49 protein-coding genes, 14 tRNA genes and 1 rRNA gene are annotated in these 57,671 nt (G+C 36.7%); 18 read left to right on the top strand and 46 right to left on the bottom strand.

The window, feature by feature from the left end; translation table 11 throughout:
- Window positions 1-183 precede the first annotated feature (183 nt).
- Together J2S13_RS08445 and J2S13_RS08440 are read left to right on the top strand one after the other, a co-directional pair.
- Window positions 184-1,809 carry an S-layer homology domain-containing protein gene (locus J2S13_RS08445; protein ID WP_307257296.1) on the top strand — a complete coding sequence of 542 codons (1,626 nt, stop codon included), beginning with the start codon at window positions 184-186 and terminating at the stop codon, window positions 1,807-1,809.
- Window positions 1,810-2,033: 224 nt separating this feature from the next.
- Window positions 2,034-4,319 carry a S8 family peptidase gene (locus tag J2S13_RS08440; RefSeq protein ID WP_307257295.1) on the top strand — a complete coding sequence of 762 codons (2,286 nt, stop codon included), beginning with the start codon at window positions 2,034-2,036 and terminating at the stop codon, window positions 4,317-4,319.
- Between the two features lie 71 nt (window positions 4,320-4,390).
- On the opposite strand, the gene J2S13_RS08435 is transcribed toward J2S13_RS08440, so the two are convergent.
- A complete protein-coding gene (locus J2S13_RS08435; RefSeq protein ID WP_307257294.1) occupies window positions 4,391-5,245 on the bottom strand; it encodes a LysM peptidoglycan-binding and 3D domain-containing protein in 855 nt (284 codons plus the stop codon).
- Window positions 5,246-5,737: 492 nt separating this feature from the next.
- Between J2S13_RS08435 and J2S13_RS08430 the strand changes: the two genes are divergently transcribed.
- Together J2S13_RS08430 and J2S13_RS08425 are read left to right on the top strand one after the other, a co-directional pair.
- Window positions 5,738-6,400 (top strand): hypothetical protein, encoded by a 663-nt coding sequence (locus tag J2S13_RS08430; protein ID WP_307257293.1) that lies wholly within the window; start codon window positions 5,738-5,740, stop codon window positions 6,398-6,400.
- Window positions 6,401-6,509: 109 nt separating this feature from the next.
- Window positions 6,510-7,715, top strand: a complete 1,206-nt coding sequence (locus J2S13_RS08425) for an efflux RND transporter periplasmic adaptor subunit (RefSeq protein ID WP_307257292.1) — start codon at window positions 6,510-6,512, stop codon at window positions 7,713-7,715.
- Window positions 7,716-7,838: 123 nt separating this feature from the next.
- Here J2S13_RS08425 and J2S13_RS08420 read toward each other — a convergent pair whose 3' ends face one another.
- Window positions 7,839-9,014 carry a phosphoglycerate dehydrogenase gene (locus J2S13_RS08420; protein WP_307257291.1) on the bottom strand — a complete coding sequence of 392 codons (1,176 nt, stop codon included), beginning with the start codon at window positions 9,012-9,014 and terminating at the stop codon, window positions 7,839-7,841.
- 18 nt (window positions 9,015-9,032) lie between these two features.
- Window positions 9,033-10,115: a 3-phosphoserine/phosphohydroxythreonine transaminase gene (gene serC, locus J2S13_RS08415; protein WP_307257290.1), complete on the bottom strand. Its 1,083-nt coding sequence runs from the start codon at window positions 10,113-10,115 to the stop codon at window positions 9,033-9,035.
- Window positions 10,116-10,704: 589 nt separating this feature from the next.
- On the opposite strand from serC, the gene J2S13_RS08410 reads away from it, so the two are divergent.
- Complete coding sequence (locus J2S13_RS08410; protein WP_307257289.1) at window positions 10,705-12,108, top strand: alanine/glycine:cation symporter family protein; 1,404 nt, start codon at window positions 10,705-10,707, stop codon at window positions 12,106-12,108.
- Between the two features lie 632 nt (window positions 12,109-12,740).
- Here J2S13_RS08410 and J2S13_RS08405 read toward each other — a convergent pair.
- From J2S13_RS08405 to J2S13_RS08380, 6 genes are all read right to left on the bottom strand, one after another.
- A complete protein-coding gene (locus J2S13_RS08405; RefSeq protein WP_307257288.1) occupies window positions 12,741-13,241 on the bottom strand; it encodes an FHA domain-containing protein in 501 nt (166 codons plus the stop codon).
- A 273-nt stretch (window positions 13,242-13,514) separates the two neighbouring features.
- Window positions 13,515-15,227, bottom strand: coding sequence for a serine/threonine-protein kinase (locus tag J2S13_RS08400; protein WP_307257287.1), 1,713 nt, complete (start codon window positions 15,225-15,227; stop codon window positions 13,515-13,517).
- 23 nt (window positions 15,228-15,250) lie between these two features.
- Window positions 15,251-16,510, bottom strand: coding sequence for an SH3 domain-containing protein (locus J2S13_RS08395; RefSeq protein WP_307257286.1), 1,260 nt, complete (start codon window positions 16,508-16,510; stop codon window positions 15,251-15,253).
- 19 nt (window positions 16,511-16,529) lie between these two features.
- Window positions 16,530-17,279 (bottom strand): PP2C family protein-serine/threonine phosphatase, encoded by a 750-nt coding sequence (locus J2S13_RS08390; protein ID WP_307257285.1) that lies wholly within the window; start codon window positions 17,277-17,279, stop codon window positions 16,530-16,532.
- A 73-nt stretch (window positions 17,280-17,352) separates the two neighbouring features.
- A complete protein-coding gene (locus tag J2S13_RS08385) occupies window positions 17,353-17,625 on the bottom strand; it encodes a late competence development ComFB family protein (protein WP_307257284.1) in 273 nt (90 codons plus the stop codon).
- Window positions 17,626-17,808: 183 nt separating this feature from the next.
- Window positions 17,809-18,669: a hypothetical protein gene (locus J2S13_RS08380; RefSeq protein ID WP_307257283.1), complete on the bottom strand. Its 861-nt coding sequence runs from the start codon at window positions 18,667-18,669 to the stop codon at window positions 17,809-17,811.
- 280 nt (window positions 18,670-18,949) lie between these two features.
- On the opposite strand from J2S13_RS08380, the gene uraA reads away from it, so the two are divergent.
- On the top strand, window positions 18,950-20,221 hold the full coding sequence (gene uraA / locus J2S13_RS08375) for a uracil permease (RefSeq protein WP_307257282.1): 1,272 nt from the start codon (window positions 18,950-18,952) through the stop codon (window positions 20,219-20,221).
- A gap of 63 nt (window positions 20,222-20,284) precedes the next feature.
- Here the strand turns inward: uraA and J2S13_RS08370 are convergent, their stop codons facing one another.
- The 3 genes from J2S13_RS08370 to J2S13_RS08360 all read right to left on the bottom strand — a co-directional run bounded on the left by J2S13_RS08370 (window position 20,285) and on the right by J2S13_RS08360 (window position 23,654).
- The gene (locus J2S13_RS08370) at window positions 20,285-21,148 is read right to left on the bottom strand and encodes a CvfB family protein (protein ID WP_307257281.1); all 864 of its coding nucleotides are present in this window, start codon (window positions 21,146-21,148) and stop codon (window positions 20,285-20,287) included.
- Between the two features lie 442 nt (window positions 21,149-21,590).
- Window positions 21,591-22,610: an S-layer homology domain-containing protein gene (locus J2S13_RS08365; protein WP_307257280.1), complete on the bottom strand. Its 1,020-nt coding sequence runs from the start codon at window positions 22,608-22,610 to the stop codon at window positions 21,591-21,593.
- Window positions 22,611-22,973: 363 nt separating this feature from the next.
- Entirely contained in the window at window positions 22,974-23,654 is a 681-nt protein-coding gene (locus J2S13_RS08360) for an S-layer homology domain-containing protein (protein WP_307257279.1), read from the bottom strand.
- Between the two features lie 225 nt (window positions 23,655-23,879).
- On the opposite strand from J2S13_RS08360, the gene J2S13_RS08355 reads away from it, so the two are divergent.
- Window positions 23,880-24,743, top strand: a complete 864-nt coding sequence (locus tag J2S13_RS08355) for a glycerophosphodiester phosphodiesterase (RefSeq protein ID WP_370873998.1) — start codon at window positions 23,880-23,882, stop codon at window positions 24,741-24,743.
- Window positions 24,744-25,100: 357 nt separating this feature from the next.
- Here the strand turns inward: J2S13_RS08355 and J2S13_RS08350 are convergent, their stop codons facing one another.
- Window positions 25,101-26,324 carry an ISL3 family transposase gene (locus J2S13_RS08350; protein ID WP_307257277.1) on the bottom strand — a complete coding sequence of 408 codons (1,224 nt, stop codon included), beginning with the start codon at window positions 26,322-26,324 and terminating at the stop codon, window positions 25,101-25,103.
- Between the two features lie 498 nt (window positions 26,325-26,822).
- Between J2S13_RS08350 and J2S13_RS08345 the strand changes: the two genes are divergently transcribed.
- The 4 genes from J2S13_RS08345 to J2S13_RS08330 all read left to right on the top strand — a co-directional run bounded on the left by J2S13_RS08345 (window position 26,823) and on the right by J2S13_RS08330 (window position 31,646).
- Complete coding sequence (locus tag J2S13_RS08345; protein WP_307257276.1) at window positions 26,823-29,114, top strand: hypothetical protein; 2,292 nt, start codon at window positions 26,823-26,825, stop codon at window positions 29,112-29,114.
- A 33-nt stretch (window positions 29,115-29,147) separates the two neighbouring features.
- Window positions 29,148-30,560, top strand: a complete 1,413-nt coding sequence (locus J2S13_RS08340; protein WP_307257275.1) for a hypothetical protein — start codon at window positions 29,148-29,150, stop codon at window positions 30,558-30,560.
- Window positions 30,561-30,661: 101 nt separating this feature from the next.
- Window positions 30,662-31,291, top strand: coding sequence for a class D sortase (locus J2S13_RS08335; protein WP_307257274.1), 630 nt, complete (start codon window positions 30,662-30,664; stop codon window positions 31,289-31,291).
- A 76-nt stretch (window positions 31,292-31,367) separates the two neighbouring features.
- The gene (locus J2S13_RS08330; RefSeq protein ID WP_307257273.1) at window positions 31,368-31,646 is read left to right on the top strand and encodes a hypothetical protein; all 279 of its coding nucleotides are present in this window, start codon (window positions 31,368-31,370) and stop codon (window positions 31,644-31,646) included.
- 143 nt (window positions 31,647-31,789) lie between these two features.
- On the opposite strand, the gene J2S13_RS08325 is transcribed toward J2S13_RS08330, so the two are convergent.
- From J2S13_RS08325 to J2S13_RS16890, 4 genes are all read right to left on the bottom strand, one after another.
- Window positions 31,790-33,175 carry an L-cystine transporter gene (locus J2S13_RS08325; protein ID WP_307257272.1) on the bottom strand — a complete coding sequence of 462 codons (1,386 nt, stop codon included), beginning with the start codon at window positions 33,173-33,175 and terminating at the stop codon, window positions 31,790-31,792.
- A 157-nt stretch (window positions 33,176-33,332) separates the two neighbouring features.
- Window positions 33,333-33,788: an OsmC family protein gene (locus J2S13_RS08320; protein ID WP_307257271.1), complete on the bottom strand. Its 456-nt coding sequence runs from the start codon at window positions 33,786-33,788 to the stop codon at window positions 33,333-33,335.
- 340 nt (window positions 33,789-34,128) lie between these two features.
- Complete coding sequence (locus J2S13_RS08315) at window positions 34,129-34,344, bottom strand: hypothetical protein (RefSeq protein ID WP_307257270.1); 216 nt, start codon at window positions 34,342-34,344, stop codon at window positions 34,129-34,131.
- A 71-nt stretch (window positions 34,345-34,415) separates the two neighbouring features.
- Window positions 34,416-34,982 (bottom strand): transposase, encoded by a 567-nt coding sequence (locus J2S13_RS16890; protein ID WP_370873996.1) that lies wholly within the window; start codon window positions 34,980-34,982, stop codon window positions 34,416-34,418.
- A 328-nt stretch (window positions 34,983-35,310) separates the two neighbouring features.
- Here J2S13_RS16890 and J2S13_RS08310 point away from each other — a divergent pair, with 328 nt between their 5' ends.
- From J2S13_RS08310 to tatC, 3 genes are all read left to right on the top strand, one after another.
- Complete coding sequence (locus J2S13_RS08310) at window positions 35,311-36,954, top strand: PhoX family protein (protein ID WP_307257269.1); 1,644 nt, start codon at window positions 35,311-35,313, stop codon at window positions 36,952-36,954.
- Between the two features lie 15 nt (window positions 36,955-36,969).
- Window positions 36,970-37,167 (top strand): twin-arginine translocase TatA/TatE family subunit, encoded by a 198-nt coding sequence (tatA, locus tag J2S13_RS08305; protein WP_307257268.1) that lies wholly within the window; start codon window positions 36,970-36,972, stop codon window positions 37,165-37,167.
- Window positions 37,168-37,278: 111 nt separating this feature from the next.
- Window positions 37,279-38,019 (top strand): twin-arginine translocase subunit TatC, encoded by a 741-nt coding sequence (gene tatC / locus J2S13_RS08300; RefSeq protein ID WP_307257267.1) that lies wholly within the window; start codon window positions 37,279-37,281, stop codon window positions 38,017-38,019.
- A 44-nt stretch (window positions 38,020-38,063) separates the two neighbouring features.
- Here the strand turns inward: tatC and J2S13_RS08295 are convergent, their stop codons facing one another.
- The 11 genes from J2S13_RS08295 to J2S13_RS08245 all read right to left on the bottom strand — a co-directional run bounded on the left by J2S13_RS08295 (window position 38,064) and on the right by J2S13_RS08245 (window position 50,102).
- On the bottom strand, window positions 38,064-39,410 hold the full coding sequence (locus J2S13_RS08295) for an ABC transporter substrate-binding protein (RefSeq protein ID WP_307257266.1): 1,347 nt from the start codon (window positions 39,408-39,410) through the stop codon (window positions 38,064-38,066).
- 18 nt (window positions 39,411-39,428) lie between these two features.
- Window positions 39,429-40,241: a carbohydrate ABC transporter permease gene (locus tag J2S13_RS08290; protein WP_307257265.1), complete on the bottom strand. Its 813-nt coding sequence runs from the start codon at window positions 40,239-40,241 to the stop codon at window positions 39,429-39,431.
- The gene (locus J2S13_RS08285) at window positions 40,238-41,140 is read right to left on the bottom strand and encodes a carbohydrate ABC transporter permease (protein ID WP_307257305.1); all 903 of its coding nucleotides are present in this window, start codon (window positions 41,138-41,140) and stop codon (window positions 40,238-40,240) included. Before J2S13_RS08285 ends, J2S13_RS08290 begins: the two co-directional genes overlap by 4 nt.
- A 26-nt stretch (window positions 41,141-41,166) precedes the next feature.
- Window positions 41,167-42,297, bottom strand: coding sequence for an ABC transporter ATP-binding protein (locus tag J2S13_RS08280; RefSeq protein ID WP_307257264.1), 1,131 nt, complete (start codon window positions 42,295-42,297; stop codon window positions 41,167-41,169).
- Window positions 42,298-42,424: 127 nt separating this feature from the next.
- A complete protein-coding gene (locus J2S13_RS08275; protein ID WP_307257263.1) occupies window positions 42,425-42,964 on the bottom strand; it encodes an isochorismatase family protein in 540 nt (179 codons plus the stop codon).
- Window positions 42,965-43,128: 164 nt separating this feature from the next.
- Window positions 43,129-44,403: an ArnT family glycosyltransferase gene (locus J2S13_RS08270; RefSeq protein WP_307257262.1), complete on the bottom strand. Its 1,275-nt coding sequence runs from the start codon at window positions 44,401-44,403 to the stop codon at window positions 43,129-43,131.
- Complete coding sequence (locus J2S13_RS08265) at window positions 44,393-44,734, bottom strand: EamA family transporter (protein WP_307257260.1); 342 nt, start codon at window positions 44,732-44,734, stop codon at window positions 44,393-44,395. The genes J2S13_RS08270 and J2S13_RS08265 overlap by 11 nt, the downstream gene beginning before the upstream one ends.
- Window positions 44,731-45,081 carry a DUF2304 domain-containing protein gene (locus J2S13_RS08260; protein ID WP_307257259.1) on the bottom strand — a complete coding sequence of 117 codons (351 nt, stop codon included), beginning with the start codon at window positions 45,079-45,081 and terminating at the stop codon, window positions 44,731-44,733. Before J2S13_RS08260 ends, J2S13_RS08265 begins: the two co-directional genes overlap by 4 nt.
- A gap of 5 nt (window positions 45,082-45,086) precedes the next feature.
- On the bottom strand, window positions 45,087-45,809 hold the full coding sequence (locus J2S13_RS08255) for a glycosyltransferase family 2 protein (RefSeq protein WP_370873995.1): 723 nt from the start codon (window positions 45,807-45,809) through the stop codon (window positions 45,087-45,089).
- Window positions 45,810-45,988: 179 nt separating this feature from the next.
- Complete coding sequence (locus J2S13_RS08250) at window positions 45,989-48,718, bottom strand: phosphodiester glycosidase family protein (RefSeq protein ID WP_307257258.1); 2,730 nt, start codon at window positions 48,716-48,718, stop codon at window positions 45,989-45,991.
- 298 nt (window positions 48,719-49,016) lie between these two features.
- The gene (locus tag J2S13_RS08245) at window positions 49,017-50,102 is read right to left on the bottom strand and encodes an ArnT family glycosyltransferase (protein ID WP_307257257.1); all 1,086 of its coding nucleotides are present in this window, start codon (window positions 50,100-50,102) and stop codon (window positions 49,017-49,019) included.
- Between the two features lie 366 nt (window positions 50,103-50,468).
- Between J2S13_RS08245 and J2S13_RS08240 the strand changes: the two genes are divergently transcribed.
- On the top strand, window positions 50,469-51,845 hold the full coding sequence (locus J2S13_RS08240; RefSeq protein ID WP_307257256.1) for an O-antigen ligase family protein: 1,377 nt from the start codon (window positions 50,469-50,471) through the stop codon (window positions 51,843-51,845).
- Between the two features lie 64 nt (window positions 51,846-51,909).
- Here the strand turns inward: J2S13_RS08240 and J2S13_RS08235 are convergent, their stop codons facing one another.
- Genes J2S13_RS08235 through J2S13_RS08225 form a run of 3 tightly spaced genes read right to left on the bottom strand, consistent with a single transcriptional unit; the run spans window position 51,910 to window position 53,608 of the window.
- Window positions 51,910-52,317, bottom strand: a complete 408-nt coding sequence (locus J2S13_RS08235; RefSeq protein WP_307257255.1) for a divergent PAP2 family protein — start codon at window positions 52,315-52,317, stop codon at window positions 51,910-51,912.
- Between the two features lie 30 nt (window positions 52,318-52,347).
- Window positions 52,348-52,695, bottom strand: a complete 348-nt coding sequence (locus J2S13_RS08230; RefSeq protein ID WP_307257254.1) for an EamA family transporter — start codon at window positions 52,693-52,695, stop codon at window positions 52,348-52,350.
- Window positions 52,696-52,717: 22 nt separating this feature from the next.
- Entirely contained in the window at window positions 52,718-53,608 is an 891-nt protein-coding gene (locus tag J2S13_RS08225) for a decaprenyl-phosphate phosphoribosyltransferase (protein ID WP_307257253.1), read from the bottom strand.
- 165 nt (window positions 53,609-53,773) lie between these two features.
- Here J2S13_RS08225 and J2S13_RS08220 point away from each other — a divergent pair, with 165 nt between their 5' ends.
- The 3 genes from J2S13_RS08220 (at window position 53,774) to J2S13_RS08210 (ending at window position 55,719) form a co-directional block, all read left to right on the top strand.
- On the top strand, window positions 53,774-54,994 hold the full coding sequence (locus tag J2S13_RS08220) for a DUF6080 domain-containing protein (RefSeq protein ID WP_307257252.1): 1,221 nt from the start codon (window positions 53,774-53,776) through the stop codon (window positions 54,992-54,994).
- Between the two features lie 173 nt (window positions 54,995-55,167).
- Window positions 55,168-55,488, top strand: coding sequence for a YbjQ family protein (locus J2S13_RS08215; RefSeq protein ID WP_307257251.1), 321 nt, complete (start codon window positions 55,168-55,170; stop codon window positions 55,486-55,488).
- Between the two features lie 6 nt (window positions 55,489-55,494).
- Window positions 55,495-55,719 carry a hypothetical protein gene (locus J2S13_RS08210; RefSeq protein ID WP_307257250.1) on the top strand — a complete coding sequence of 75 codons (225 nt, stop codon included), beginning with the start codon at window positions 55,495-55,497 and terminating at the stop codon, window positions 55,717-55,719.
- Between the two features lie 173 nt (window positions 55,720-55,892).
- Here the strand turns inward: J2S13_RS08210 and J2S13_RS08205 are convergent.
- The 15 genes from J2S13_RS08205 to rrf form a co-directional block, all read right to left on the bottom strand.
- Window positions 55,893-55,966: transfer RNA gene (locus J2S13_RS08205), tRNA-Arg, on the bottom strand.
- A 174-nt stretch (window positions 55,967-56,140) separates the two neighbouring features.
- Window positions 56,141-56,212: transfer RNA gene (locus tag J2S13_RS08200), tRNA-Asn, on the bottom strand.
- 18 nt (window positions 56,213-56,230) lie between these two features.
- Window positions 56,231-56,307: transfer RNA gene (locus tag J2S13_RS08195), tRNA-Ile, on the bottom strand.
- Window positions 56,308-56,315: 8 nt separating this feature from the next.
- Window positions 56,316-56,389: transfer RNA gene (locus tag J2S13_RS08190), tRNA-Gly, on the bottom strand.
- A gap of 21 nt (window positions 56,390-56,410) precedes the next feature.
- Window positions 56,411-56,485: transfer RNA gene (locus J2S13_RS08185), tRNA-Gln, on the bottom strand.
- Between the two features lie 8 nt (window positions 56,486-56,493).
- Window positions 56,494-56,569 (bottom strand) — tRNA-His (locus J2S13_RS08180).
- A 55-nt stretch (window positions 56,570-56,624) separates the two neighbouring features.
- Window positions 56,625-56,709 (bottom strand) — tRNA-Tyr (locus J2S13_RS08175).
- Between the two features lie 7 nt (window positions 56,710-56,716).
- Window positions 56,717-56,789, bottom strand: a tRNA-Phe gene (locus J2S13_RS08170).
- Between the two features lie 28 nt (window positions 56,790-56,817).
- A tRNA-Asp gene (locus J2S13_RS08165) sits at window positions 56,818-56,894 on the bottom strand.
- Window positions 56,895-56,899: 5 nt separating this feature from the next.
- Window positions 56,900-56,973 (bottom strand) — tRNA-Met (locus J2S13_RS08160).
- Between the two features lie 137 nt (window positions 56,974-57,110).
- Window positions 57,111-57,203: transfer RNA gene (locus J2S13_RS08155), tRNA-Ser, on the bottom strand.
- A 7-nt stretch (window positions 57,204-57,210) separates the two neighbouring features.
- A tRNA-Ile gene (locus tag J2S13_RS08150) sits at window positions 57,211-57,284 on the bottom strand.
- A 21-nt stretch (window positions 57,285-57,305) separates the two neighbouring features.
- A tRNA-Met gene (locus J2S13_RS08145) sits at window positions 57,306-57,379 on the bottom strand.
- An 84-nt stretch (window positions 57,380-57,463) separates the two neighbouring features.
- Window positions 57,464-57,535 (bottom strand) — tRNA-Glu (locus J2S13_RS08140).
- Between the two features lie 43 nt (window positions 57,536-57,578).
- A 5S ribosomal RNA gene (gene rrf / locus J2S13_RS08135) occupies window positions 57,579-57,671 on the bottom strand; the annotation flags it as partial.

Here is a 57,671-nt window from a genome sequence, read left to right as displayed (position 1 = left end):
ATGTATTATCCTCCTAATCCTTTCAAATTTTTTCAATAATTACCCATTAAAAATCACCTATTGCACTTTAAATTCCAGTAAAAATGACGATAAATTAGCACAATGATACTAAATATTATCTAGATTACCATTTATATATTTGGTAGACTAATATTGTAAATTTAATAGAAGGGAGTGGGTGGTTTGCCAAGGTTTGCTAAGTCTCTTTTATTGTCTCTCATCTTCATATTTTGCTACTCATCCTCAAGTATACAAGGACATGCAGCAACAGTATTTACAGATGTAAATGACGACCATTGGGCAAAAGATGAAATTGAATTTTTACAAACAAGAAACATTATTAATGGATATCCAGATGGAAGTAAGGCCTATTTCAAACCAGAAGCAAATGTGACAAGGGCACAGGCGGCAAAAATGCTATCGATCGCAAGAGGGAAAACAGAATTACATGTTTCAAATGCTTCCTTCCCAGACGTCCCTACTGATCATTATGCTTCCGGGTGGATTGAACGAGCCATTCATGAAGGGTACTTCGATAGACCAAAATCTACTAAGGATACATTCAATCCAAATGGCCTATTAACTAGGGACCAGATGAGTAAAGTTGTTGCGATTGCTTTTAATTTAAACCTCGAAGCATCATCTGATAAACCGATGCCTTTCAGCGATATACCTAAAGATTACTGGGCTTACCAACATATTTCTTCCCTATATTATTCTGGCATAACAACAGGTAGTAACAATCGCTTTTTGCCAAGAAATAATATTACGAGAGCCCAATTTTCTGCATTTCTCGCAAGAGCTTTAAGTGATTCATTTAAAGTAAAACCAGCACCTGTTCCAGTGCCAGAACCAAAACCAGAACCAGGACCTGTTGGGGATGTGTATCATACGACAATATACCCAATATCGTTAAACGAAATAATTAATATCCAAATGACAAAAAGCCCACAAACAGATTTGTATCGAAATGGGAAATCATTTGTTCATAAAAACTTTGTGAAACTCGCAGGTACCACCTTTCCAACAACAGGAATCGTCACAACCAATGGCTTAAATGTTCGCGAAGGGGCTGGCGAAACTTATTGGATCATTGGAAAATTAAATACAAACGCAAGAGTCTCTGTTATTGGACGGACAGGTGACTGGCTAGAAATTAAATATGGAACGTGGAGAAACGCAAAAATGGACGATTTAACGCGCTTTATAAATCCTACTAATTTCGCCAAAAATAGCAGTGAATACTTTCAATTCCTTTTATTATCGAAAAGTGCTGGCATTTCACTTGAAGATTTAAATAACAAGATTCTAGTTAATAAGGGGATCCTTAGTGGTAAAGGTCAAGCATTTATTGATGCAAGTAGGAAATATAAAATTAATGAAATCTATCTTATTTCCCATTCCTTACTAGAAACCGGAAATGGAAATTCATCATTATCGAAAGGTATGTTAGTGTCCTCTATCGATGGTAAAAGCGTCGAGCCGAAAATAGTTTATAATATGTACGGAATAGGGGCTTATGACCGTTGTCCCGAACAATGTGGATCAGAAACAGCTTATAAAAATGGTTGGTTCACACCTGAAGCCGCCATCATTGGAGGAGCACAGTACATAGCAAATAGCTATATTAATCATGATACTTACAAACAAAACACATTGTATAAAATGAGATGGAACCCAGAAAACCCCGGTACACATCAATATGCAACAGATATCGGTTGGGCTGTAAAACAAGTCAATAATATTAAAAAACTATATGACTTAATCGACCGGTATACCCAATATTACGATGTACCATCTTATAAATAATAGTTTGAACACTTCTCTTCTAAGTTTGAGAAGTGTTTTTTTTTCGACAATTTTACTGTTTCAATGTCTTTTTTCGGTAAATCGTTGATGCGAGGGGCTCATTTCAATTCAGAAAATCATTTTTTAATAGGTTTACAATAATTGTGATAAATAAAGCCTCAATTCCTCCCTTTAAAATGATAAAATATGAAAAATACTAAAAATATCGAAAGGACATTAGCCAAATGATAAAAAAATTATTCTTCTTGCTTTTCATGATGTTCTTTTCCTTTTCTTCTATTACTTTTGCCCAAGAGGAAAAGGAATGGATTATGTATTTTACTTCAGAACAAAAGGCATACGAATTTCAACATAAATATCCGAATTATAGTATAGATCGGGTTGACAATATTGTGAAAGTGTCAGCAACGAGGAATCAAGTTGAACAATGGAAATCATCAAAAACAATCGAGAATTTCGATCCAAATTATGTAAAAACCTCAGTCAATCGACCGCTAGTGAATGATCCACTAGTAACCAGGCAATGGGGATTAGAAGCGATTAAATTTCAAAGTGTAATAGAGAAATACTCGACAACTAGTAAAAATTTATTAATAGGGAAGTCATTTTCAACTGAAAATGAGCATTTTCCTTATTCTAGTCAACCATTTGAATCTAACACTTTTAAAATAAGCCTTGACGGCGAAATGATCAATAGATTATCTATCCTATTGGATCATCAAGAAGGGAATTGGACCTTGTCTGTATTAGACGAAAATAAGAATCTAATCAGTAAGAACAGTGGAACTAGTGAAAAGCTTGATGTTTTGCTACCTAGAGGCAAGCAACTTGATACACTCATCATCAACATCCATTTACAAAAACAATGGAAAACAACACCTAAAATCCAAAAAGTAACGGGAGTTCATCATATTCGAATTGGTGTGATTGATTCAGGAATAGCCCCTCATCAAGACTTCTGCGACAATATTCTTACAAGTCTTGGAAAGGATTATAAAGATGGATTCTCTACACCGACCGACGAATACGGGCATGGTACACATGTTACGGGGATTATGGGTGCCTGTTCAAATAATCAAACAGGTATATCAGGAACGTTAGCTGGAGCCCCTGTTGATATTATTCCATTAAAAGTTTTAAACAAATATGGTCTTGGCGGAGATTACGAAATTAGTAAAGCAATTCAAGACGCAATTGAAATGAACGTGGATGTTTTAAATATCAGTATAGCCGGAAAAGGGAAAACAATGATGCTGGAGGAATCTGTAAAGAAAGCTTTTGAACATCAAATTCCTGTAATAGTAGCAGCTGGAAATTGGTCCACCTTAACAAACACTATTTATCCAGCAGCCTTTCCATATGTAATAACCGTTTCGGGTTTAACTCCGAAAAAAACAAAGGTGCCAACATCAAACTATGGTTGGGAAGTAGATATAAGTGCTCCTGGGGAAAATATCGTAAGTACTTTTTTACATAATACATATGAACCGCTTACGGGTACATCCATGGCCACTCCGTTCGTATCAACAGCAGCATCCCTTTTAAAAGTGGAGCATCCTACCATGGACATTGTGCAACTAAGAACACAATTAATGAAGAGCACGGACGATGTTATGGAAAAAGGATATGATATTAATAGTGGTAACGGCAGTATCAATTACCAAAGTATTCTAGATAAAAATCAGTTTGCCCCTAGTAAGATGGAATGGTTAGAATTAAAGGAAGGACAAACGCTTACAAAGGCCAATCAACTCATCGCCTTCTCACCTACAACAAAAGGAATGACGGCTCATATTTTTTTAAACGAAAATAAAATAAACGAACAAAAAATTAACCAATTATTAAATACAGTCCAAGTTCCAATAAACTTGCAACATCCAAACAATAGGTTCATTACGATTTTGACAGATGGAGAAAAAGTGGAGGAAATTAATTATTTACAGGCTAAGCAATCTAACCCAAGTAAGGATGAATTTCGCGATGTTCCCCACTCATATTGGGCTTATCAGGAAATCAACGAAGCCTATCAAGAAGGATTAATCAACGGTTATGATAGCAAATTTTTTCGACCAGACGATCCGGTTACTAGAAAACATACAACAATGATGCTTAACCGTCTATTTAAATGGAATCAATTGGAAACGTTAAAACCTCCTTTTTCAGATGTTTCAGGTGAACTTAATATCGCAAATTTCTCGATCTTATCTGCAGCTGAACAAGGAGTGATAAGAGGTTATCCAACAGGGGAGTTTTTACCAAATCAACACTTAACAAGGGGGCAAATGGCTTTAATGCTTGCTCGTTCACTTCATTTAAGGCAAACAAGTGAGATAGCAAAACCACATTTGTTTAAGGACGTTAAAGAAACCGATGAAATTTACCACGCTGTTCAAGTCTTAACGTCAATGGGCATCATTACAAAGCAGGAATATTTCAAACCTAATCATAGACTTACACGTGCACAATTAGCTTCATTTCTTGTAAGAACCATGCATAAAAGATTATTGTAATTTAACGATTACATTATAGAAAATTTTTATCCATTAGCAAAAGGGAATCGACAATCGATTCCCTTTTCTCATTATTGTAATACTTTTACTTTAACAGTACGAACGCCCCAATTCCTTGCTTGGTCTTCACTTGGGACAAAGATATCAATCTTATTTCCTTTAATGGCTCCACCTGTGTCACCTGCAATCGCTTCGCCATATCCTTCAACATACACTTTGGAACCGAGCGGAATTACATTTGGATCAACAGCAATTATTTTTGCATTTGGGTTTGATTTTAAATTAATTCCTGTTGCAGTAGTTCCAGAACAACCATCACATTCAGCGGTATAGGCTGTCGCTGTTACCGTAAATTCATTCCCATTTGTATTGGCAGACGCTTCCTGCTGTGGGGCAGGTTGTGCTGGAACTGGTGTAGGTGTTTCTTCAACTGCTTCCACTGCTGGTTGCGCTGGTTGCTCTGTATGAGCTGATTCAGAAGCCTGTGAAGATGGATTGTTCACTGGTTCCTTCACCTTATTTGATTCATTTATTTGTGGAGCAGGTTCAGTTACTGTTTGATTTACCGATCCACCCGCTACTATTAGTCGATTGCCAGCGTATATCAAATCAGATGTTAATTGATTCATCGCTTTTAAGTTTTGAACAGAAACTCCGTGCATACGGGCGATTTTACTTAAAGTATCCCCTTTTTGAATTTGGTAATAAATCGGTTCAGCTGAAACTGTTAACACTTGATTTGGATAAATGATATCAGACGCTATGCCATTCCAATCCTTCAATTGTTCTACCGTAGTATGATGTTCTCGTGCAATATTCCATAAGTTGTCTCCGCGCTCGACCTTATAAGATTGTGCTGAAGCACTGCCTATGTAGCCTGTTGATAGTATTGTCGTGGCTGCAAGAGCAATTATAGATTTTTTCACGAACAAAACCTCCTTTTATCCTAACAGAAGTTATTGTATCATGTTTTTAGACAAACCCATTTTAAGTTGCCGTTACGAAAAACAGCCTGTTTTACAGAAAGATTGCGCCAAATGTTTATATATTACTATTTTAATAGTGAAATGTAATATTCGTGTTGTATATTACCTTTTAATAAAATTATAGCTACACTATCTGTTATAAAAAGATATCGAATGGATATTCCTTTTTTTGCTACATCATTATATAATGAATTACAGCCACTTTCCTCAACCTCAGCCAAATCCCATTCAGTTAGATCTTCTTTTTCCCTTTACCTTAATATTTATTCCTGTTCTTCTCCATCCTTCTCGCTTTTTCTACAAAAATTAGTAGTTTCACATTGACTTATTCCTATAATTCGCCAAGGTTCGATTGCTTTCATATGGTAGCCCTCCCTTTAGTCGTATATAATAGAAGTTGATGTCATTTCATTCTAATATTGGAGGATTTCGATGATGTTCCGGGTTCAACTATTAAAAGGTTTACTTCATCCGCATGATACTTTTGACCAATTAGAAAGAGCTGAAGCGGCTAAAGGATTATGGCCACGAGTCGCCCTGCTATTTGGACTTAGTATAATCATCGCTTTACTTAGTGGTTTTTTCGGTATCAACACAGAGACAGTCTCAAAGCAACTTTCGATCACAAATGGAAATTTATTCGAATGGCAAAAGGCTCTTTTTGCATTTGGAAATGGACTTAGTGGTGTTGCCATCTCATTCCTTGTTTTATTCGTAGTTCCTCTTTTTTATTGGTCATTATTAGAAGTGGACTTTCTTAAACTTCTTATTATGCAATTATTTGTATTTACAATCTATTTAATTGAAAATATACTATTAATTCTTTTAGGTGTTTTGTATGGAATCGACCGAAGCGCTTCCCCATTTGGTCTTGGTGTTGCCGCACAATATATAATGGATCATCAATTGGCTCTACGGTTTTTCGGCTCTATTTCCATCTTCCAATTATGGGCGATATATTTACAATATCAGTTTTTAAAAAGAGCTTCAGACCGAAAGCCTTCTTATATAATGCTCATGATCATCGGCGTTTCAATTATCCTTTGGGTATTCGGTGCATTATTTTCATCCATACGAATAGAACAGCTCTTCTAAGTTTAGGCAGTTAAAAAAAGGAAATCACATTAATAAAGGGGGTGTACACCTAGACAGAACAAGATTTTTGTCTAGGTCACTCCTTTTTCCCAGATAAGAGGTGTGGACATTGAAAAACTGGAGAATGATCTTAACGATTTCTCTAAGTGTTGCTTTTGTAGTCGGAAATCTTTATTTAATTTTTAAAGAAGACAGTAAAGTACACAGATCCCAATGGCTAAATCAATGGGATCAAGTCGAAGTCGATGATGTGATTGAAACATTTTCAACAGCTGGTGTGATTACACCTGCTGAAGAATACCCTATTTATTTCGATCGTCATATGGGCTCCTTTCAAAAATTTCTAGTGAGTAAAGGAGAAAAGGTCTTTCCATCATCTCCATTATTTGAGTATTCCTCTTCTGAAATAGATGAAAAAAGAACAGAATTGGAAACTGAAAAGACTAAGATTCAAAATGAAATTCAACTGATTGAAGCCCATATCAGAAAAGTAGAGGATTTGCGCTATTCATCGAAAAAGAAAAAGGAAAACGAGACAGAGGATTCAACAACCGTTACATTGGACAATGAAATTTTGAATCAAGAATTAGAAAAAAAGAAATTAGACGAAGAGTTAAAAAGATATGATCGTTTACTTGCTGATTTAGATACAAAGAAAAATAATCTAAAGGTTACAAGTATGTATGAAGGGTATGTGAAAGAGATCAACCAACAATTAGAGAATCCGATCTTAACAATTCGATCCGCTACCCCCGCTGTACAGGGTAGCTTCACAGGGAAACAATTGAAAAAAGTGTCTGAAGGGATGAAAGCCGAGGTAAAACTTCCTTCAGTCAAGGAAATTCTAGATGGTTCGATTCAACATGTGGAAACATATCCAGAAAAAGAGCCTGCAGTTAAAAGAAAAAGCCTCTATCCATTTTCTATCCAATTATCGCAGATAGAGGATTTAGAGGAAGAAATAACACCAGGAACAAAGGCAAAGGTTAAAATAATTACAGATGAGGCATTGAATGCATTGGCCATTCCTCATACGAGTATTTTTCATGAAGGAAAAAAATCTTACCTTTTATTATTGAATAAGGCTGGAAAAATTGAAAAACGGGAAATCAAAACAGGCCTCTTAGTAGATGGTCTTCAAGAAATTAAAAAAGGGGTAAAAAAAGGGGATACATTTATATTAAATCCCACAGATATCCGTTTAAAGAATACAACGTTTATCACACCTATAGATCTATCCCTGCTTGATAAAAAGACCATAAAAGAAATGCGAAAAAAAGAAATCGCTAAATATTTACTAATGGGTTTCCTTTAAAGTGAAATTGATGATCAGTGGGGAGCCATCCCCACTTTAAGTTAAGATTTAATATGGAAACTGTTAATTTCCAAATCAAAAAAGCGACCAGCTTATTAAAAGCTGATCGCTTTTCTCTTTATATTAGATTACTCTGACTCTTACTACACCTGAAACCGTCTTGATTTTCTCTTTTAATTCAGGGACAATTGCATCCTCCACTTCATTATCGATATCGATTAATGTATAAGCAAATTCACCTTTACTGCGGTTTAACATATCCGCAATGTTTAGATGATAATGTGCAAGAATAGCTGTAATTTGTCCAACCATATTTGGAACATTATGATGGGCAATTGTAATTCTGCGTTTACCGACATATGGAAGTTCTACATTAGCAAAGTTAACAGAGTTTTTAATATTTCCTGTTTCAATGTAGTTTTTAAGTTGTCTTGCTGCCATAATCGCACAATTTTCCTCTGATTCCTTCGTTGAAGCTCCAAGATGAGGAATGGCAATTACGTTTTTCATGTTGATTACATTTTCATTAGGGAAATCAGTAATGTATTTTCCAACAATACCACTTTCAATCGCTGCTTTTAAATCTTCCTCATTCGCAAGTTCACCACGAGAGAAGTTCAAAATTTTCACATTGTTTTTCATTAAACTGAAAGCTTCTTTATTAAACATTCCTCTCGTTTGCTCTGTTAATGGAACGTGAACTGTAATAAAGTCACATGAAGAGAAAATTTGTTCAATTGTCATGGCACGTTGAACATTGCGGGATAAATTCCAAGCCGTATCAACAGAAATGAATGGGTCAAATCCCATCACTTCCATATCAAGTGCAAGTGCACTATTTGCTACCAATGCACCAACAGCACCCAATCCAATTACACCTAAAGTTTTTCCAGCAATTTCTCTACCTACAAATTCCTTCTTACCTGCTTCTACAAGCTTAGGAACTTTTTCTCCTTCACCTTCAAGAGTTTTTACCCAGCTAACTCCATCAATTAAGTTACGAGAAGAAGCTAAGATAGTAGCTAATACAAGTTCTTTAACGGCGTTGGCATTCGCACCAGGTGTGTTAAATACAACAATTCCTTTTTCAGAACAAGATTGAACAGGAATATTATTTACCCCTGCACCTGCACGAGCAATTCCCTTTAAGTTTTCAGGAAATTCCATGTCATGCATATTGAAGCTTCGTAAAATAATTCCATCTGGATTTTCACTTTGGTCATTGACTTCATATAAGTCTTTATTAAATACATCTAATCCGCATTTTGCGATATTATTTAACGGTTTAATTGCATACATTTGCTATAAACTCCCCTTCTAGAGATTGTTCTTTTCGAACTCTTTCATAAAGTTTACGAGTGCTTTAACACCCTCTGTAGGCATCGCATTATAAATACTTGCTCGCATTCCTCCAACTGAACGATGTCCTTTTAATGTTTCTAATCCAACTGCTTTCGCTTCTTTAATAAACTTCGCATTCAATTCTTCCGTTGGAGCCACAAAAGGAATGTTCATTAAGGAACGACTGTTCTTTTCTATTGGAGAGGAGAATAATTTAGATTCGTCGAGAAAGTCGTATAAAATTTTTGCCTTTTCACGATTAATTTTCTCCATTGCTGCAATTCCACCGAGTTCCTTCAACCATTCAAATACAAGCTTCGCTATATAAATACCATATGTAGGCGGTGTATTATACAACGATTGTTTGTCACTATGGGTTTTGTAATTTAACATAGTCGGGCAGTTGGCATCTGCTTTTCCAATGAGGTCTTCCCGAATAATGACAACTGTTAATCCTGCTGGACCGATATTTTTTTGCGCGCCAGCATAAATCAAGCCAAATTGAGAAACATCAATCTGTTCAGATAAGATATTAGAAGACATATCTGCCACGAGAGGAACTCTTCCTGTATCTGGAATACTAGAGAACTTGGTTCCTTCAATCGTATTATTCGTGGTGATATGAACATAGTCTGCTTCCGGGTCAAACATGTCTGATTGTAAAGTCGGAATATAACTGAAATTTTTATCCTCAGAGGAAGCCACAATTCGGATATCCCCTATTTTTTTCGCTTCGGCCATCGCTTTTTTTGACCAAGATCCTGTATGAACATAGTCTGCTTTTTTACTGTTTACGAGTAAATTCATCGGAATCATCGAAAACTGCGTAGAAGCCCCACCTTGAACAAATAAAACTTTGTAATTTTCTGGTATGCTCATTAATTCACGTAAAAGTGTTTCTGCTTCTACAATAATATCCGTAAATAGGGCTGATCGATGACTTAACTCCATTACAGACATACCAGACTGCGCATAATTTACAAACTCCTTTTGAGCTTTCTCTAAAACAGGCAGTGGTAACATAGAAGGACCAGCTGAAAAATTATAAACTCTCTCCATAATTCGACTTCCCTCTTTACATTTTATTTTTTTAAATCTGAAAATTTATATTTTAATAATATTTATGAATTATAATGGATTTTCTCCAACTTATCAAGGGGGTTAGGCTCGGTTCTTTATCAAATTAACGCAATATTTATGAACGGAAACGTTTTCAATTTTGACCATTTATCGACATATCCCGACAATCATTCTACACCTTGCTGGCATTTTAGGGATTTCATTTATTTGTGAAAATCCTATTAGGTTTTCTTTCAAACATCTTATACAGATAAAATTGAGCAAAATATTTTCTTGGTAAAATAATATTTTTGACTATTCAGATATTTCTTTCTTCACGTCATTTTTTTATTTTTTTATAACTCCTTATCATCCTTATGAACACTGACTTAGTACATCTTTTATTCTTTCAGGGAATATTTGCTTTTTACCAAATTTCGTGACAATTCTGTTACATTTCACTATAATGAAATAGTAAAAGCTTTTTATTTGTTTCGTGCTCCCTTTTAAAATCCCTATTACATAAGTATTGCCACATCTTAGCTATCCCTTCATGAAAACGCTTTCAGAAAAATACAGGAGGAGTTTTATGTTAGAAATTTTACAAAAGATTAATAATGTACTCTGGGGAACCCCTAGTTTAATTTTACTTGTCGGAACTGGATTATTTCTAACCATCTTATTAAAAGGTTTACAATTTCATAAACTTGCCTATGCATTCAAGCTTGGTTTTACAAAAGAAAAAGAAGAAGATGCCAATGCGGAAGGTGATGTTAGTAATTTCAAAGCCTTAATGACTGCATTAGCTGCCACAATCGGGAACGGAAATATTGCTGGAGTTGCAACCGCCATCACTCTTGGTGGTCCAGGGGCCATTTTCTGGATGTGGGTAGTCGGACTTCTTGGAATGGCAACCAAATATGCAGAAGCATTGCTCGCGATGAAATATCGAGTAAAAAATGCAAATGGCGAGTATTCTGGCGGACCCATGTATTATATTGAAAGAGGTCTAGGCCAAAAATGGAAATGGTTGGCGGTCGGCTTTGCTTTATTCGGGGCTTTCGCTGCTTTAGGGATTGGGAATAGCGTCCAGTCAAATACCATTTCAGATGTGGTCAGTAAAAGTTTCCATATTAACGGAACTGTGACAGCAATTATTCTGGTTGTGTTAACATCCTTAATCATCTTTGGTGGGATTCAACGGATTAGTACAGTTGCAGGGATATTCGTTCCTGTCATGGCTTTTCTATACATTGGTGGCGCCTTATTAATTATTGGACTCAACTACGATCAAATCATCCCGGCGTTTGGCCTCATTTTCCACTATGCTTTTCACCCAATTTCTGCTGTTGGCGGATTTACTGGCGTTGTCGTGTCTGAAGCCATCCGCAATGGAGTATCAAAAGGAATTTTTTCAAACGAAGCTGGTCTAGGTACAGCTGCTCTTATTGCTGGAAATGCCCGGGCAGATCACCCTGTTAAACAAGCGTTAGTTGCGATGACAGGTACATTTATCGTCACGATTATCGTTTGTACAATGACAGGTCTTGTTCTTCTTATGACAGGATTTTGGGACCCAACTGGAGGATTGATTTCGGGAGTTTCTCATGACCCTACCGTCGAGGGAGGAGCCTTAACGACTGCTGCTTTCTCTGCTGAACTTGGCAGCATGGGTGAATGGATTGTCTCACTTTCCGTTATTTTCTTTGGATTTTCAACCATTGTTGGTTGGTATGTCTACGGAGAAAAATGTTTCGAATATCTTGCAGGTTTGAAATATATTGGTGTATACCGCCTCATTTATGTAGCTGCAACAGGTATTGGAGCTATAGCAAGCCTCACAACAGTTTGGGCATTTGCTGATATGGCAAACGCATTAATGATGATTCCCAACTTAATCGGTATATTATTACTTTCCAAAGTCATCGTAAAAGAAACAAACAGCTTTTTTAACCAAAAAGAAAAAATCGAACAAATAAAAAAAGCAAGTTAACACAAAAGCGAAAGCGACTTGATTATCGGCGTACGGATTTCGTAGTCTTTGACTGAGATAAAGGAAACACAGCGAGGCGGTTTTCCGAGCTGATGTTGACTTATCGTAGGGAAAAGACGGAGAAATCTGCTAGACGATAGGCGCTGGAGCTAGACGATCACAAAAGCAAAAGCGCCGCAGGTCTGGCGTACGAATATCGCAGTTTTCGACTGAGATAAAGGAAACACTGCGAGGCGATTTTGCGAGCTGATGTTGACTTATCGTAGGGAGAAAACGGAGATATTCGCTAGACGATAGGCGCTGGAGCTAGACGATCAAATGCGGAAAAAAGTAAGGTGTGTTCATCCACCTTACTTTTTTGCGTTTTTTAAGTCGCGCTTACTCAAAATAGGATTTTGAGGAATTTCGGGAGTTGATTTATTTTAAATGTCTTGTTTTATTGAATAGAATCGCAATTTGAATCTGTGGATAAATGATAATAAATATATGACAAAGGGATTTAGTGAGGGAATAAAATTATGATAAATTCGATCAAAAATAAAACTAAAATTTAGGCTTGAGAGGCTACCTCATAAAACAGTCATTCCTCACTCCATGATGATAGAGTTCGGCTTCATTCAAAGCAGCCTTTCCTATTTTTCAAATAAGAATTCCATATTAGCAAAAGTTAACTTGTCCCCTTCTTGAAGAGGATATTCCCGGTCAGGGGAGAGTCTTACACCATTTAATTTCGTCCCATTTGTACTATTTAAATCTTGAACGATAAATTCATCCCCCGATAGACTAAAGCGAGCATGTTGATTACTAACAAAGCGATTCTTTTGAAAATGACGAGGATCAATTGTTCCAGACCGACCAAGCACTCCCCCTTCAGGTGGCAATATAACGGTATATCCGCTTAATACATTAATTAATTTTGCTTCTATTAATCGAGCAGTTTTTTGCGTAGTTGAGGGTTCATCCTCCCCTTGCAGTAGCTCACTCACTTCAGGATTTTCATTATTTTGGACAAATCGTTCCTTCCGAATAATGGTGGAGGGAATAAATGAAATATCCTCCCCACAGTTTTCACATATTAAAGAATGTGATTCATTATGATGATGACAAAGATCGCATACCCTTACCTCATTCATTTTTCCTAACCTCCACTTTATTTTTATTATGTAAAAGTGCGAGAAAGTTGTAACGCATAAATAACGAGTTTTGGTTCATATTCACTTAGGAAATAGGCATATATTCCAGGAAATATTCATATACCCCAAATTATAACGCATATGTGCTTGGGAAATGTGCATATACCTACGGGAAATACTCATATCCTTCTTTTTTCAAATTTTTTATCCTTGTAACGCATTATTTTGGCTTGGAAAATAGGCAATTGGCCAGATGTTTGTCGGTTGATTACACTAGTACATTCTTTCTATCGGCCCCGTCCCCCATTGTTTTAATTGTTTTTCATTTCCTAAATGTTTAAGCCAAGCGAAAAAGTAGTGGCTCTTCAGTAATTCTTTCGAAAGCCGGTCGATCTCACTTTCATGATGTTGTAAAAATTGAATTAAATCATCAAGACTCTGTAGAATTTCCCCTTCAATTATAAATTCATTGCGATTTGATAAGGTGAAAAATAATTGAAAATAAGCAGAGGAAATATTAGATTTCGATAACTCTGTCATTCTTTCAATTTCCACTATGAGCTGATGATGATCCTCTTTTAAATTTTTAGTATAAGCTAATATAATCCCGTGTTCGAGCATTTCAGCAATTGTTGGATGAATATTGGGAATACAATGATGGATGGCCTCCCCTAGTAATTCTAAGTTTTCGAAAATTTCTCCTTTCCAACAAAGGGGACCATCTGGATACAGCTCAGTGATTAATTGAAAAAGACCCATGTCTTGATTCAGGATTTCTTCACATTCCATCACCTTTAATTGATAGTCTTGCCCAAATTGTTTGACAAAATCACTGACTAATCCTCTATATAAATGTTTTTTTGCCTCATGCCAATTTTTAGCGAAAGCAAGTGCTAATTCATCCAATTGATCAATTTCCTTACCCAAAAATTGATAAGGGCGAATCGTTCTAATAGAGGGATCTTCGAGAACAGTCACATTCTCCCCGTTTAGCCATCTTTTCACTTCTTCATAACCCCAGCGGACATTTCGATCTTTCCTCGTTAATCCTTTGATCAATTGGGCGAATGAATTCGGGATGGAAACCGGGATGGTGATTGGATCCATTAATGTCACTTTCATAATTTGTTCCTCACTGAGTCCTTTAAAAGGATGCACTCCTAATGCAAGCTCTAGCAAAGTAATTCCAAAGGAGTAATAATCATTTTCCTTACTGATTAATCTGTTATATACCTCAGGTGCAGCATAACCATTTGTCCGATTCGCATTTCCTGTAAAAATAACACTTCCCCTATCAAGCGTTGAACTAATACCAAAATCACCCAAAATTACATAGGAACGATCATCACTTAAAAAAACATTATTGGGCTTGATATCACGATGAACCACCCCTTGATCATGGATGGCCTTCAATCCTTCGTTCATTGAAGGGATGATCATATCTACAATTTGCTTAATAGTAAAACGTTCTTGTTTCGCCAAATCACCGTTTCGGTAATATGGCAATATTTCATAATAGCGATTGGACTGCTCATCTATCCCTTTGTCGACAATGGGAATCACATAAGGGGAATTAATCGAACGAATCCGCTCACTTACTTCATCTTTCGGCATAAAGTGTTCATGATACACTTTCGCAACGAAGGAAGTCCCCGCTCGTTCACATATAAATAATGTCGCCTCGCCTGTATTATATGTTAAATTTTTTACTAGATGATAGGTTTGATTAATTTGATCCCCTACTTGGATATATCCGTTTGATTCCCTATTTGTTTCCAACAATTGAGTTGCCTGAATTCCATCCTCCATTTTCAATGTGGGGTTAGGATCATCTTCTAATATTCTTTCTGTCGTAGACCCGCTAGGCATAGCAGCTGTGGATGTGTCCTCATACTTTAGCCTCTCTGTCGGATTTTCCGCCTTCATTCTAAATGTTTCTAGTTCATTATTTATCGGCATTTTCATTGTTTTCATCCGTTCGTTCACTAGATCACCTCCATCCTTTTCCATTATTGTGTGAGTAGCTGAACGGTTTTTCCACTAATCCAGGCGAATGTGTTTCCACTATCTACTTTCACTTTATACCAAGTTGTACCGTCAACACTCTTTGTTTCTACAAATTCTAGCACTGTCCCTTTTTCCGCAGAAGAGTATAACGTGGATGGTTGAACAACAGGCTCGGTCCGCAAATTAGCATGATAAGCCGTTACCTCCACTTTCCCTTTCGATAAATGACTTCCATTAAGATGAAAGAGATTCGCTACTTTATTGTCAATGTGTTCAAATATGGTCATATTTCCATGAACCGCACTAATCCATAAAAAACCATATACTGTACAGACAATCGCAAGTATTTGGAAACGTCTGTCCGCAATTTGCAGAATGGACGGCAATGGAATACTCTTCTCTTTTGAGGATAAGAATATTCTTTTACTCACGATCATATATCCCGTAAACCCACCAATGATCACACCTAAGCCATTCATATAAAGTGTCTGCAAACTGGAATAGTCTCTCCATTCACCTAGATGGATCAGTTGATAGATCGTCAATCCAATAAACATGCCTAATAAAGAAGTTAATAATAATAATGATATGTTCTTTAACCAATCAACCCGCCATATACTGCGTAGGAAGAATAAAATAACAATTAAAACAAAGATGGGCATTTCCAACCCAATGAATAAATTCGAGAGCAATAAGCCAAAGAACGCCCCAATAGCAGTCCCCAATCCCTTGAACATGAGCGCCCTTCTGTCATCTTCTATCTGCATCTTAGAAGACCGAATACGGAAATATTCATTTCGTATCTTTTCATTCCGGTTTTTCCGTAAATATTGACGAAAGCTGTCTGCAGGAGGATTCTCTTTCGACTCCAATAACAGTTGAATCTTCGTATACAGATCCTTGTCTTCCGTTTTTAATTTGTCTAATAACTGGCGATGGATGACATCGATGTTATAAAGGCCCTGTCTTATTTGTTCTTCAGAATATGTGCATAAACTCTCTAATTGCTCATAAAGTTCATTCATCTCGTCATTCACTTTATTTAATTCTGTAATCGTCGTATGTTCAAAATGTAACTGTTGCAGTCGTTCTTTTAATTGAATAGCTCTCGGGGAGATAAATAGTAACTCGTCATCATATCTATTCACCGCCTGAAACAGACTAGATTCTACTATTCTCTGCCGATAAAGATCGACGACTCGCGGATCATCTTCCGTCAATTGGGATAAAAGTGTTAAAAATTCCTTTGTTTCATTTTGCAATCCTATCATCCCCCTCCCTTCATTCTATCCTTTCAATTAATACAATCGTGATATTATCTGCCCCTCCTCGTTCCTTTGCTATCTCTAATAACGATCGGGCAGTATCCTTTATATTGGACTTTCTTTGAAAATACTGTTCTATTTCATCATCTTTTACATAATTCGTAAGTCCATCACTGCAAAGTAGAAATATGTCTTTTCTTTTTGAGGGATAAGGCAATCGTTTGCATTCAATTTCGACTGCGGGTTGCCCAAGAGATCTTAACAATATGTTTCGCTCTGAGTGATAGAATTTTTCCGATTGTTTGATTTGACCAGAATCATACAGTAACTCAACAAGACTATGATCTTTCGTTAAAGGTTTCAACCAGTCATCTCTGTATCGATATACTCTGCTATCACCAACATGAAAAATCATCATCTCGTCATTTAGGCAGTTGATCCCTGCAATCGTCGATCCCATCCCTGTTGTCTCTGGATGTCCCTTTATATGGTGGAAAAGCTGTTGTTGAATCTTTTCCTCAATGAACTCCCTTACTTCTTCTTCGCTATTCATAGGGGATTGATGTGCACATTGCTCAAGGACGATAGAGGAAGCTACCTCTCCAGCTTTTTCCCCTCCCAAACCATCCGCTACTGCTATTATAAACGAAGAAGCTAATTCCGTTTGAAATTCACCATCTACAATCACCCGATCATTCACAACAAACCCATCCTCATTATTGGTCCGAACAACTCCTACATCTGTAACCCCATAGATCTGATACAAACCATCTCACCCCCTCTGAATAATAAGAGCCAGGTTCCTTTCAAAAAAAGAGGACCTGGCATTTCTTAAACCGCTAATTTCCACATCTCTTATTTTTCTTTACGATCTCAGCTGCTTGAAGAACCACTCTTAATATATTAATTCCCTCTTGAACGTTCGGCATAAATTGGGCTCTTATGTATGGCCTATTACTAGCATTGACAATATACCGCGGTGGCAAATGATTAAGAGAAAGGGCAATGATATCCGCCTTGCATCTTTCACATGTACAAGTCAATTCCATCGTCTCCAAGTTCTCTTTCATAATATTTTGTACGATTTCTTCCATTACATTTATAGTGGGCATTCCATCACTCCTAACAACAGGCAATAAGCACTAGGTATTTAGACCTTACCTCCCATTATAATCTTTAATTTGAGATAAAGGAACCTCTATTTCCAATATAAGACAGCACACACATTAAACCAATCTAACTGTGCCCATTTATCAAGTTATTAAGGACTGAATTCGGACTATATTAAATATGATTCATTTAAAAGCATCGTAAATTTCTTTTGTCTTCGGGTTAACACCATACCATCCCCATGTAGCCGTATGGCCTTGTTGGGTGGCTGGATCATCTATTACATATTCATAGACATGGATGATATAGTCGCCTTTTTCATTCATATGATCAAATCGGACTTTAATTTCTGAATCTAATAAATTAAGATGTTTTCTTACTAGATTTTCTGCATCCTTTTGAGTGATGGGCTTCTCTTGAACTGAAGTGACAGGGTCTTTCGGTTTCTCAGGTTGTTTTTGCACGATTTCTTCTTTTTTCTCCACAGGAACAATAGATTCCTTCTGGTTTTCATATTCAATCTCATCCATAAGGAGTTGATTCGCTGCTTCAACCATCTTTTTACCTTTACCATGTTTCACTTTATTTTTCGCCACTTTTTTTAATAGTTCATAAGCTTCCTCATGCTGGCCATTTCTTAGTAACTTTTTACCAGATTCTAGATCTTCCTTTAGTTTTTGTAATTCCTTTTCAGATTTTTTCGCTTTTGCAATTAAGGATTTCGCTTGAGGCTTGAGTGTTTTGAGTGCAGCCGCTTCTGATTTTGTATCGAGAATTAATTGTGATTTGGAAACGGCTTCCTCAAACTCACCTTTTTTATATAGACTAATGCTTTTGGCCATACGTTCTGTTGCCTTAATCGATTGCTTCACTTCTTTTGTTTCTTTTTCTTGAATCGCTTTATCAAAAGAGGAAAGGGCATCTTCATAACGTTTATCTTCTAATGCCTCTAAAGCAAGATCCATATTTAACTTGTATTCTTTTGAGGTACATCCCACAATAAAAAAAACAGTCGCAATCATTAGTAAAAAAATAACTTTTTTCATTTAACTCACCTCTAATCCCATTTTATTCCATCCAGACAAACAGGAAAAACCCCTCAGAAAGAAGTTTCACTTGATAATATTGATTATAGTTGGTTTTGAGTAAAATTGACACTTCTCATATTTCTTTTCACACTAAATTCTAATTCCTTCACTTTTCTGGGGAAAATTGGTCCATTAACTATATACCAATAATTCCCTGTTAAAATTTGAAGGATTCTAGAGAATAATGTCGAATACATATAAGTTAGTTTAATTTTTTTAGAAGGAGAGTTTTCAAATAATGCGTACATATCAAGTTGATGAAAGGCCTCATCTTTTAGCGATGATTCCTCTTAGTATTCAGCATTTATTTGCGATGTTTGGTTCAACTGTGTTAGTCCCCATTTTATTTAATGTGAACCCAGCAACGATTTTACTCATGAACGGAATCGGTACTTTGATTTATATTTTTTTATGTAAAGGACAAATACCTGCCTACCTTGGTTCAAGTTTCGCCTTTATTTCTCCCGTATTTATCGTCTTAGGTACAAAGGGTTATAGTGCCGCTCTTGGCGGTTTCATCGTGGTCGGAATCATTTTTGTTCTTATAGCTATTATTATTAAATTTGCCGGCACGAAATGGATTGATATCGTATTCCCGCCTGCTGCAATGGGAGCCATTGTCGCCGTGATCGGATTAGAACTAGTACCAGTAGCGGCAGAAATGGCAGGAATCATACAACCACTTAATGATCCACCAGCAAACTGGGTCCCTGATGGAAAGGTCATCACTGTTTCCTTATTAACATTAGGAATTACCATTATTGGCAATGTGATGTTTCGAGGGTTTCTAAAAATCATTCCAATATTGATCGGTATCATCGCAGGATATATCATTGCTTTCTTCTTTGGAATGGTCGATTTTACACCTGTCAGAGAAGCGGCTTGGATTGCCTTACCAGACTTTTATGCCCCTACATTTGATTGGTCAAGCATTGCCATTATTGCTCCTGCAGCACTCGTTGTGATTGCAGAGCATATCGGACATTTAGTTGTCACACAAAATATTGTGAATCGAGATCTAATGAAGAATCCGGGATTAGACCGTTCCTTACTCGGAAACGGGGTATCTACGATTATTTCAGGATTTGTTGGATCAACACCGAACACCACATATGGGGAAAATATCGGTGTGCTCGCCTTGACAAAAGTGTACTCTACTTGGGTCATCGGTGGAGCCGCTGTTTGCGCTATCTTCTTATCCTTTTTCGGGAAATTAGCGGCCTTGATCTCAACCATCCCTACTCCTGTCATGGGTGGAATATCTCTTTTATTATTCGGAGTTATCGCTGTATCTGGTTTGCGTATGCTCGTTGAATCGAAAGTTGATTACTCTAAAGCAACGAACATGATTTTAACTACCGTCGTGCTTGTCATTGGAATTAGCGGGGCAACCCTAACTTTCGGTTCGTTTTCACTAAAAGGAATGGCACTTGCAACCGTTGTCGCCATTATTTTAAGCTTATTCTTTAAAATTATCGAAGTGTTGAATTTATCGAATGATGATGATTAATGATGCTAGCAAAAAGGCCACCCTCTGATTTAGAGGGATGGCCTTTTTGGGTGTTTCTAAAAATTATTCCGCTGATTTCTTATGTGTCCAACCGTTCTCTTGATAAACCTTTTCTTCTTTCATGAGCTTACCTAACGCTCTTTTAAACGCACCTTTACTTAACCCAAAGCGCTTTTGTATTTCCTCTGGAAGGCTTTTATCACTATAAGGCATGGAACCTCCGCGACTTTCTAAATAGTGATAGATTTTTTCAGAATCTTCTATTTGGGCTTCATGCTTACGGCCTCTTAATGAAATATTCACCGAACCATCCTCTTTTACATCAATGATTCGGCCATCTACCTTTTGACCTAATCTTGGCTCTTTCTGCCGTTCAGATTCATGAATAAACCCCCGGTATCCTTCAGCAGTTATAATGAAAGTGCCCGTTCTTAATGTTCGATAAACAACCCCAGTGATGTTTCTATTAAAGTCATCTTTTGTCGCTTTTGTAAATGTCTCACTCATAACATCTTCCGTAGCTAACTTCCCTAGCAATCGGCCATTGCGATCTAATTTTAACGTACAATACAATCGGTCCCCAACAGCTGGCCAAACTGCCTCTACTATCGGCAAATCATCATGGTAAATAAGAATATCTTTACTCATCCCAATCGAGACAAATACCCCAAGCTCTTCGTTCACCCCAACGACTTCCACCCAGTCATATTTTCCTATTTGAACTTTAGGAATCCTCATAGTAGCGGCCATTCTTCCATCATGATCTTGAAATAAAAATACTTCTAGTTCTTGATCAGGGTCAAAATCATCTGTCATCTCACTATTATGTAATAAAACACGGTCTCTCCCATTCGTTAAAAAATAGCCATAAGGCATTTCCGTATCAGGTTGCATTTTCACAACTGTTCCTGCTTGAATTGTCGACATATACTTTATCCTTTCTTTTCATAACGTGAAATCTCTATCTAGAATAACATTTCACCATTAGATTTGTTTCTTATTATATCAAGGTTTTTCATGAAGTACTAAACAATATCATGAAGAAAGACATAAAGATAAAATATGAGTTTTAGCGGTCCTTTATTCAACACAAAAGGCCACCAAATTTGGTGGCCTTTACACAAGGATATAATAGTAAGAACACTATAATGATCCTCGGTTGGGTACTATTATTGTAAATGATAAGATAGCAAAAGGAAATAGGGGATTTATGGTAATGTAAGGCAAGTGAAAATTATTACTTCTATATCTATCATTTCGCAGTAAGTTATTTCCATTTCCCATTAGCTCCTACAAGTTTTAGACATAGACCTTGATCCATCCAAACAATAAGGACCTATGAAGCCATAGGTCCTTTGTTATTCTTATTTTATTTCACATAATATTTCCAAGTATGCTCATAGGCAAAGAATAGTTCTTGAGCCTTATTTAAATCCACTTTCTTTTTCACTTCACGAGATGAGAAGTTGAAAGTCAACTTCTTTTGTTGTCCTGGTAATAATGTTAAACTTCCATAACTAACAGGGTGTGTTTGCTTTGAAATATCAGATTGAGCGATAACCGCATTATCAACATGTAAACTATACTTACCTCTAATATCAAAGATCTTATTACTTGTATTATTATATAGTGTAACTGTCATTTGAAGCCTTCCATCCGACAAAAATTTTGCATCTTCTAATGATGCTTGAAGCCCAACTTTAAAACGGTCTTCTAATATACGTGCTAAGAAAACGGCAAATTGTGTACGATCTATATGATTGTTTGGCATAAATTTTCCGTTGTTTCCTGTTGTAATTCCCATTCCCGCCAAGGATTGTACGTAATGATAGTACCATTTACCACGTTCTACATCTTTAAAATTAGTTGCATACGTGTACTTTAAATCAAAGGCAACGGTCATAATTTTCGCCATCTGAGCTCTTGTTAAATAGCCACCCGGATTAAAATTAGTTGATTTCTGGAAAATTCCGTATTTTGTAACGGCTGCAATTTCTTTATAAGCAGGATCAGTAGTTGGAATATCTTTAAAGCCAGGGTTCGGAGAGAATTCCTTGTCAATCCCTAAAGTTCTCGCTAAAATGATTGCCGCCTGTGATCTTGTTACTTTATTACGAATACCAAAGGTACCATTTGGGTATCCCTTAATGATCCCATGTTGAACCAAGTACTCAATTTCTTCCTTTGCCCAATAATCTTTTGAAATATCAGAGAATTTAGTAGTCGAGCGATTAAGCTGGTTTTGTACTTTTACAACTCCACTTTGAACGATCTTACTACTCCCTTCATTTCCTCCTGAAGCAACAGTAGCTTCCGAAACATTTGCAAATGATCCTACTAGTGCAAAAATAAGTAACCCAACAAGTAAGAATTGAAATCTCCTTTTCACAAACATCACTCCCCAAATTATAATTAGGCAAAAGAAAGTAGCCTTTCACTACAAAAGTAATATTACCAACAAAGACCATTTCAAACTATATACTCTGGTAAAAAAGGGAAATATAACCCATATCCTCTCATAGTCCGATAGTTTTATAAGATGTTTAACTACTTAATCTAGAAGTAAAGATTTGTAGAACTATAGCGATGTATTTATTAGCAAGATATTGGGAATAGAGGACTATTTTCTGAGGTTGTCATCACGACTTTTATCACGTAATTTTGTATATTAATTTTACAAAATAAAAGACTACCGCTAAACCAGTAGTCTTGATGATAAATCAAATATATTTATTAATTACATGAGCAACCACTATTGATCTCCTGACGAATCCTCCGTAGTAGAATTCATCATTTCCACTGATCTTACTAAAAAAGATGCGTATTGTTCACGGCTTACATTTATTAAAGGGCGAAAATCCTTAACATTTGTGATATCCAATTCTGATAAAGTCTGAATATACTCCCTTGCCCATTCTTGTGCAAGATCCAAATCGGTTATCCTCGATTCTCCAACCTTCTCTTGTTCATTGAGATTAAATGCTTTCACAAGCACCTTCGCCATAGCTTGACGAGTAATATTTTCTTTTGGTAAAAGTTTTCCATTGTAACCCTCAAAAGTGCCGAATTTCTTTACAATTAAAGAAGCACGATAAAGCTCTGGGTCTGATGAATCAGCACCTACATCTTCAAATGGTATTACTATTGAAGTGTCAATCTTTCCATGAACATTTTCTAAATAACGTGCAAGTGTTTTAACAACTTGTCCTCTAGAAATAGGCGTTACAGGATGGAAGTTTCCATTTTCACCTTTTACTAAACCAAGTTCTACCGCCTTATAAATATTCTCTTTATGACTACTATCAAAATGAGCCTCATCATTAAATTTAATGTTTTGATTTTCAGCCGCAAATGTTGGTGATACCGTAGTTATAATAAATGTCGTGGCTATAGCTCCTATAAAAATATTCTTGCAACTTTTATATATCCCCATATCTGTCTATTCCTCCCCGTAGAAACATTGAGACAATATGTTTTCATTAAATGTATATTAGGATAATATACATTTATATATTAAGATTGATAATCTAACTAAAAATCCATTGCATCACTTTCCATATAGTAACACAGGGGATATATTTTGGAAATAACCACTTTAAACAAGTGATGCAATCTAGTTTAACTTAATAGAAACAATAAGATTAACATTTATTTAAGAATAAAGAAGGATGATCTCATGGGAAGATTCATTTTGCTCCTTGTTATAATACTTCTTACAAGTTGTTCAACTTCTGTTAGCAATATTAATCATGATTTTTTCATCATCGCCCACCGCGGCGCTTCCACCTATGCACCCGAGCATACGATTCCCTCGTATGAATTAGCAAAAGAACAGGGAGCCGATTATTTAGAGATTGATTTACAAATGACAGCTGATGGTGAATTAGTTGCCATGCATGATGAAAAGGTGGACCGTACGACAAATGGGAAAGGTTTTGTGAGAAGCTACACTTTGCATGAATTGAAACAATTAGATGCAGGTTCTTGGTTTAATCAACAATACCCGAAACAAGCTAAAAGAGAGTACATTGATTTGAAAGTTCCCACTTTGGAGGACATCCTAAAGCATTTTGGCGATTCTGTTAATTATTATATTGAAACCAAAAATCCAATAAAAGGAGAATATATGGAGGAGAAGTTGCTAGCCCTCCTTGAGAAATATGAATTACTTCAAAAAGGGAATAAAGTAATCATCCAATCTTTTAGTGAAAATAGCCTGCGAAAAATCCATCGATTAAACAAGTCCATTCCATTGATCCAGCTAATGAAATATAATCATCCTGCAACAGTTTCAGAAGAGCAAATAAGCCATTGGAAAGCCTATGCAAGAGGAATTGGCCCAAACTATCAAATGATTGACGAAACATACGTGAAAAAACTTAGGGATCACAATCTATGGGTTCATCCCTATACAGTTAATCATAAAAAACACATGAAAAGGTTAATCAATTGGGGAGTAACTGGCGTGTTTACAAACTATTCTGATCGTGGGGTTGAAGTTAAGCAAGGGAAAGTTGAATAGTAATAACGGGGGAATAGTTGAACGAAAGAATTCCCCCTTTTCTTTATATAGGTTGGGTCATTCTTAATTTTGCCACAAATGGAAATACCTCTCTTTTCTCCTAACGGGAACGTATGTTCTTATCTATATATTACATGAAATAAGGCTCTCCGTCATTTACAGTAATTTTATAGAAAAAAATGAATTCTCTCTTTCTCAAAACCTTAAAACCGGACAAGGGAATGAGTTCAATTGCTCGCTCAGTATTCACCCCCTGTTACATGCATAATAACCCGTTATGTCGGTTAAACTATGAATGGACAAGGAAATGGGTTCAGTTGCGAGCGAAGTATGGCTCCGAACTGTTGCTTATTCTTTTTATTTGAGTGCAAAATCCAACTTTCCGGCAAGTAGGCAAATCATGGCTACTATATTTTTGTCAGAGCGATACCCACGGGCTTTTCTCTTAGCTGCCTGAAATAAACTGTTGATTCCTTCAAGCAACCCGTTATTTAGCTTGGACTTAAACCACTGGATGATTCCGTCATAATGGTTTTTAATCATTTTGGCCACTTCTACCATGGGTTCTAGTCGGCAACGTAGACCCCATTGGATCCAGTCTTTTAATGCTAGTTCAGCGATTACTCCTGGGTAACGATAAATCTCTTGCAAGGTAAGTTTCATTCGGTATGCTTTAGCCGTATCAAGTTCACAGTCTTTTAACTGGTCTAGTGTCTCTTTTTGTTTGGCTGTTAAATTTTGTACATTCTTTAGCCAAATATAACGAGTATTTTTAAGTTCTGCACAGCTTTTACGCTCTTGTCTTTGTACTTTGTCTACAGCCTTGTTTACGGCTTGAATAACATGGAATTTGTCAAAGGTAATAGCTGCATCAGGAAACTGGTCTGTAGCCCCTTTAATAAAGGCGGGAGACATATCCATACAGACTTGCGTCACATTTTCGGCCTTGCCTCCATGGGATTCCAAGTGTTTTTTACACTCCGCCCATGTACTTGAATCTTTTCCTTTTGTGACGTGAATAACATTCTTTCCTTTGGGATCCATAAAGATGGTTACATATTGATGACCTTTTTTAGCGGAAGTTTCATCTGTACTAATCATGGTCACATGGGATAAATCTTGAGCTTCGATGGCATTGTCAACGTAGTAATGTATAATCCGCCACAGTTTTGTATCATGTTCTTTGACAAGTCTACTTATGGCATTCATTGGCATATCTTTCTCCAAAGTGATGATCAGAGCATCGAAAAGTAAAGTGAAATTAGAACGGGGTTTAACAGCCCAAGGAACATCTACTCGATGAATTTTTCCGCATTTCTGGCAGTCGGTGCGAGGTAATTCAGCACGAATATAGCAAGGATATTCTAGAAAGTTTAGATGGCGCCATGTTCGGTTGTGATCAGCAATATCATAGACTGGCTGCGCTTCTTCACCACAGTTAGAACAACAGAAAAAAGCACCTTTGCGAATACATACAAAGACATCTAATTGTTGTTTTTCTGCATTAAATACACAGCTATCGATATACCACGGTTCTGTAATATGAAACAGACTATTAATATCTTGGATTTCTACGTTCATTTCGACTCACCTACTAGTTCTAATATTTTAGTAACTAGTATGGACGGGGTGAAATCATTTTAAACAGCGAAGAAGCTGAAATAAATTGGTTAGTCAATAGATGATCTCGATGAAAAATTATCTACTAATCACTCATTCTTCTCAATTCAAACGTTCATTTATGAAAATTGTTTCACTATTTTTCCATTTTTTTCAATAAAAATCACGCTCGTAAACTAGGAAATAATCATTATTTTTCAAAATATATAAGATAGGTAATAGGAGCTAACAGGTGTACCTAACCGCAACTTATATCCTATACGAGTCACGAAAGATATGTATATTAATTAGTATTTTTTCCCCAAAACACGGTTTATACTTTGTAAATATTGCGAGTTTATTCATAGAAATGCATATTATTACAGTATTGTGAACAGTATTAAAAGTATTGATTTTATATGTGGACTTTGTAACAATACCATTGGTATATCATTCCATTATTGGAGGGAGGTGAAATATGTGAAAAAAGGGTTCATTCTTTTGTTATCATCCTTTTTATTGATTGGGACACCTTCTTTCATACAAGCAGAAGAATTAACGGAACCTTTAGAACCTTCGCCATTGGCTACGGAGAACTTGCCTATTGATTCATTAGCGCAACAGGAAGATTCTTCAAATCTAGTAAAAACAGTCGAAACTGTGGAACAACCACAGCAGTTGACTAATGATCAAGTTTTACAAGAGGAAAATCCTAATTCTAAGCTGCCGATCCCGTTAGACCCATCCCTTTTTGCTGATGAAAATGTGGAACAACCACAACAGCCGGCGGATGATCAAGCTCTACAAGAGGGAAACACTGAGTTACCGATCCCATTGGATCCATCGCTTATAGCCGATGAGAGTCAAGAAGATCCTTCATCAGTCGAAGCTAATTCATTGGAGAAATCCTCCGAAGAAATAGCCGATTCTGACGTAGAGAGTGCTCAACAGCCAACAAAAGAGATGGATCGTATTGAAGAGAATTTATCTGAGTCTGTACAAGCATCCGAAGAAAAGGCACCTATGATGAATGAAAGTCTAGAAGAAGAAAAAGAAAAAATCATGCCTGTTCTAAGTATTCGTCTGCTAGGACTTAGCATTAATATTTTAGGTGAAAACAAAAGAAAAAATAGTCCATTTAAACGTTCATTAATCAGTTTTGATATTAATGAATCTTTAAAAGTTAGAAAAGATGCAGATGAAAAGCTTGAAGGCCAGCAAACTCTTAAAGATAATTGGGGATTACTAGGAATTGGAATAGGAATACCTGGTGTGGGAAATCTTCAACTTGACCTCTTCCCTGCTAAAGTAGTCAAAACCAAAACGGGTACAAAACTTTCTTCTGAAGGTGGTGTACTTGGACTTAGAATTTCCGATGCTAAAGATAGAGATGTATTTAATTTAAATGTTATAGCTGGCAAAGGAGAAAAGTCAGAGAAAAGTGAGGACTACTCTTCCCAGGGAGGTTTACTCGGACTTGGGCTTTCTGATTCTAAGAAAACTAAGACTCTAGATTTAAATGTTTTATTCGGTAAAAAGGTTAAAAAAGATGATAATGAGTTTTCTACTGGGGGATTAGCTGCCATTGATGTGAAGAATCCAGCAGGAAATGCACATGTCGGTGTGATTGAAAGCACTAAACAAGTGATTGGAGATACAACAAAAACACGAAGCGGTGTACTATTAGCCGATCTCACTGATACACAAATTGGGGACGCTCATTTAGGTGTCGGTGAAGTTAGTACGGTTGTATCACCAAATCATAAGGAAGTGCATGCTGGAGTAGTCCTTGGCGATATTAAAAATTCACCATTAGGAGATAATCATTTAGGTGTCATCGAATATCACAAAAAGGAAACCGAAGACATTAAAACTTCATCTGGAGGTCTAGTCATCGTGGACACGAAGGATTCTCCAATTGGGGATGTTCATATCGGAGTAGGTGAATGGAGTACAAAAGAGAATAAATCCCCTTCACCCAATCCGAGTGAACCTAGTGAAGAACCAAGTCAGGATGACAACACAAAACCTAGTGATAATAAGCCTGACCCGGATGACAGCACAAAACCTAGTGATAAGCCAAGTCAGGAAGGGCCAGACCAAGGCGAGAAACCAGGTCAAAGTGAAAAACCAAGTAATCATAATCCAAAGTCAGAAGATCAAACAAATAATGGGAAACCAAGCCCAACTAGTCCTATTACGCCTAGTAAACCTGAGCAACCATCTAAACCTGGACAAAAAGTCATCGATCAAGACAAACTACCAGGTTCAGATATAATCACTCTTCCTCTTTTATCACAAGAAGGAAGCAATATCGGTGGGCAAATGGCAGAATCAGAATTAGTGGAACTTGTTAGTGAAGATCAAAATGAAGTCGCTAATATGAAGTCATTAGATAAAGAACATTCTATTGCTGATTTCATTCAAGAATTAACAGACGCTGGTAATAAAACAGTATTAAACGCACAATCAGAAAATGATGTGTCTCAATTACAGGAAATTGTCGATTCTGTAAATGAAAAAATGAATAATTCTTTACAGTTGACACCAGCATCCAGTCAAGTAACTCCTAGTAGTGGTTCAGGAAGCGGATCTTCAGGTTCCTCCGTTTCAGGTGGTGGATCTGGAATGGTAGCATGCTTAGACTATAAGTATCTGAATGAAGTGACCTTAAGCAACCATGTAAATTATGTATTAAATGAACTATCCGATCAATGGATAAACGCACCACCAATTGAACCACCCCAATCTCCCTTCTTCTTATCCATATAAAGAAAATTAATATAAGAAGAAGGAGAATAAAAAATGAAAAAAACAATTGTTGTTAAAACGTTAAAAAGTATTGTTTATACAGGAACATTAGCTCTCGGTCTTTCCATCTTTGGAGGTCAAGTGGGTGCAGAAGAACTGATTAAAACAGAAGATGTAACGAATCCAAATACGCTAGTTCAACAGGTAGATACACAAAACCTGTTAGCACCAGCAGTAGCGAATACTGTTACGAATAAAGAAGCAAGCTCAATCATTCCGAAAACACCACCTGTAAAAACAGGGAATCCTGACCAAAAAGATAAAAGTATTAAAAAGGAAACAAAAGGCTCATTAATTAATATCGGTTTAGGTGGCAGTGTATTATCTCCAATAACAGGTGAAGTAAATATCGATGTAATTGGTGGCAAAAAGGTTGAAACAGAAGATGGCAGTATGTCAACTGGCGGCATACTCCAAGCTGACCTTAAAGATTCAGCCCTACTTGGAAATACTCATGTAGGTGTTGGTGAAGGTACAAAGATTAAAACTGATGATTATGAGTACACACATGGTGCATTAGTGAATGCCGATGTGAAAGGTTCAGTCGTGGGCGATGCACATGTAGGTGTTGCCGAAGGAGAAAAACTTGAAACAGACGACTATGTTTGGACACACGGTGGAGTTGTACTTGTAAAAACAAAAGACACACCTGTTGTTGGTGATTTAGATACAGGAATTGGTGAATTTGAAAAGTTCGTAACTAAAAATCCTGTAAAAGAAGATCCTAAGACTGAAGATCCTAAGACTGAAGATCCTAAAGTTGAAGATCCTAAAACCGAAGATCCTAAAACTGAAGATCCTAAAACCGAAGATCCTAAAACTGAAGATCCTAAAACCGAAGATCCTAAGACTGAAGATCCTAAAACCGAAGATCCTAAAACCGAAGATCCTAAAACTGAAGATCCTAAAACTGAAGATCCTAAAACTGAAGATCCTAAAGTAGAAGATCCTAAAACTGAAGATCCTAAAGTAGAAGATCCTAAAACTGAAGATCCTAAAGTTGAAGATCCTAAAACCGAAGATCCTAAAACTGAAGATCCTAAAACTGAAGATCCTAAAACTGAAGATCCTAAAACCGAAGATCCTAAAGCTGAAGATCCTAAAACCAAAGATCCTAAAGCTGAAGATCCTAAAGCTGAAGATCCTTGCAATACAGATGAGCCAAAACAATCCACTGATAAGCAAGTACCTGTGAACAACAATTCTAATAACGGTGACAACAAAAGAACTGTGAATACAGTACCAACCGATAACAATGGTAAAAACGCTGAGCAAATGAACAACACTACGGAAAAAACATTACCTAAAACAGGTTCTGTAATGGATTCTTCTTTACTAATCATCGTTTCTGTACTGATGATGGTTATGGGTGTTGCTATAAGAAAATTGAACTTTAAGCGAGCATAATCTTTTAATTTATCTCAACTTTACCAATTGGTTAATCATTACTTTTGTACGGAGGGCTGATCACCCTCCTTTTTTTTAATAAAAAATGGAGTTGAGGAAAGATGAATAAGCTAGGAAGTGTATTTATTCTTATAGGCATCTCTTTGTTGCTTTTTGTAGCGTTCACAAAGGGAAAAACGTATATAGAACAAAAAAAATTAATGAAAGAATATACGTCACTCACATTTACAGAAGCTATAGAAGAATCTTCTGAACAGCCTGAACCTGAAAATGGGGATGTACTCGGAATTTTGGAAATCCCAAAAATCGATTTAAAAACCCCTATCGCAGAAGGAGCTCGTGCAGAAGATATTCGATATGCAGTAGGGCATCTTCCGTCTAGTGGGAAGGTCGGTAATTTGGGCAAAAAAAACCAAAATTTTGCTATTGCAGGACATCGTTCTTACACATACGGGAAATTCTTCAATCGTTTAGATGAATTAAATGAAGGAAATAACATCATCGTTTACGCTCGAAACAAAATATTCACTTATAAAGTGTTTGACAAAAAAATAGTGAAGCCGACCGATGTGGATGTAATGAATCCGCTTAAGGACCAATCCATCATCACCCTCATTACATGTCATCCAAAGTATTCTGATAAAGAACGACTCATCGTTTTTAGTGAATTAGTTTCAGAGAAAACTTTAGATGGTAGTGAGTTTCGCAACAAAGTGTCGGAAAACAATTGATTATTTTATCTTATTTCCTTGTTTATCTCGTCATTCTGTTGATAGTGACGTATTTTTCAACAGGAGGATACCAATCGTGTATAGATGTGCGTTTTGTCATTCCATTGTTAAAGATGGTGCTTTCATAGTATTAAGGGAATCCAAATATTGGATTGGTCATATGTGTGGTTGCAGTGAAAAGACAGGTGAAGAATTGTCTGAAATCATGTATTATAAAGGTCTCTCTAAAACCGAATTAAAGGCTTTGAAACGTGAATATTTAGAGTTAGCTTATAATCAATATACAGATTACAATGATCGGAATCGCCTGTTAGCATCCATTCACGTTTTAGATACTGTGTTTGAGATGGAATAAACTTATTAATTTGAACTGTCCAAAGAGCAAACGGGATGCACTTTGGACAGTTTTTTTTATTTGCAAAGCATACTTTTCTCTTTGTATCATTCCCTTATTTTTATTAAAAATCCTTGTAGAGAAGTTCTCCACAAGGATTTTCATCATATATTCAAATCTTTCGTTTTACCATTATAAATATCGGAATCTAATTCACCTGTCACCCTACTTGTGACAACCCCGGCTGTCATACTTCCGCTTACATTAAGAGCAGTCCGGGCCATATCAATTAATGGTTCAACAGAGATAAGTAGACCAGCTAAAGCGACTGGCAAATTCATGGTCGATAAAACAAGAATCGCAGCAAAGGTTGCTCCTCCCCCAACTCCAGCAACTCCAAAGGAACTGATGGCAACAACTGCAATTAAAGAAAGAATGAATGATGGTGACATTGGATTAATGCCAACTGTAGGTGCAATCATAACGGCTAACATTGCCGGATACACCCCTGCACAACCATTTTGACCTATGGATAAACCAAATGATCCTGCAAAGTTGGCAATTCCTTCTGGAACCCCTAGAGCATTCGTTTGAGCTTTTACATTAAGCGGTAAAGTGCCCGCACTTGATCTTGATGTGAAGGCAAATGATAATACTGGAAATACTTTTTTAATATACGTAACCGGGTTCAATCCACTTATAGTTAAGATTAATAAGTGAATAAGGAAAACAATTAATAAGGCGACATAAGATGCGACAACAAATTTCCCTAATTTTAAGATCGCATCAATATTACTTGTTGCAACAGTTCTTGCCATAATCGCCAAAATACCGTATGGCGTTAACCGGAGAACAAGCGTAACAATTCGCATGACAATCGCATAAATCGCATCGATAATCGTTTTAAAAGCAGCCGCTTGTTCTGGTTGTTTTCTTTTTACCCCCAAATAAGCCATTCCGACAAATGCAGCAAAAATAACAACAGCAATCGTTGATGTTCCACGTTGTCCCGTGAAGTCTAAAAATGGGTTCGCAGGAAGTAATTCAATGATTTTTTGTGGGAAAGTTTGATCTTGAATTTCCGTATACTTTTGCTCCATCGCTTCCCCGCGTTCTAATTCTGCACTTCCTTGGTTGATTTGTACGGCCTCAAGATCAAATCCTAATGTCGTTCCGATCCCCACAGCGGCAGCAATGGCTGTTGTCCCAAGTAACAAACCAATAATAAGTGTAGCAATTTTCCCCAAATTATTTGAAATGGTCAATTTCGTGAAAGCTGAAACAATTGAAATAAAGACGAGTGGCATGACAACCATTTGTAATAATTTCACATAGCCTGTTCCGATAATATCAAACCAACTTGCGGATTGAACAAGTGTTTCAGAATCAACACCATAGATCCATTGAAGAACAAGACCAAACACAATCCCTATCCCAAGAGCGAGGAACACTCTTTTAGAAAAGGAAACATGCTTTTTCTGCATATACATTAAAATCCCAACAAAAAGTAATAGGAAAATGATATTTATAATAACTGCATATAGATTCATAGTTGACTTCCCTCCTATTGATAGGATAACTTTAATACTCTAATCCCTATATGTCAAGTGGGAATTTTAGCGAAAAAGAAAATTCATTTTTTGGATGGTGCTTTTTGGATGGTGCCAGGCACCATCCAAAAAATGTAATATTAAAAAATGTAATATCTTAAACCTCTGCTGTTGCGGTTATTGTGGTTTCTCCTTTAACGGGCACTCCTTGGAGGGTATCTTTTACTGGACAAGACTTTTCAACGTGTTCGATTAGTGACTGTATATTTTCTTGGGAGGAGGGGGAATCAATGTAGATTTGGTAACGGATCTCTTGATATCCTGCACGGACATTAGGGTTCTTTCCTAAGAATCCATCCGGGTCTAAATCTCCTTCTATTTTCACTTCTACTCCTTTTACTTCCACATCATGTAGCTTTGCAAAGGATACGACTAATACATTGATACATCCTCCAAGGGCAGATAAAACATACTCTACTGGATTTGCCCCTTGATCCGTGCCTCCTAAGTGTTTCGGTTCATCAATAAGAACTTCTTTTCCATTCATATTGGCTACAGATAAAACGCTTTTTCCAGACCATTTAACATTTGAAGCAAAAGTAGTTTTGGCCATGTTCAATTCCTCCTAAAATTATTTTTTCAAAATCTACTCGATTTTTTCTTAATACTTGGGTGTCTTCCTATTTAATATTCAATAAAGTGGATATATTTAGTGGGTTTTAAGTGTAAATAAAATTTACAAACGCTTTACCTATCATCCAAAACTCACAAACTTTTTTCTCAATTCTGACTATACCTATATGCTTTGTTATTGTCAATGATTTTGCAAAATACAATTACCTCTATTTTTAACTCCCTTTTCCACCCAACAAAAAAAAACATACCGCACTATATCAATAGCAGCGGTATTATGGTCATGGAATTTTTTGGATGGTGCCTGGCACCATCCATTTTTATTTTCTTTTATTCCGAAAATCAGGGAATTGGTCCCCTTCTTTTTCTTCATTCCCTAATAAAAAGAATGAAATGATTCCTGATAAAACAGCAGCTCCCCCAGCAATCATCATTCTTATTTGCCAATCAATTTCTGAATAGTCTTTATTCAGCATCCAAATAGCAATTGAGGCGACAAGAATCATAATCGGAATGACAAATGATAGTTTCTTCACCTTCCAAGCTCCCTCCACTTTACATTTTATCCTCATATTAACATAGGAGAGTTTCAATAAGCATCTGGAAACTAGCTTTCATCCTCTTCTCTTTCGACAAAATGACAATAATGGGAATTTGTTTTTTCAGTGGGAAGGTAAAAATTCGCGGGTAAATCTGTTAAGTTGACGAATGGATAAGGTGGTGGGGTATTTCTTTTATAGAATTGGTAACTGCTGTACGGGTAATCTTCCATTTTAGAAACCATAGGGATCTTGGTATTAATTGGATTTCGGTGGATGTATCTACTAACATTGAGGAGATTTTGCGGAATAAGGATAGGGGAACTATTAAAACGTTGCTGAAACACATGACCTACATGCTCATACCTGCGATTGTAGTAATCAGTGTAGCGTTTATTAAAAATACCCATGACCTTCGATATTGAAACTTCTTCCGATTTTAAAAGGAAATGATAATGATTGGTCATAATACAATAGGCACTTATCGAAATTTTAAAATCAGAATGAACCATTGATAAAAGACGGAAAACCTGCCTCATATCTGCTTCATTATGGAAAATATTTTGCCGATTATTCCCTCGCGCATAAATATGGTGATATGCCTGAGGAATCCATACTCTTCTTTTCCTTGCCATATACCTAGTCCTTTCTATTTATTTTTTTGAAAACTATTACACTAAGACACTAGTAGCCCAATCTCCCCCTTCCAATTGAACATTCTAACAATAAAACGATAGATCCACCTGCATTATAAAATATTTTCTAGGGTAAATCCATTTTTTAGAGGGTGACAGGCACCACCCAGAAACTGGATGGTGCCTGTCACCCGGAAAAAATTGTATAACCCATAAATCAACAATTTTTTACAATATTTAAACATTTTATCCATACTATCTAAATATTAGGGATGTAGTATATGCGTTGGAGATAGGATTAAATCTATTAAATTATCGAGGTGGAAAAATGGCTGAGTTGAATCGTAGAAAGTTTTTAACGTATGTAGGAACGGGGATTACGGCTATGGCGGTTGCATCCTCAGGATTAGGGGCGCTTGCTCCACGAGCTGAAGCAAATGGAAAACAGGCTGCATCTCATTTATTCGGCTTCAAGCGTAAAGTTTCTGGTTTAAACTTTACCCCTATTAAACCAACAGACAAGGATGATCTAGTATTGCCAAATGGATTTAGATATGATGTGATCGCTTCATATGGTGATGTGATTAATAAAAAAGGCGATACATTTGGCTATAATAATGATTTCACCTTATACTTCCCTATTAATAATTCTAGTGACAGAGGCCTTTTATGGGTTAACCATGAATATACAAGCGATTTATGGGTAACAGGCAAGAAGGGTATAAATGGAAAATACACAAAAGACCAGATCCAAAAGTTACTTTACAATCAAGGTGGCTCCATTATTGAAGTGTACCGGGATGAAAATGGTCAGTGGAAAATGGATAAAAACTCTAAATATGCTCGTCGTATCACAGGATTAACTCCAATGAAATTAACAGGTCCTGCGAAGGGATCGCAAGCTGTAGGCAATGCCAATACCGTTCAGGGTACGTTTGCGAACTGTTCTGGTGGTATGACACTTTGGAACACGGTTTTATCTGCGGAGGAAAACTATGAAAGCACATGCGAGGATGCTAGTTTAAATGAAACCCACTATGGCTGGATTGTTGAAATCGATCCTTTCAATGAAAAATTTGAACCGCGCAAGCATACAGCTTTAGGAAGATTCCATCACGAAAACTCCGCGATGGGGTTAGCAAATGATGGACGAGTTGTTGTATATATGGGTGATGACAAGACAGATGCCTGTGTGTACAAATTTATTAGTAAAAATAAATACGTACCATCTCGTAAACAAGCAAACTCTGATTTATTAGCCGAAGGAACACTTTATGCAGCCAATATGAAAAAGGGACAATGGGTGGCTTTAACGATCGAAGCAGTACGAGAGAAGGCAAAAGGTAAACCTGAACTTTTAGGGAAATTCAAAACGCAAGCAGATGTACTTGTCAACGCTCATGAAGCAGCGATTTTACTTGGAGCAACCCCTACGGATCGCCCAGAAGATGTAGAAATTAGCCCATTTGATAAGACTGTTTTCATTGCACATACAAATAATTCAAATCATGGAAATATCCACGGACATATCACCCGATTCGTTGAAGCAAATGATGACTTAGGGTCCCTAACATTTGACTTTGAGATTTTCGCAGCTGGTGGTCGTCAAAGCGGATTTAGTGCACCTGACAACTTAACATTTGATTCTGAAGGGAATCTATGGACCGTAACAGATATTTCATCTAGTTCATTAAACAAAGGAGTGCACTCGACATTTAAAAACAATGGGGTATTCGTCATTCCTTCCATGGGAAAAAATCAAGGCGAAGCTTTCCAATTTGCATCTGCCCCTGTAGAAGCTGAGTTAACAGGTCCTAGCTTCACAAAAGATGAAACCACCTTATTCCTATCCGTTCAACATCCAGGGGAAGGAACAGTGGATAAAAATAAACCAACAAGCATGTGGCCACATCGTAAAGGAGATAATCAACCACGCCCATCTGTAGTGGCGATTACCGGATTTAAATATTAATAGCAGGAGGTTCATATGTTACAAAGCATTGGGATACCAGGGTTAATATTAATATTAGTGATTGCACTCATTATCTTTGGCCCTTCAAAGTTGCCAGAGATTGGACGAGCTTTCGGTACAACATTGAAAGAATTTAAAAAATCAACGAGAGAAATTGTTTCAGATGATGAAAAAGTGGAAGTGTTAGAAAAGAAGGAAACAGTCGTAAAATAAGCGTAAATCAAAATTGCTAGAAGAAAAGACCTTCCGTTTCACATAAATGATTTTTATGTGCGACGAATAGGTCTTTTTCTTCAAATAAATGTTGTAGTTTGGGGGGGTATTATGCAAGACATCAATATGAAAGCTGTCCAACATTTTGAAGAATTAAGAAAAAGAATCATGATTGTACTCGTAGCCTTTCTCTTATTTCTCATTGTAAGTTTTGTTTATGTACAAGACCTATACAAGTTTTTTGTGAAAGATCTTCCGTTTAAGCTCGCTGTTTTGGGACCAAGTGAGGTCATTGTCGTTTATTTAATGATTGCAAGTGTCATCGCCATTGCTGCGACCATTCCAGTAGCGGCCCATCAAATTTGGTTATTTGTAAAACCTGCATTAACCGAGAAAGAGAGAAAAGTCACTCTAGCCTATATTCCCGCTTTATTTCTACTCTTTTTATTAGGTATTTCATTTGGATATTTTGTATTATTTCCAATCGTTCTGTCCTTTTTAATGTCGCTAACTGGTGAAATGTTCAATACTTTTTTTACGACAGAGAAATATTTTCGATTTCTGTTACATATGACATTACCTTTTGGCTTTTTATTTGAATTACCAGTCGTCATCATGTTTTTGACGAGTCTAGGTGTAATCAATCCTTATAGACTAAAAAAAATAAGGAAATACGCGTATTTTGTACTCGTAGTTGTTTCCGTTTGTATTACACCACCCGATTTTTTATCCGACGTTCTCGTTATTATTCCTTTAATTTTATTGTATGAAATCAGCGTCAGTTTATCGAAAGTCGTTTTTCGAAAAAGAGAGACCCGTGGAAATAGCGAAGAGGCTTCCATTCAAAATTAGGTGCCAGGCACCATCCATTTTCTGGATGGTGCCTGGCACCTGGATTATTTTGTCTTATTCGCGATTTCGATGGCTTTGTCGGTTTCTTTCGCTGCTTGGTTGAGTGCTTTTTTAGGGTCCATGCCTTGGTACATGTTTTCTAGGGCTGTTACGATTTGTTGTCTTGATTCTGGGAAGACGGTGATGAGTGCTCCTTTTGTTGCTACGGATGGTTTTGTATCATGTAGTTGGTTAACGGTTACTTTTAATTGTGGAAATTCTTGATGTTTTTCTTTTACAATCGGTTCGTCATAGGCTTCTGGGTTGATCGCAAAATATCCTGTTTCCACATGCCATTTTGCCTGACTCTCTGGGGAGGCTAGAAACTTCATAAATTCCCATGCGGCTTTTTGCTGCTGTTGATCGATTCCTTTTGACATCCATAGGGACGCACCCCCGATAATGACTCCTTCACGTTCAGTGTCATCTGCATGTGGGATATAGGCAACTCCGACTTCAAATGGGGCATTTTTAATAATATCTGTTACACCTGCGGAAGAATCTAAATACATCGCTACTTTTTCCGTTTGGAAGGCCGCACGAATATCATCCCAATTCGTTCCGAAATTTCCAAATGTTCCTTCCTTATTCATATCATTCAGGAAGTTAAATACCTGTTGCCCTTCCTTTCCATTAAACAAAGCCTTCGTTGCATCTCCATCTCTTCCATTATCTTCATTTACGTAAAATCCACCTTGTGTTGCGAGTAACTCTTCAAAAAACCAGCCATATGTCAGCATCGAAAATCCGTAACGTTCGGTAGAATCTCCCTTTTTCTTCGTTAATTTTGCCGATGCCCTTTTTACTTCATTAAACGTTTCTGGTGCCTTTTCTGGGTCAAGTCCCGCTTCCTTAAAAGCATCTTTATTATAAATAAGAACAGGTGTCGATGAATTAAACGGCATGGAATATAATTTATGATCAACTGTGTAGTAACTCAAAATATTTCTTTCCAACTGTGTCAGATCATAATTGTCCTCATCAATAAACGATTGGACTGGTTCAATAAATCCGCTATCAATCATATATTTCGTTCCCACTTCAAATGTTTGAACGATCGCCGGGGCATCTTTCGTTCCACCAACACTACGATATTTCGTCAAGAGCTCCTCATAACTGCCTTGAAATTCAGGTTTCACTACATATTGATCCTGGGATTGATTAAAGTCCTCTACAATTTCATTAAGTGTTTCCTCACCTGCACCTGCCATCGCATGCCAAAAGTTAATTTCCGTTTTTCCGTCTTTATTTTTCACTGCACCCGCTTTCTCGTCGGTACTTGAACAAGCTGTCATGATTAGAACACTCATTAATAACGTGAACGTAAGCAAATTCCTCATTAACTTCTTCATCCCCAAAAACCCCTTCCTTTATTTAATCGCTCCTTCAGTTAACCCTTTTTGTAGCTGTTTTTGACCAACAAATAAAAGAATTAATGTCGGCAATATAACGACGATTACTCCTGCCATCACCACCCCCCAATCGGTTGCGACTTCTTGTGATTGCAGTTGCTTCAAACCGATTTGAACTGTTCTAGCTGAATCATTATTTGTAACAAGCAACGGCCATAAATACATATTCCATGTGGTTAAAAAGCTATAGGCTGCTAATGTTATAAGACTCGTTTTTGAAACAGGGAACACCACTTTCACAAAAAATTGAAAACGGCTAAGCCCCGCAATTTGTGACGCCTCATATAACTCTTTCGGAATGGTTTTGAAATGCTGTCGAAGCAAAAACGTACCGAATGCCAAAGCAAAGAACGGAACCGTCAACCCTTGATATGTATTCATCCATTCCAACTTCTGTATCGTCTGGAAGTTTGGAATCATCGTGGCTTCCCAAGGAATCATCATCGTGGAAATAAACAGAAAAAAGACGAGATCTCTTCCTTTAAAAGGAATAAATACAAAGGCATATGCCGCCATACTGCACACCATCACTTGTCCAATCATGACGAAAAATGAAACAAGAAAACTATTAAATAAATAATGGAGTAAAGGGAGTCGCCCAAATGCCTTTTCGTAATTTTCAATCGAAAAATGTTCGGGAAAAAACTTTCCTTGCAAAATTTCTCCCCCAGACATAAAACTAATCATGAAGGCATACAAAATAGGAAAAAACACGACAAATGCTGATAAAATAAGCAATCCATATAAAAAAATCGGTTTCATCCATCTCATTGATAATGCACCTTCTTTTCACCCAGCTTGAACTGAAAGATTGTGGCAATAAAAATAAAAATAAATAAGATCACCGATTGAGCACTAGCCGTACCGAACTGATAATGGATAAAAGCATCTTGATAAATGGAATACACAATTAAATTGGTCGCCTCAGAAGGACCGCCTCTCGTTAAAATATCAATTTGGCCAAATGTTTGAAAAGCATTAATCAATGAGATGGTAATGATGAAAAACAATGTAGGAGAAAGCATCGGAATCGTAATTCTTCTTAGTTGGTAAAAATAACTTGCACCATCTAATTTTGCACTTTCGTATAAATGTTCATCTATATTTTGCAGCCCCCCTAATAAAATAAGAAAGGAAAAACCAAGATTAAGCCAAATGGTAGAAATGGAGACAGAGAGAAGTGCCCACTCTGGATCTAGTAACCATTGAATTTCTTTTATTCCAAATACCGATAAAATTCGATTAAAGACGCCGACACTAGGATGAAATAAAAATAGCCATACAACAGATGAAGCGGCAACTGAAATGCTCATTGTGGAAGAGTAAATGGTTCGAAAAAAACCAACTCCCTTTAACTTTTCATTGGCTAGCAAGGCCAAGAATAAGGAAATAAAAATCGTGGTTGGAACTGTATAAAGAACAAATAAGATCGTCGCCTTTATACTTTTTAAAAATGTTTCAGATTGCAGTAGATTTATATAATTATCCAAACCGACAAAAAGAGCCTCATTTCCTTGCTGATCGGTCAGGAAAAAACTTAAGTAAATCGTTTTGAACATGGGGTAGAATACAAAAGTAGAAAATAAAATAATGGACGGCAATAAATAAATGAAAGCGGTTCTAAAATTCGCTGTTCTATCCCAAATCGTCCATTCGTAAGATAGATTCATATTAGTGGAGGAATTTGCTGCTGTTTTCACCCCATCACCTCTTTCTGTACAAATGTTGGCTGATTGAATCGAAGCGATATATTTTCTCCAGTTTTCCTATCGAAAAGATAAAGATCTGCAGCATCTATCACGATGGGAATCATTTCACCTTCTCGAACATTCCATTGACCATTCCATTTCGCTTTCCATTCCTCCTCCCCCATTTCAAAACTGATAATCGTTTCATATCCGAGAATTTCAACGTTGGTCACCTTTACAAGGAAGGTATTTTCTATAGATGATACTTCTTCATTCATGCGGATTTTTTCCGGGCGTATCCCTAATTTAATGTGGTTTGATCTGACATGTTGAATGGCTTCCCTCGGGACCTTTATACGATACTGATGATTGAGACTGATTTCAGCAGTTGAATGTAGGATGATCCCGTTGATTAAATTCATGGGAGGGGACCCGATAAAATCAGCCACAAATAGATTGGCTGGTTCATTATAAATGTCGATAGGACGACCCAATTGTTGAATGGTTCCTTTGCTTAAAATCATCATGCGATCCCCCATTGTCATCGCTTCCACTTGATCATGTGTCACATAGATCAACGTCATCCCAAATTTTTGTTGAATTCGCTTAATTTCCGCTCGCATTTTTGCCCGTAACTTTGCGTCTAAGTTTGATAAAGGTTCATCCATTAAACAGATTGGGGACCGGCTCACAATCGTTCTAGCTAATGCAACCCTTTGTCTTTGCCCACCGGATAATTCACGAGGTTTCCTGTTCAAATATTCGGTCAGTCCAAGTAAATCAGCCGCTTCTTCACATCGTTGATTTCTTTCACTTTTACAAACTTTTTTCGCCTTTAACCCAAAAACGATATTCTCTTCTACTGTTAAATGTGGATACAGGGCATAGTTTTGAAAGACCATTGACAACCCTCTCTTGCTTGCCGGAAGATGATTCACTTCTTCATTTTCAATTTTCAAGATACCACCCGTAATTTTTTCAAGCCCTGCTATCATTCGAAGCAGCGTACTTTTCCCACAACCAGAAGGACCGACAATCACAAAAAATTCACCTGGCTCAATGGTCACATGAATATCTGATAGCACATGACGTTTTCGATCATAAGACTTTGAAATATTCACCAAATCAATTCTCTTCATCATCCACACCCCCTCGAAGTTTCTTCCATTGTACAGAAGGAGTGTAAAAATTGCGTTAACCTGTTGTAAAAGATTTACAAACGGTGCCAGGCACCATCCAAAATTTGGATGGTGCCTGGCACCTCGTTTACTTAATCACTTTTAATATTTCACGAAATTCAGGGATCTCGGCAGACTCCATTAGCTCGTATAAAGCCATTTCAACACTTGTTGGAAGGATTCCAAGAGCTTTCATCTTCTCAAGCCCAATTTGTTTGTTTAACAGAGTACGAGATGATACGCCATCTTCCACAACCTGCACCTCGTAACCTACTTCTTTTAATTCTGCACAAGTTTGATAAACACAAATATGCGTTTCAATGCCACCAACTAGAACTTGGTTGCGGCCGAGTTCCTTTAGCTTTTCCCGAAACTCCTCATTTTTCCACGCACTAAATGACATTTTACTAATAGGCGTAAGAGCAGTTAAATGTTGGGATAATTCCTCAACTGTTGATCCTAATCGATCAGGGTTTTGCTCCAACCAAATAATAGGAACCCCAAGCTTCTGCAGCCCTTTAATTAATTGCTCTAATTTCTCCATCATCAACGCACTTTCATGCACAATACGAGCCAACTTCCCTTGAACATCCACCAACACAAAAACCGTCTTCTCCCTTTTCAACATACAGAATCTATCTCCTTCCCATATTTTGCAAGGTGCCAGGCACCATCCAGAAAATGGGGATTTTTTCAAAAAAAGAACAGGTTCTGTAGTTTTCTTTACAGATCCTGTTTTTTATAAGTTTTGGTGTAGTTTATTATCGGTTTAAATGGGGATTGGGAAAATTGTCAGCGGGTTATGAATTTCTGTATTTTTTTGATTGTTATCACAATCCCATAACTTGTAAGTAAGGATAAAATCGGATACATGATCATTCCATATCTTGGTATTGTCAAAAACAAGTTGGAACAGAAAATGTACAATATTAAGACATATACTAAATAGTTTAATGGACGGTGTTTCCGATAGATAAAAGCGAAAATAAAGCTTGAGAATACTAAGAATAAATTTTGCCATTTAAAAAAGGAAAATAATCCTTCAGGAAGAAAATCTCGATAAGGGCCAATTCCATCTGGTACTAGATCGCTATTCATAAATAACCATATCGTTTTTCCCACAGTAAACCAGGCAAAGTATAAAGGAAAGTCATTAGCAAATCCTTCCCTTATTCGTTGCTTTCCATACTCTTCCAAGCTCATTCCTGATTGTTTAGCTTGTTGTACAACTTCTCCCCCATCTTCTAAATAAAATGGGTTTGTCCCATTTAACAATGGGCTTCCAGCATGCGAAGAAAATAAATAAGGTTCCCCAAATTGATATATATTCCTAGCTACCCATGGTGCCATAATAAGTAATGGACCAATACACCATATAAAACCAATTTTAATTCCCTCACGCCACCCTTCTCTTCTCAATATGATTGCCCACCCTATTAGGAGTAATGGGGCTGGAGTTGGACGAAACATTATAAGAATAGAGGCAATGACTCCAAATAGAATATGGTAGCGTAAATGGTTGGACCGTATCGCCAAAATAAAAATAGCTAAGCTTAATACAAAGAAGAATAAAGATGGAATCTCTGTTAATGCTGTACGAAAATAATGAAACGGGGCAAAATATGTACAATATAGTAATGTTGCAATAAAACCAATCCATCTATTCTTAAAAAGTTGAATCCCGATCAAGTAGATTAATACAGCAACTAATATATTTATTATCATATTAGCTAAACGGTATAATAATATATGATCCGTATTCAACCATTCCGCTGTTTTAAAAATAGCTGCTAAGTACAATGGTTGACCTGGTGTCACATAAGCATTAGACTCTGTTGCATTATAACCATATACCCCATCATGTATTAGTTGCCAGGACATCTTAGCATATAGCGACGCATCCCGAGATCCATAAAATGAAATATCTGATGAGGGGGTTGTTTGCATAAACGTTTTCCCTGGATTCCCCACTAAAAACCAAGTATTAACAATAGCAAAAAAAATGATCACAATAACAAACGGGAGATGTCCTATAAAAGATTTTTTGAAACGTTCTTTATTTCGCAATTAAAAACACCCCAACCATAATAATAATCATCCCTAGCCATTGCGTTGGTGTGACAATTTCTTTAAAAAGGACAACCGCAAAGATTGCCCCTAAAATATAGCTTAAACTTTGACTTGGGTAAGCAACACTTAATGGAAGTTTGGACAAGATGACGAGCCAAAGCCCTGTAGCTAACACATATAGTGCGGCTCCACCCAGGAAGAATGGGGAAATCACTAATGAAAAAATGGTTGAAACATTCCAATCTGTTATTCCAGATACCGCCATTTTCCACAATATTTGCCCTGAAACGAGCATAAGTATATTCATAAGTAACATTAAGTAGATCATAGTTCTTGTCTTTTCCTTTTCTCTAATTCTTCCTTTAAAATCGTGTAATCTTGCGTAAGTTGTGTCATTTCTTTATTTAATTTAGAAACTCTCCTTGTTAAATCAAAAATAATTAACAAGGCAAATAATAACCCAAATAAAAATAACAATGATGGCGGATAGTATACGTTTAACCAACCCGCTACAGTATTCAGTAAGTTGTCACTAATGCTTAGAAAGGCCATGATGATACAAGTTACGATCCATAGAAGAGAATATTTCGTCTCTAATACCCCTCGTCGAACGGATTCAACTACAATAATAAATAATATAGCGACAATGGCAAATGATAACCAAGTAATTTTCATTTCGTCTACTCCTTAATTAGTTTTTGCATGAGAATAGACAACGTAACCTTAAACATATAGTAAACCGATTTGAACGGCGTAATAGAGGAAGAACCACCTTGGCGTTCTTTCATATTCACTGAGATTTCTTTTATGTTAAGTTTTTTTCTATGCAAAAATAGAATCACTTCTGGTTCAGGATAGTCTCTTGGGTATTCCTCAGCAAAAAGTTGTATAACCTTCTGATTAATAGCACGATATCCCGAGGTTGCATCTGTATATTTTTTTCGTGTGAGTAAAAAAAGTAAAAATTCAAAATAGTAAATCCCCATTCTACGGAAAGGGCTTCCAGAGTAATCGGTTTGCTTGACGAATCGTGAGCCAATGCACATATCACATTCACCATTGATAATCGGTTTGATTACAGTCATCAAATCTTCTTCATTATGCTGGCCATCTGCATCAAATTGCACTGCTATATCATAATGATATTTCGCTGCATATTTATAACCTGATTGGACAGCGCCTCCTATCCCCAAATTAATAGGCAGATCCAAAAGAATAACCTCTTCAAAAGAACGGACGATATCCGCTGTTCGATCTTTCGAACCATCATTTACAACACAAATATCAACAAAAGGAAGATGCTTCTTTATATTTAGCAGCTTATTTAATGTTTGTTTGATTGCTGCTTCTTCATTATAGGCTGGAACAACAATTAATACTTTGTACGAATCCAATGTCTTCATGCTTATATCCTCCTAGGGGATTCTCTATCTTTACTATCTTACATTTTTTTAGTACGTACTTCAATAAAACCAAGTCTGCTATTTTTGAACAAAAAAGATCTTCTACAAAAGGGGGCCTAACTTATTAGACGACCAGCGAAAAAAATACGCTGACCGTCTAAATAGGCACCTACTAATTTTTATTTTGTTAGTATTCGATATAAAAATGCACTGAATTGTGCTCTTGTCACTTTGTTGTTCGGCTTAAATGTTTTGTCCGGATATCCAGTTGTAATTTGATTAGATGCAAGCGCCTGTATTTCAGAAAATGCCCAAAAATCAACTGGAACATCTTTAAATACTGGCGTTGTTTCTCCTTTTAATTCGTAAGCACGTGCTAATATCGCTGCCATTTGTCCTCTAGTTAATAGGTCGTTCGGATTGAATTGGGTTCCTTCTTCATTTCCTTTCATTATGTTCGCATTTTCAACAGCTGCTATTTGATTAAAATAAAGAAAGTCTTTGGTTACATCTTTAAAGCCAGGATCACTAACCGCATTTACAGGTAAATCTAATACTCTCATTAGCATGACGGCGGCATGTGCTCTTGTTAAGAAAGTTTCTGGTTTAAATAAACCATTTTCATATCCTGAAATAACATTTCTCGAAGCTAAATATTCAACTTCCTTTTTCGCCCAATGGTCGGATAACACATCCTCAAACATTGGCTCAATAAACTGATCATCATATTCAGCTTGCAATTTATCTAAATAAATTTGCCCACTTCCTTCTTTATTTGGGTCAGTTTGGGCGACATATATTTTTGACAGTTTAATTGGCTGTTTAATGTTTGATGGAATTTCCGCACGTACGTACTTCCATCCATTCCAATCTAAACCACCATTCTCCGTAAAGTCGATTGGTACTACTTTCCCGTCTCCGTCAATAATTTGGCCTCTCAACCAATTTCTTTTTCCATCTCCATACACCCATAGTCCTATTTGTTTTGGTAATCCTAATAAGGCAACTGGCTGTTTTAATACCGCATAAGCAGCTGCTGTCCCTTCAGTTGGTTTAAGATGATAGTTTAATAGTAAAGAAGATTTTCCATCTCTATACGGTGCTTTTGTTCCTGGGAATTCAACTTGAGCATCTGCTCGAACACCTTCTGCAGTCCAAAGCTGACTATTTTCAAAACGGTCGATTGATACTGATGATTTGACAACATGAACTGTTGTTTCTACTTTTTCCCCTTTATAAGTAGCCTGTACTTTTCCTGTTGCATGAACATCATTGGCTTGTAAAATTCCACCCGCCTGCATCGCGCCGATCCCATTCGTTGCCCACCATCTAACATCATTAGGATTAATGACAACTTCTTTGCCTCCATCAAACACTTTTAATTGGAACGATTGTTTCTCTTTTGCTCCAATAACTGTGTTGCTTGGAGTAATTTCCATCTTCATAGGTTGAGGAATGACAGTAATCGGAACCTTCCTCATCATCCCATTAATTTCTCCAATAATAAAACCTGTCCCAGGTCTTTCTGCCATAAATTGATTTCCATTCATTCTACCGATATTTCCCTCAACACGTAATTTCATTCTTGCAGGATCAATTGTGACCTTATTCAAGAAGGAATCTAGACCCTCCGCTTGAACAGATACAGAAGATCCAACTGTCACCTTAGAATTAGAGAGTTTCATATCTAATGTCACAGGTTCACCTTTAGGAGAAGTATTTAATACTTGTAGAATGGCTGATACTCTTCTTTCAGATTGATCAGAAGGGGAATTGACAACCTTGGGATATGTATAACCCCGTGGACGGGCAACCATCGTTGTAGAACCACCCCCATCAAGGTTCAAGGCTTGATATGCACCGATACTCACCAAATATTGAGCAAACTCAGATAAAGTCATTCCATTACTTTTCCCCTTGTTTCGTCCATCTACTGTGACAAAAAATACTCGTTTTCCAGTACGATCTACTGCTACTGCTGTTCGGGGATTTCTAGACTTCGCTCGGCTACTATTCGGGTTAATCGTCATATCAACTTTTCCATTCTTCACAAGCATAGGGCCACTTGCCAGGATAAACTTCGAGTTTCTCCATTTTGATTCCATATCAATATTCAGTGCTATTCGATCCCCCGCTCTCACCTTTGCCAACTGTGAAGATTGTTCTGTCCCATGAACAGAAATAACATACCCATTTTTAGGAATAACCGAATCTCCATTTCCATACGGTCGAACCGCCTGAACAATACCTGTTACTGGCTTCCCTAACTCTACACCCGAGTCTAGTGGGGTAGAAAGGGAGGAAACGACAATTTCCATGCCATATCGATTTGCCCGTGTACTTGAATAACTGTAGTTTGGAGTATAGATGACCGTCTCTCCAGCACCTCGTTGCTTATTAATAGAAGATACCGGATAACGTATACCGTTGATTTCATATGATGCATTATACTGAAATGTATCTATTTGAGCGGTTCCATCATTTTTTACACCGAAAGCTGTAGGAATGCTCATGTATTCATCAGACCCAGTTGATATAACGCCAAATGTAGAAACCCGATTATGATCTACTAATAAATACGCTGGTAATCTACTACTGAAATGGAAAAAAGAAGCATTTATAGCCCCTACTACACTTTGATTTCGATTCGTATTTTTCCTGACAGCAGATGATACTGTATCTAATGAATTTAAGGGATTAGGAATACCTACACCCACGTTAATTTCCGGTCTAGTTAAATCAATATTCAACCTATTTCCCATTTGAATTTGAGAGTTTATATAAAATTGCTCTTTCTGATAGTCTACACCAGGTGTGACGATGTATCGCTCTTTCACTGCCGCTTCTGCCATAACCCCAATGCCTAGTAAAATAACAAATACTAAACTAGCTGCTATTTTTTTACACAAAAATACCCCTCCTTAATGTCCACAATAAAAAATGACTCTCCATCAAACAAGCATACTGATGAAATAAGTCATAAAATTGGAATGAAATCTCATTATAGAAATTGACCATCATAATTATATCAATAATCTACCAAAATATCCTATAATAATCTAATATTCTTGTATTTTCCCTTTATATCATTATGATAGATGGAAGAAATACAGACAAATTTCAACATTTAAATAGGCAGTCTTAATAAAAATAAACCTTTCTGTACACTCATTAATTTGAGTTCAGAAAGGTTTTAGCATTGGAATCTCAAGCACGTTTGAAACGTAGTTTGCCGACGAGCATCTCTACGGAAGTGACTATACCATAGGAGACAACTAAACACATGACAGGAATGATAAAAGCTCCATAGCGTCCCACTGGTATAAACAAGTTCGAAAGGCCAATATAAATCAAAATGATGATCAATAAGACTAAAATAGAACGATTTTTATGATAAATAAACCCAAACGCAAAGGCCCCAACGACAATCAATAAATGTTGGAAGTTAATAAGCTTTTTCACCATAGGACTGAAGAAATTATAGTAATTACCGATTGGTTCAGCCTGGTGAAACATTACAGCAAATTTTCCAACTGTAAACCACGAGAACCATAAAGGGAAATTTTCAGTAAATCCGTTCTTAATACGGCGTATTGCATATTCTTTATCTGTTATTCCTAATTCATTCAATCTAGCTAAGATTCCATCGAAATCCTCTAAGAAGAAAGGATTCGTTCCCCCTAGCAGTGGATTCCCAGAATGACTTGAAAATAAAAAAGCATGTTGAAACTGGATATAGTTTCGAATCACCCAAGGTAACATCACGATAAGTGGTCCTACACACCATATAAAGCCAATTTGAATCGCCTTTTTCCAACCAAATTGGAAAATTAAAATCAACCAAACCAATAATAAAATAGGTGCAGGTGTCGGACGAAACATTAAGGTAATCGATGCGATGATCCCAAATAACACATGGTATCTCCATTGATTTTTTTTCACTGCCAACACATAACAAAAAATAGAAAAGATAAAAAAGTTAATCGCTGGGCTTTCCGTTAATAACGAACGGAAAAAATGTAAAGGTGCTAAGTAAGTTCCATATAATAAGGCCGTTAAGCAAGCCATCCATTCATTTTTAAATAACATTTTTGCAGTTAAATAAAGAGCAAAAAGAGCAAGCATATTTAAAATCATATTAGAAATTTTCACTAAAAATAGATGATCAATATGGAGGAAATCAGCTAAAAGGATATTCCCGGCTAAATAAATCGGATGCGATGGAGTTACATACGCATTAGGCTGATCGGCATTATACCCATAATAACCATCATATACAAGCCGTTGGGCCATTTTATCATATTCTCCTGCGTCTCTACTTCCATACTTATCAAAAAAACCCGGATGCTCTACAAGAAAGAACAAATGTAAACCAAAAGATAACAGCATAATAAGGATTATTGGGAGATACTTTTTCTTCATAATGAATTTTCCACTCTTTCGTGTTATAAGTAAGTCCTTATTATACATATAACTTCCAACAATATAAAGGCAAAGGAGGAACCATTCTAGTATAATTTTACTTGTATGTCTATTCAGGTCGAATTTAGCGTTTACCTACTGTTAAAGATATTGTATTCTATAAAGTGGAACTATCATCAAGAATGGGAATAATCATTGATGAGGGAATATTTTAGAAATCAGAATAGGAAGGAAATCATGCTACCATTACAAAAGAAAAACCATGAAAAAATAATACTAGCTTTTTTTTATTTTATCTCGTTACAACCAATCATTGATGTTTTAACTACTTTTACTATTGTTCAACTCCATTCTAGTGCAACTGTTGGAATCGTTATAAGAATGATCTACATGCTTGCCAGTTTGCTTTTTATGGCTTCATTTTACAAGAAAGTACCTTTTGCAAAATGGGCAACAATTTATGTGGTTATTTGGGGAATTTTTGTATTAGGGAATTTAGGAATTAACTTTTCTCAAAAACCAAATTTTGCGCTTTTCGATGAAATTAAATTTTTTATCAAAATCAGTTATTTTAATATTGTATTGTTAAACTTTATTTTTATATACAAATACTTTTCCAACAAAGATTCACTCTTTAAATTCTTTTTGCGCAATATTGTATGGAGTGCATTAATCATTGGCTTAGTCATGCTCATCTCCATTCTGACAGGAACTAGCTTAAAAAGTTACCAATGGACAAAAATTGGTTTTACCGGATGGTTCTTTGCAGGAAATGAAATAGGTGCAATCCTCGCTATTATACTGCCAATTGTTACCTATTTTGCCATCATTAGAACAAATAACATCCAAACTTCTTATTATTGGATTCCAGTTCTACTTTCAGGTTTTTCTCTCATTATGTTAGGGACAAAAGTCGGTCTAGGGGCTTTATTTATCACATTATTCATGGGCTTACTAAGCGTAGTTGTCGCCATGTTTAGAAAGAAAATGCCAACTGCCAACCTTAAGTTAAATGCTCTCGTTCTATTTTTCCTTATTGTTGTGATTGCGATCAGCACACCGTTCACTCCAGTATATAAAAATACCTATTCACATATGGAACTTATTGGAATGGATACGGATAAAGCAGACGATCCTCAACCAAAAACAAAAGAGGAAAAGAAAAAGGAAAAGGAAAAAAGCAAAAAACAAGTAGAAAGCCTTATACTTAGTAGTAGAGATATTTATCTCAATAAATATAAAAAGTATTATCAATCTTCCCCAGTTTCACAAAAAATAATGGGAATGGGATATGCAGGAAATTACAAAAAAGAAGCGAAAATGATTGAAATGGATTATTTCGATATTTTTTATTCCACTGGTCCAATAGGGACAATCCTTTATTTCTTTCCACTAGTCTTTTTATTTATTTATTCTGCTGTGTGGGCGCTTAAACATTTGGCGGATGTCTTTCTACCAAAAAACACAATGCTTATTTCTAGTATTGTACTAGGATTAGGGATTGCTAATTTTGCAGGACATGTCTATACCGCTCCGGCTGTTAGTATTTATTTAGCGGTGATCATCGCCTATTTCTACTATGATATTAAAAGTACTTCTAAAATTAAGATATAAGTAAAAAACCAGGTATTCTGTAAGAAATACCTGGTTTTTTTATTAAAACATAATCTTAAACATATCAGCTTAATACACTCATAATATATCCAATAAGAATTCCTAGTCCAAGTCCTCCCATAATTTCAACTCTATTATGTCCTTGTCTTTCTCTCAGTTTCTTTTTACCATTAAAAACATGTTCATTTAGAGTTTCTGCATGTTTTCCAACAGTACGTCTAATTCCCTTAGCATCAATAATCGTAATAAAAAGAAACGTTAACCCTAATCCAAATAACGGGGTTGTAAATCCCTCGCGAAAACCGATTAGCATAAGCTCACTCGCTACTACTGTTGTATGGGTACTGGGAAATCCCCCATTTCCAACTAAACTCAGTGCTTCTTTTCCAAATCGAATATAATTAATAATGAATTTTAGCGTGCCTGCGATAAGCCATGCAAGAAATGGCGTTATGATATACAGTATAGTCATACTCTCCACCTAACCAAAATTTTAGCAATTTTACGATCTTGAAATAAAAATAATTCCTATCATAATAAATACCATGCCTATAATCCGGTTCATACTTAATGATTCCCCAAATAAATAATAGGAAAATACAAAGACCAAAACATAACCAACACTCACCATTGGATAAGCATAACTTAATTCTACTTTTCTTAAAACAACCATCCAGACCAACGCACTAAGTCCGTATAAGAATAGACCTGTTATGTTAATCGGACTTAAAAAGTTCATAATCTCCATCGATTTCGGTTGATCAACTGTTTTCACCGCTCCATATTTCAAAACAATTTGTCCCATAGAACTAAGGAAGACAGAGAATAAAATCAGTAAAATATTTTTCATTTTGTTCACTCTTTCAATCCAATTAATCAAAAAAATACAAGATCATAAACACAGTAATAGCATATAAACCAACTGTTACTAAAATATGTCGATCTTCAAATAATACTTTCTCAGGCGAGCCCCCCTTATCCTCCATATGAATTAAATAGAGATAGCGGAAAATCCCATATATAACAAGAGGAATCGTCCACATTAATTGAATTGTCCGTCCTGAAAAGAAAGTAAATAATGAATAGCTAATAATGGTAGATGTCGCAACAATTGTATTTAATTGATCCAACAATTGCGATGAGTAACTTTCTAATACTTTTCGGTGTGTCCCCTTGTCCTTATTTAATAGTAATAGCTCATGTCTTCTTTTACTTATGGCTAAAAATAGCGAAATTAACATTGTACAAAGAAGAAACCATGGGGTAAATGGAACCTGAATCACAATTCCACCACCAATTGCACGGAAGACAAATCCCATTGCAATAATCATAATATCCATGATAACAACATGCTTCAGTTTCAAGGAGTAAAGCAAGTTTAAGATAAAATAGGCTAATAATAACAACATAAAAAAGGGATTTAGTATGTATGAACCAATGAGCGAACCTATTAATAAAAAAAGACCAAAGCAAATAGCCATATACGGGTTTAACCGACCAGAAGCCATTGGCCTATGTTTCTTTATGGGATGCATACTATCTGCTTCTCGGTCCATGAAGTCATTTAGGATATAGACACACCCAGAAACGAAACAAAAGAGAAAAAAGCCGACGACTGATTGAATAAATGATAGTAAGGTAACAATTTTCAAAGAAAAAATAGGCGCGGCAAATATAAGTAAGTTTTTCGTCCATTGCTTTGGACGAAGTTGAATAAACAGCAAACTAATGGTCTCAAACTTTTTTTTATACACGGTTTCCATTTTTCACCTTCACCTTATATTGCAACTATGGTATTTTAAATGAGAGAAAAAATCGCTTCAACATAAGTATACATTATATATAGTAGGCCATTATTTTACTTTAATATAAATGAATAGCCCTTGTCTACAATGAGAAGATTAAATTTACATATGGAGGATATTAGAATGCTTTATGATTTTTATAGGAAAAACAAACTAGCGATTTGGTTTACTATCATTTCCTACTTGCTATACACTACTTTAACTATTTTCTACTATTTAAAAACAAATGTATTTTATAACACAGGGAAATTCGACATTCTCTTTGATAGTGACACAGGTATTATTTTCAAAGGAGATTGGTTTTATGGAACAGCAGCCGATTTAAGGCATTTTTTATTTCGTAATTTTTTGTCTCCTTTTGTATTCCCTATCAAACTAATCTTTGGGACCGATGCATTACAAAGCCACCCAACGATATATGGTTTATACCTAGCACAGATTCAAACGCTATTCATGTCCGTTAACACTTTTTTTGTTATGAAAATACTAAATGACTTTGCCGTTACGTTGAAAGTAAAAATATTAATTGGAATCATTTTCATCCTTTCTTGGGAACAGATCTTTTTCGCACTGAATATTGAACGGTATTTCTTAGGTCAATTTTCACTATTATTATTTTTATTCTTAGTTCAAACCAAAAAAACTCAATCAGCTTTTCATAGTGCCTTAGCAGGAATCTTACTAATTGGGACGACCATCACAAATATATACCTTTATTTTGCGCAATTATTACTTGAGAAAATGTCTTGGTCAAAGAAAATCCAACATCTTTTTATTTTTTGTGCACTCTTTTATTTTGTTCTACTATTCGGTGGGGGTGGACCTCACATTTTAGATGCCTTTCATTTCTTCAATGATTATACAGGCAAATTTACAGATAAATATTCTTTATTAGAGTTACCTGGAAAAGTCTTTACCAATTTACTTTACCCAGCCATTTTTCCACCGCTAATTGATGAGTCGATACGTGATGCCTTTTTCCAATCTGGACAAGTAAAATGGCTACCATCTTTCATTGTCGCTTCCATTTTATTGATTAGTATTTATACTATTTGGAAGAAACGTAGAAATCGATTTGTGCTTCTACTTGGTTCTATCTTATTGGCCACACTTGTATTACATGGAGTAGCTCAATTTGGTTTGCGCAGTGCCGCTTTATATAGCACACATTTTAACTTTGTATTTATTTTATTAGCTGGAATATTCTCTACCCTTTTAACAAAAGAAAAACAAAAGTGGTTTACAGTTTTCCTCACTTTATGGCTCATCGTAAACCTTTTTGAGACCACGCAACTTTTTGCTAGTATTTATGATTTGGGAATGAAATATTACCCAAGACCTTGATTAGAGTATCATTTAAGAATCTTTGCTTCAATATTTTGGAGCAGAGTATTTTGATTGACAAGCGTAAATTACATGATGAAAAAACTCCAAAAATTAAACACATGAAATAGATGGTATTCACTCCCCAACACTGGTAATATAATCTATAAATACGATAATGGGGGGACTATCTCATGATCATCGTCACAACTGAAAAAATTGCCAATTACAAAATTACTGAAATTAAAGGTCCTGTTTTCGGATTAACCGTAAGAGCTCGAGGCATTGGAAAAGATATTGTCGCTTCATTAAAAGGCCTAGTCGGTGGGGAGATTAATCAATACACTGAAATGCTTGAAGATGCGAGAAAACAAGCCATTGATCGAATGGTGGAAAATGCCACAGCAATGGGGGCAAATGCCATCATTATGATGCGATTCGATTCAGGAGAAATCGGTCAAAATATGAGTGAAATCGTAGCATATGGAACAGCTGTCACAGTGGAAAGTGAGTAGACAAAAATGGAATGGGTTTTGGGCTATTTCGGGATACAACTCTTCATTCTGATCATTTTAATCATTGGGTCCTGGCTTATTTGGGACCGTCGTTTTAAAAATAAACATGGAAATAAAATTCCTCCAGGATTTATCCGTACAAATGAAGTATCAATTGATCCCACAACGAAAAAGAAACTAGTTGTTTACTACAATAAAGAAACAGGTGAAAGGTTTTATAAGGAAGATTAATTTATATATAGAATAAGGGAGATTGTTTCTAAAACCGCTCCCTTTTCTATGCCTAATTAAAAACAGGCTTATTATTGTAGCAGATCAAAAATATCCAGAGTGTAAATCATTCACATCTAAAAGCTAACATAAAAAAACTAATCCCGACTTTAAGGATTAGTTTTTTGAGTTTACGCGCCTTAGAGGATTCGAACCTCTGACACACGGCTTAGAAGGCCGTTGCTCTATCCAGCTGAGCTAAAGGCGCATTTTAATGTGAAACTTCATTCAGGGGGAGTTCTTCACCCTTCACCTATCTTCTTTGTTTCAAAATCATTTTGAGGTGGAGATTTTACTGCCCGTTAAGGCGGGATAAATGCAAAATCTCGTTATAGAAGCCAAACGAAGTCTCTTCATTTCTTCAGTACTTTCCGTAAAATGACTCCGCAGGTAGGATTCGAACCTACGACCGATCGGTTAACAGCCGATAGCTCTACCACTGAGCTACTGCGGAATAATAAATAATTCGATATGGTGGGCCTAAGTGGACTCGAACCACCGACCTCACGCTTATCAGGCGTGCGCTCTAACCAGCTGAGCTATAGGCCCATATTATTTGGAGCGGGTGATGGGAATCGAACCCACGACAACAGCTTGGAAGGCTGTAGTTTTACCACTAAACTACACCCGCATTGAACGTTAAGAGTATAAATGGCTGGGCTAGCAGGATTCGAACCTACGAATGACGGAGTCAAAGTCCGTTGCCTTACCACTTGGCTATAGCCCAATAAGATATGGGGCGATTAGTGGGAATCGAACCCACGAGTGTCGGAGCCACAATCCGATGCGTTAACCACTTCGCCATAACCGCCATAATAAGAAATACATAATTAAATACAACAAGTAAATGAATGGTGATTACTAAATGGTGGAGGGGGGCAGATTCGAACTGCCGAACCCATAGGGAGCGGATTTACAGTCCGCCGCGTTTAGCCACTTCGCTACCCCTCCATTTAAATGGCTCAGGACGGAATCGAACCGCCGACACAAGGATTTTCAGTCCTTTGCTCTACCGACTGAGCTACTGAGCCTTCATACTCCATGTAAAAATATAAAAAGTGGCGGTCCGGACGGGACTCGAACCCGCGACCTCCTGCGTGACAGGCAGGCATTCTAACCAGCTGAACTACCGGACCAATAATTGCGGGGGCAGGATTTGAACCTGCGACCTTCGGGTTATGAGCCCGACGAGCTACCGAACTGCTCCACCCCGCGACGATTAAAGTATAATAATTCGATAAACTAATTTTTCATCACCGAAAGCTTGTCCTAACTTTGGAAAGTCTAATGTAATCAGAACCATAGAATAAACTGCTTACTCGACCTCGATGATAAAATCATATAATAGCTAATGGCGGAGGAAGAGGGATTCGAACCCCCGCGCGGTTTAACCCGCCTGTCGGTTTTCAAGACCGATCCCTTCAGCCAGACTTGGGTATTCCTCCGTACACATGGACCCTGTAGGACTCGAACCTACGACCGGACGGTTATGAGCCGTCTGCTCTAACCAGCTGAGCTAAGGGTCCACTGCGAAATCTATACTATTATAGCGGTGGAGGGAATCGAACCCACGACCTCACGGGTATGAACCGTACGCTCTAGCCAGCTGAGCTACACCGCCATTTTTCATTACTATGAAGTCTGCTGAATTAACCCATTCATTCCTTTGTGGAAAATAGGTGTTTACAGCTAAAATCTTCACAAATGACCCGTACGGGATTCGAACCCGTGTTACCGCCGTGAAAGGGCGGTGTCTTAACCGCTTGACCAACGGGCCAACAAAAATTTGGCAAAATAAATAACCCCAACTAAGGGGTATTGCTTGGCAACGTCCTACTCTTGCAGGGGGACAGCCCCCAACTACCATCGGCGCTGAAGAGCTTAACTTCCGTGTTCGGTATGGGAACGGGTGT

The sequence above is a fragment of the Oikeobacillus pervagus genome (assembly GCF_030813365.1).
Classification (GTDB): Bacteria; Bacillota; Bacilli; order Bacillales; family DSM-23947; genus Oikeobacillus; species Oikeobacillus pervagus.
Note: the sequence above shows the minus strand (reverse complement) of the source record. Positions and strands in the feature narration are given on the sequence as shown.

Bases quoted from the DNA above. Each gene is read 5' to 3' on its own strand.
- J2S13_RS08220 (WP_307257252.1), top strand. From the start codon at position 53,774: ATGCTTTATGATTTTTATAGGAAAAACAAACTAGCGATTTGGTTTACT.
- J2S13_RS08285 (WP_307257305.1), bottom strand. From the start codon at position 41,140: ATGAATCTATCTTACGAATGGACGATTTGGGATAGAACAGCGAATTTT.
- J2S13_RS08230 (WP_307257254.1), bottom strand. From the start codon at position 52,695: ATGAAAAATATTTTACTGATTTTATTCTCTGTCTTCCTTAGTTCTATG.
- J2S13_RS08290 (WP_307257265.1), bottom strand. From the start codon at position 40,241: ATGAGATGGATGAAACCGATTTTTTTATATGGATTGCTTATTTTATCA.
- J2S13_RS08280 (WP_307257264.1), bottom strand. From the start codon at position 42,297: ATGAAGAGAATTGATTTGGTGAATATTTCAAAGTCTTATGATCGAAAA.
- tatA (WP_307257268.1), top strand. From the start codon at position 36,970: ATGTTACAAAGCATTGGGATACCAGGGTTAATATTAATATTAGTGATT.
- J2S13_RS08380 (WP_307257283.1), bottom strand. From the start codon at position 18,669: ATGAAAAAAGTTATTTTTTTACTAATGATTGCGACTGTTTTTTTTATT.
- J2S13_RS08350 (WP_307257277.1), bottom strand. From the start codon at position 26,324: ATGAACGTAGAAATCCAAGATATTAATAGTCTGTTTCATATTACAGAA.
- J2S13_RS08385 (WP_307257284.1), bottom strand. From the start codon at position 17,625: ATGCCCACTATAAATGTAATGGAAGAAATCGTACAAAATATTATGAAA.
- J2S13_RS08410 (WP_307257289.1), top strand. From the start codon at position 10,705: ATGTTAGAAATTTTACAAAAGATTAATAATGTACTCTGGGGAACCCCT.
- J2S13_RS08265 (WP_307257260.1), bottom strand. From the start codon at position 44,734: ATGATCTACTTAATGTTACTTATGAATATACTTATGCTCGTTTCAGGG.
- serC (WP_307257290.1), bottom strand. From the start codon at position 10,115: ATGGAGAGAGTTTATAATTTTTCAGCTGGTCCTTCTATGTTACCACTG.
- J2S13_RS08245 (WP_307257257.1), bottom strand. From the start codon at position 50,102: ATGGCCCAACGGCTTGTATATGATGGTTATTATGGGTATAATGCCGAT.
- J2S13_RS08340 (WP_307257275.1), top strand. From the start codon at position 29,148: ATGAAAAAAACAATTGTTGTTAAAACGTTAAAAAGTATTGTTTATACA.
- J2S13_RS08370 (WP_307257281.1), bottom strand. From the start codon at position 21,148: ATGTCGACAATTCAAGCAGGAACAGTTGTGAAAATGCAACCTGATACG.
- J2S13_RS08240 (WP_307257256.1), top strand. From the start codon at position 50,469: ATGCTACCATTACAAAAGAAAAACCATGAAAAAATAATACTAGCTTTT.
- tatC (WP_307257267.1), top strand. From the start codon at position 37,279: ATGCAAGACATCAATATGAAAGCTGTCCAACATTTTGAAGAATTAAGA.
- J2S13_RS08405 (WP_307257288.1), bottom strand. From the start codon at position 13,241: ATGAATGAGGTAAGGGTATGCGATCTTTGTCATCATCATAATGAATCA.
- uraA (WP_307257282.1), top strand. From the start codon at position 18,950: ATGCGTACATATCAAGTTGATGAAAGGCCTCATCTTTTAGCGATGATT.
- J2S13_RS16890 (WP_370873996.1), bottom strand. From the start codon at position 34,982: ATGGCAAGGAAAAGAAGAGTATGGATTCCTCAGGCATATCACCATATT.
- J2S13_RS08335 (WP_307257274.1), top strand. From the start codon at position 30,662: ATGAATAAGCTAGGAAGTGTATTTATTCTTATAGGCATCTCTTTGTTG.
- J2S13_RS08430 (WP_307257293.1), top strand. From the start codon at position 5,738: ATGATGTTCCGGGTTCAACTATTAAAAGGTTTACTTCATCCGCATGAT.
- J2S13_RS08325 (WP_307257272.1), bottom strand. From the start codon at position 33,175: ATGAATCTATATGCAGTTATTATAAATATCATTTTCCTATTACTTTTT.
- J2S13_RS08215 (WP_307257251.1), top strand. From the start codon at position 55,168: ATGATCATCGTCACAACTGAAAAAATTGCCAATTACAAAATTACTGAA.
- J2S13_RS08320 (WP_307257271.1), bottom strand. From the start codon at position 33,788: ATGGCCAAAACTACTTTTGCTTCAAATGTTAAATGGTCTGGAAAAAGC.
- J2S13_RS08360 (WP_307257279.1), bottom strand. From the start codon at position 23,654: ATGGGGATATATAAAAGTTGCAAGAATATTTTTATAGGAGCTATAGCC.
- J2S13_RS08275 (WP_307257263.1), bottom strand. From the start codon at position 42,964: ATGTTGAAAAGGGAGAAGACGGTTTTTGTGTTGGTGGATGTTCAAGGG.
- J2S13_RS08210 (WP_307257250.1), top strand. From the start codon at position 55,495: ATGGAATGGGTTTTGGGCTATTTCGGGATACAACTCTTCATTCTGATC.
- J2S13_RS08255 (WP_370873995.1), bottom strand. From the start codon at position 45,809: ATGAAGACATTGGATTCGTACAAAGTATTAATTGTTGTTCCAGCCTAT.
- J2S13_RS08310 (WP_307257269.1), top strand. From the start codon at position 35,311: ATGGCTGAGTTGAATCGTAGAAAGTTTTTAACGTATGTAGGAACGGGG.
- J2S13_RS08260 (WP_307257259.1), bottom strand. From the start codon at position 45,081: ATGAAAATTACTTGGTTATCATTTGCCATTGTCGCTATATTATTTATT.
- J2S13_RS08225 (WP_307257253.1), bottom strand. From the start codon at position 53,608: ATGGAAACCGTGTATAAAAAAAAGTTTGAGACCATTAGTTTGCTGTTT.
- J2S13_RS08440 (WP_307257295.1), top strand. From the start codon at position 2,034: ATGATAAAAAAATTATTCTTCTTGCTTTTCATGATGTTCTTTTCCTTT.
- J2S13_RS08235 (WP_307257255.1), bottom strand. From the start codon at position 52,317: ATGACTATACTGTATATCATAACGCCATTTCTTGCATGGCTTATCGCA.
- J2S13_RS08420 (WP_307257291.1), bottom strand. From the start codon at position 9,014: ATGTATGCAATTAAACCGTTAAATAATATCGCAAAATGCGGATTAGAT.
- J2S13_RS08295 (WP_307257266.1), bottom strand. From the start codon at position 39,410: ATGAAGAAGTTAATGAGGAATTTGCTTACGTTCACGTTATTAATGAGT.